This window comes from Lysobacter soyae (assembly GCF_019551435.1).
Lineage (GTDB): Bacteria > Pseudomonadota > Gammaproteobacteria > Xanthomonadales > Xanthomonadaceae > Solilutibacter > Solilutibacter soyae.
The window spans coordinates 397587-455257 of the sequence record NZ_CP080544.1 but is presented as its reverse complement, the minus strand read 5'-3'; the positions used below and the strand labels follow the sequence as shown (position 1 = coordinate 455257).

Sequence of the window (57671 nt, the reverse complement as noted above, 5' to 3'; positions counted from 1 at the left end):
TAACCGAACCAATCGGTGGTAACGCGCGCCTGCGGCACCGCGACGACCAAAATCAGGCCGAAGACCAAGGTGCGACGCAGGACGAGTTCAAACGACGAGACTTTGCCGGAAGCTTTCATGGCGGAACTCCATTGGACGATGGAGACAGCTTCCCGCAGTGATATCTCAGAGACTGCGACGCTACTCGCCGTAGTTGGACAAGGCCAGTTTCAACAAGGTTTTCGCCTGCTCACGCAGGGCCACGGGTTCGATGATTTCGGCATCGGCGCCGTACTGCATCACATCCATTAGCAACTCGCGCCCGTTACTGTATGGCACCTTCAATTCATAGCGGCCGTCGGGCAACATCTTGCCTTCTTGGCGGGAATGCCAATGCTCGTCGGCCACCCAACGTGCGGATTTGGCATTGAAGCGGATGGTGGCCATGCCCTTGGCTTCGCCGGAAAAAATACCGTAGCCATCGGCCAGATGTTTCGACAGTTGCTGCTCGTCGACATCATGCGTCGGCGACTCAATGACCTTGACCTGGCTCATGCGATCCACGGAAAAGCTGCGCAGACCGTCACGATCGTGATCCCACGCGTCCAAATACCAGTTGCCGCGATAGTGGGTGATGCGCTGTGGCGACACATGGCGGCGGGTGCGTTCGTCGGTCGAGCGCGCGCGATAATCGAATTGGATCTGTTTGCGCTCAAGCACCGCCGACGCCACCAGCCGGAACGCGTGCTCGTCCATCTTGCGTGCCTTGTGCGCAAGAATGCGGACGCGCTCGACCGGCCATTGTTTGCCGCCGGACTGCTCCGCTAGCAGTTTGTCGATGCGTGACTGCAGCGGCGCCAGCGCACTGGACAGAATATTGGCACTGGTCCGACCGAAAAGCGCTTGCGCTGCGAGCAAAGCGTGCAGCTCTTCCGAGCTCAACCACAGCCCCGGCAATTCAAAGCGATCGTCTTCGCTTCGGTCGTACTTGAAACCGTTTTCACCATCGCCGGTGATCGGCGCCATCAACGCGTCGCGCATGTAGGCAATGTCGCGGTACACGGTGGCGCGAGAACAACTCAACTCTTCCTGCAATTGCGGCACCGTGATGGGTGTTTTACGTGCTTGAAACACACGATGCAAAGCGTGAATACGTTCGTTCCGATCCATGAGCGACGCTGGTTTTCTACGGGAGAACCTTAAGCTTACCGCCTGTGCTTCGCTCAGGCGATGAATTGCCCCGCCCCGGCCTCGAGCAGGCTTGCCGCCACCGCTTTGCCAAGCGCATCAGCGCCTGAAGCGGCGCCGCTGGTTTGCGCACGTACGCAGCGGCCCGTGGCGGCATCACCGACCAATCCCGCAATGTGCAAATTCTCGCCGTTCAAAGTTGCCAGCGCAGCAATCGGCAGATGACAGCTGCCACCCAAGGCGCGATTCGCGGCACGCTCGGCTTCCACGCAAATGCGTGTGGTGGCGTCATCCAACACGGCCACGAGACGGGCGATATCGTCGGCGTTGTCTGCGCACTCAATCGCAATGGCACCCTGCGCCGGCGCCGGCAACCAGTCGGGCGCATCCAGTCGGCTGCGAATACGGTCCGCCATACCCAAGCGCAGAAGTCCGGCGCAGGCCAAGATAATGGCGTCGTATTGGCCCTCATCCAACTTCGCCAGACGCGTATTGACGTTGCCGCGCAGGTCGGAGACACGCAAATCCGGACGCAATTTCAACAGCTGCGCGCGGCGGCGCAATGAGGAGGTGCCCACATGCGCGCCTTCTGGCAGCGCTGCGATGTCGTCGAAGTGATTGCTGATGAAAGCATCGGCCGAATCCGCCCGCTGCAGGATGGCGGGCAACCTGAAACCCGGTTCCAATTCCATAGGCACATCTTTGAGGGAATGCACAGCGCAATCCGCTTCGCCGCGTTCCATCGCGAGTTCGAGCTCTTTCAAGAACAGCCCCTTGCCGCCGATCGCGGCCAGGGAACGGTCGAGTTGCTCATCGCCGCGGGTCGATAGGGGGACCAATTCGATCTGCAAGTCCGGATACGCGACACGCAGACGCTCGGCCACATGCTCGGTTTGCCACAGGGCGAGCGGGCTTTTGCGCGTGGCGATTCGGAGAATTTTCATCTCGCCATTATCGCTGATCGTGCCTCAAGCGCGGGTGCTGTTCTCAAAGGCGAGCTTGACCTGTGCCAGGCAGCGCCGACTCACCTCCAACGGTTTTTCCACCGCGGTCAAATGCACCCATGCTTGGCCTTCGTCGCCGCGTGTCAATGCTGACAGCGCGGACCGGGACACGAGGCAATTGCGATGAATCCGAAGGAAATCCTCTCCGTGTTGGGCTTCGATGGATTTCAACGTGTCATCAATGACGTGCACGCCATCCTCGGCGTGGGCAGTCACATATTTTTCGTCCGCTTGCAAATAGTGGATGCTGTCAAACGGCACTTTTCGAAGGGCGCCGCGCGACCTCGACACAAAATGTTTTCCGCTGCCTGAGATGCGGTTTGCCGCGGCGCGCCCGAGCAGGAATTGCCGCGCCCGGGTCAATGCCAACGCCAATCGTTCCTTGCGGATCGGTTTCACCAAGTAGTCGACCGCATGGTTTTCAAACGCCGTCACCGCATGTGCGTCATGCGCCGTGACAAAGATCACACCGGGTGCATCCGCGCGTTCGGATAATACGCGCGCAAGCTGCAATCCATCCATGCCCGGCATCAGGATGTCGAGCAAGAGCACGTCCACCTGCTCGTTGTTTATCGTTGCTAGCGCGGCGGCGCCTTCATCCGCACTATCCAGCACATGCACGTCCGGCATTTGCAACAGCATCGCGCGCAAACGCTCTCGTGCCAGCGCCTCATCATCCACCACCAAGATGCGCAGCGGCGTCATGCCCGTCTCACGTGCCGGCGTTGAAACGCGCCGACATCCAATCTTGAAGGCTGTCGATTTCTTCGCGACAGGTGGAATGCTGCATCGGATGGTAACCCTGCCATTCGACTTCAAACCCCATGGCGCGCAGCGCGTGTGCGGATCGCTCGCTTTCGCGAATGGGAATCACCGGATCTTGCGTGCCATGGGCCATGAAGATCTTTGCCTGCTCGGCGCCTTCCGCTTTTTCGGCGGCGGACTCTGCCGGCGCAGGAAGATAGGTGGACAACGCAATCAACCCCGCCAGTTTGCGCGTGCTTCGCACACCGTACGACAAAGTCACCGCACCGCCTTGCGAAAAACCGGCGATGAAGATGTGATCGGCCGGCACACCCCGTTGGATCTCCTCTTCAACCAATTCGTCCAAATCGCGAATCGACTCGCGCACACCGGTCATGTCGGCGCGATTGGCGAAATCCATATCCGAGATGTCGTACCAGGCGCGCATTCGATAACCATTGTTGATGGTGACCGCGCGCTCGGGCGCATTGGGAAAGACAAAGCGGATCGCCGGCCATTCCGCCTTGACCAATTCCGGCACCAAGGGCACGAAATCGTTGGCATCCGCACCCAGCCCATGCAGCCAGATCACGGACCATTGCGGTGACGAGCCGGTTTCGAGTTCCACACAATCCAACATCAATAGATCTCCCCGATACAGCAGCGCAGGGAACCCCCTGCCGCTTCAATGGAATCCAATGGTACGGTCCGCAGCGCGAAACCTGCGGCGCTCAATGTGGCGTTGTGATCCGCCGTCAATGATTGTCCGGCGCGCGCACTCATCCACACCGTGTTGTTTGAAACCGCGATGCAATTGCCGACAAAGTCGGCGTGTTCCTGCGCATTGCAAATAACCACATGGTCGCCGTACAAGTCCGAGAACACGTCGACGAGGGCGGGCTCGGCAAAGCCGGCCGGACAAACCACCGCCGCACGCCCGGCAAGCACCGCCAACACCACGTTGGTGTGATATTCCGAGGGTGCGAGATCAAACATCAACGATGCGCGCAGGCCGAATGCCTCATGCATGAGACGCGCGCCTTCTTCGTCGCAGCGCTCGGACAGTCCGATGAAGCCCAAACCGCGCGCGCGATCAATGACCAAAGCCCCGGTCAATTCCGCTACGTGCGCTTGCGTAGACAAATCGACGGTCTGATAACCCAAAGTATCGCTGAAGAAGCCTCGGATGTCTTCGCGCGCTGCCTCACGCTGTCTGACCGGATGGCGCATGCGTCCGATCACGACGCGACCCGGTGCGGTGGCAAATACGTTGTTGGGGAATACGGCGTCCGGCGTTTCCTCGCGGCCGGGAAAACCGATCACCGGCACGACAGCGGACATCGCCAATTGCAGTTGCCGGTGTTGTTCCAGCGCCCGCCCCGGATCGAAGGCCTGTGCTTCCGCCATGTAGCTGTTGTCTTGCGCTGACTCCTCCGCCAGCGAAAACCCTTCCGGGGTGATCAGGAAAACACTGCGGGGGGTGGCAGGTCCGAAGTCGGGTTCAAGAAGACGTGCCGCAGATAGAAAATCCGCGCTATCGCGAGTCAACAACGTCATGAAACGGGTCAGTCCTTTTTGGCGGGGGGTGCTGGTGGTGTTGGGGGTGCCGGCGGCATTGGTGCGGCTGCCGGCAAATGCAACAGTTCCCGCACCCGGGCTTCGGAACTTTGCATACCGGCGGCCTTGCCGAGCGCGAGCGCCTGTGCGGCCGGCATATTTTCTTCCTGCGCCGCCATCAAGGCCATCAACCCGCCGACGCGATTGCCCGACGCGCAATGCACCAGTACCGGCGTGCCGTTCGCTGCATTCAATGCAGCCTTCAATTTTTTCGCGTTGACATCATTGATGTCTTGCATCGTGAAAATCGGCACTTCGATATATGTCATGCCTTCAGCGCGCACTTCCTTGGCCTCGTCGCGCCCGCCCATTTCTTTCATCGGGCGCAAGTTCACGACTGTGGTGATGCCGCGCTTGCGCAGCGATTTCCATTCGGTGCTCACAGGCTGCCCGGCGGTATAGACGCCTGGACGCGGATTCATCAATGGGGTCGCCTTTGTCGCCGCCTCAGTCTTGCCATCGGCAGGATTGGCATCACCGGCGACCGGATGCGCCAAGCCAATCGAGGTGGCCATACACAGGCATATCGGAATCAGGAATCTGGACATGGTGGAAGCACTCGGGGGAGAAATTCGATTGTAGCCCCGAGAAACCGTGACCAATGGCAGTGTTTTGGTTTAATGTTACATTATAACTTTACATCCTCTCTACCCAGATCACGACCATGACCCACGCCGCAAATGCCCCACGTCGAACCCGTCTTGCCGCCGCTGTTTTGTTGGCATTGCCGATGTCGGTATTTGCACAAACCGCGCCTGCCACCGGTGCGGACCCGCACACGTCGACGCCCAAACAATTGGATGCCATCAACATTTCTTCGCTGCCATGGATGCAATCGGCCCGCGACATCGTGCGACCGGTCGAGGTCCTGAGCGGGGAAAAACTGGACGATGCGCGCGCGGCCACCTTGGGACAAACACTTCAGCAATTGCCAGGCGTGCAGTCAACCAGTTTCGGGCCGAGTGTGGGCCGTCCGATCATCCGCGGGTTGGAAGGTGCGCGCGTGCAAGTAGTGAGCGACGGCATGTCCAGTGGCGACGTGTCGGCATTGAGCGCCGATCACGCCATCAGCATCGATCCGTTCTTGGCCGACCAAGTGGAAGTCGTGAAGGGTCCTGCAACCTTGCTCTATGGCAGTGGCGCCATGGGCGGTGCGGTGAACGTGACCGACGGTCGGACGCCTCATGAATCCGGAGAACGCCCCTTAAGCGGCCGTGTCGAGTTGCGCGGCGGCGGCGCCGAGGATTTGCGGAGCGGTGTGTTTCGCGTTGACGGCAGCACGAATCCCGGCGGTGCCGGATTTGTATTCCATGCCGACGGTTCACTGCGCGAAACCAACGATCTCAAAATTCCCGGCTTCGGTGAATCGAATGCGTTGTTGCAAGCCGAAGGTGAAACACCGGACCCGGCCGACAAAGGTGTACTGAAAAACAGCGCGTCGCGCATCGCCAACGGGGCGCTGGGTGTCACCTGGGTGGGCGATAGCGCGCACTTGGGCATGTCTTCGAGTCTTTACGATGCGCGCTATGGCGTACCGGGGCACGAAGCACACGCGCATGACCCTGGCGCGCCCGAAGAGGAAGGTGACGTGGTGCTGCGCATGCGCCAAACCCGCCATACCTTGCACGGCGGATTCGATACCGATGGATTCATTCGCAACGGCAAATTCAATTACACACAGACCGCCTACACGCACACCGAGTACGAAGGCGGCAATGTCGGCACGATTTTCAACAACAAGACCGACGAATTCCGCGGCGAACTGGTGCACGCCGCCATCGCCGGTTGGGACGGCGCGTTCGGCTTGCAATTGTCGAAACGCGATTTTGATGCCGAGGGTGACGAGGCCTTCGTACCCAAGAGCGATACGCGCGATGCCGGTCTGTTTTGGCTCGGCAAGCGCAGCGTTGGCGCCTTGGATTTGGAAGCCGGGGCGCGATTGGAGCGCGTGCGCGTACGTGCCGAAGCCAATCCGGCGCTACCGGCAAGAGTGAACGACCGAAGCTTCACCGCGCAAAACTTTTCCGCCGCCGCGCGTTGGCATTGGACGCCGCAATGGGCCATTGATTTGAGTCTTGATCAATCGCAACGCGCGCCCGCCGCCGAGGAGCTGTACGCCAACGGCGCACACGCGGCGACACGCACGATTGAAATCGGCGACGATCGCCTGCAGAAGGAAACCGCACGTCGCGCCGAAATCGGCCTGCGTTTCCACAGTGAACGCACCGAATTTCACTTGAATGCCTACCAAGTGAACTACACCGGCTTCATTCACCCCACGCAGTTGTTCCAACGCGGCAGCGTTGCCGATGCGGTCGTCGAAGACGGACTGCCCGTGTATGCCATCACCCAATCCGACGCACGCTTCCGAGGCGTGGAAGCCGAGGGCAATTTCACCTTGCTGGATAAAGACGGCCGGCAACTCATGCTGCGCGCCTTCGGCGATGTGGTTCGCGCGCAACTACAAGGCAATGCCTATGTCGAGGCCGATCCGTTGCTCATTCACGACGGCGATACGCATGCACTTGCCAGTTGGTACAGCAGTGCCGGCAATGTGCCGCGCTTGGCCCCTGCCCGCTTCGGATTGGGTCTGAAATGGCAGGCCGGACCCTGGCGCGCGTCTTTGAACGGCATTCGCACGATGCGACAAACGCGTGTCGCCACCAACGAAAGTGAAACGCCCGGCTCCACCTTGGTGGATGCCCACCTCGCTTGGCATCGCGACACCGCCAGTGGCACCGGCTTTGAATTGTTCGTCGATGGCGAAAATCTGCTAAACACCGAGGCGCGTCCGCATACGTCCTATTTGAAAGATTTGGCGCCGCTGGGGGGACGCGGCGTTCAAGCCGGCGTCCGGATTTATTTCTAAGCACGCTGCGCGTTGCCGTGCGAACCGGGTGCGGATCCCTTAAAGGACCGCACCCAATCGGCTGCCTTGATCGATGGCCCGTTTGGCATTGAGTTCGGCCGCCACATCGGCACCGCCGATCAGTCTGGGTGTTTTTCCTTGCGCGGTAAGCGCGTCGAACAGACCGCGGCGAGATTCTTGCCCCGCACAGATCACCACGTGGTCCACAGACAGCACTTGCGTCGCTTCGTTGATGCGCACATGCAGACCGGCGTCGTCCACTTTCAAATATTCGACGCCGCCGAGCATGTGTACACCTTTGGCTTTCAAGGTCGCACGATGAATCCAACCGGTGGTTTTACCAAGACGCTTGCCGGGCTTGCCCGGTGACCGTTGCAGTAGCCACAGCTCGCGCGCCGGCGGCTCAGGTTTTGGCGATGCCAAGCCGCCGTTTGTATTGAACTGGGGATCCACCCCCCACTCGGCCATCCAACGGCCTTTGTCGAGCGAAGGCGAACCGCCGTGTTCGACCAGGAATTCCGCGACGTCAAATCCGATACCACCGGCGCCGATGATCGCCACCTTTTCTCCCGGCACCACGTTCTGTTTTAGGACGTCGAGGTAGCCGACGACTTTCGGATGATCGGCGCCCTGCAAATTCACGGCGCGCGGCGTGACGCCGGTGGCCACCACGACCTCGTCGAAGTCGTTCAAGTGTTCCGCCGTCACTTCGGTATTCAGACGCAGTGTCACGCCGGTTTCTTCAATCCGGTGATTGAAATAGCGCAAAGTTTCACAGAACTCTTCTTTGCCCGGTATGCGCTTGGCCAGATTGAATTGACCGCCGATTTCCGCCGCCGCATCAAACAAGGTCACACGATGTCCGCGCCCGGCGGCGACGGTGGCGCAGGCAAGACCGGCCGGACCGGCGCCGACCACGGCAACCGATTTGGGCGAGGTGGTCGGTGTGTAATTCAATTCGGTTTCCGCGCACGCGCGCGGATTCACCAAACAACTTGCGTGTTTGTTCTGGAAGATGTGATCGAGACAGGCTTGGTTGCACGCGATACAAGTGTTGATCGCCTGCGTCCGCCCTTGACGGGCCTTGTTCACCCACTGCGGATCGGCCAGCAACGGACGCGCCATCGAGACCATATCCGCCTTGCCGCTCGCCAGAATGTTTTCCGCCACCTCGGGCATGTTGATTCGATTGGTCGTGATCAGCGGCACCTGAACATGCGGTTTCAGTTTTGCGGTGACATCGACAAATGCGGCGCGCGGTACCGAGGTGGCGATGGTCGGCACACGCGCTTCATGCCAACCGATCCCGGTGTTGATCAAGGTGGCGCCGGCGGCTTCCACCGCCTTCGCTTGTGCCACCACTTCGGTCCAATCATTACCGCCATCGACGAGGTCCAGCATGGACAATCGATAGATGATGATGAAGTCGGGACCGCAAGCCTCGCGCACGCGGCGCACGATTTCGACAGCGAAGCGCATGCGATTGGCAGTGTCCCCACCCCAGGCATCGCTGCGCTTGTTGGTGCGTTTCACCGTGAACTGATTGAGCAGATAACCTTCCGAGCCCATGATTTCGACGCCGTCATAGCCGGCGTCGCGGGCGAGTTTCGCTGAGCGCACGAAATCTGAAATCTGGCGTGCAATGCCACGGGCACTTAAGGCGCGCGGCGTAAACGGGTTGATCGGCGCTTTGAGTTTCGATGCGGAGACGGTCAGCGGATGGTAGCCATAGCGCCCTGCGTGCAACAGTTGCAAGCAAATCTTGGCGTCATGGGCGTGCACGGCCGACGTCACTTGGCGATGGCGTTGCACGTGCCATGGCAGGCTCATGCGTCCCGAGAACGGCTTCAGCCACCCGACCACATTGGGCGAGAAGCCGCCGGTCACCATCAGCGCCACACCGCCTTCGGCGCGCTCGGCGAAGTACGCCGCCAGTTTCGGGAAATCGGCCTTTTTGTCTTCCAAGCCGGTATGCATCGAGCCCATCAGGACACGATTGCGCAGCGTGGTGAAGCCGAGATCCAGCGGGCTGAAAAGATTCGGGTACGGGGAGAGTTCGCTCATCCCTTAAGCATACTTCGGAGTATGCACGGGCGTCACCGCTAGGCGGCTGCGGCGATCAAGCTCGGCACATAGCGCGGTTTACTCGGGAAAGCATGACGCAAAATCCGCCAGATCACGGTGGAAAACTGCTTCGGCAAAGAACCGGTGTTGTAGTGCTGGCCGAAGCGTGCGCAAATTTTGCGGACCTCCACCGCCATTTCGGCATAGCGATTGGCCGGTACGTCGGGATAGAAGTGATGCTCGATCTGGTGGCTCAGATTGCCACTCCACAAATCCATCCACCGGCCGCCGGTGAGATTGGAGGAGCCGCGCAACTGGCGCAAATACCAATGCCCGCGCGATTCGTTGCGGACGCTGGCTTTAGGAAAGACCTCCGCATCAGCGGTGAAGTGACCGCAGAAAATAATCACGTAGGTCCAGATATTGCGCATCACGTTGGCGGCGATGTTGCCGAGCAACACCGGCAAAAAGAACGGCCCGGCGAGCAACGGAAACAGCACATAATCTTTCAAGATTTGGCGCAAACCTTTTTTGACCACCGGCTTCGCGAGGCCCCACAACTCGCGGCTCTTCATTTTTCCGGTGATCCAGCGACCGATACGCAAGCCTTGTATCGCCACGCCCCATTCGAACAACAACGCGAAGACCACCGCGACGAAGGGTTGGATCAGGTAGAACGCCCGCCAACGTTGTTCGGGAAAAATACGCAGCAAGCCATAGCCGATGTCCTCGTCCATGCCGCGCACATTGGTCCAGGTGTGATGGCTGTAGTTATGCGTTTGCCGCCAGTTGTCACTGGTGCCGGCAATGTCCCACTCATAGGTGTGACCCTTGAGCTTGGGGTCGCGCATCCAGTCGTACTGGCCATGCATGACGTTGTGGCCAAGCTCCATGTTTTCGAGAATTTTCGACATGCCGAGCACGAAGGCGCCGACAACGCACAAGGGCCACAAGAGCACCGGCCAAATCGTGCTGCCCAACACCGCACCGGCCATCAACAAAGCGCGGCCGGCAACACCCAGCCAACGCACACCGGCGGCGACGCGGCGAATGTAATTGGCGTCGGCCTGCCCGAGTGAGGCCAAGGTTTTGGCACGCAGCGCATCCAGCGCTTCGGCGAACTGATCGAGTTCGGCCGCGCTCAGCGCTTTGCTTTTCGGTGAGGCCATTTGCGTCACAGCTCCAAGGACAAATCGGATTGCGCGGTGGAAATGCACAAGCGCAATGCATGGGTGGGTTCTGTGCCGAGTTCACCGTTCAACACATCGCGTGAAACGCCTGCACTTTTGCCGCAAGCGCAGGTATTGCAAATGCCCATGCGACAGCCAAAAGCCGGATTGACGCCTTGCGCTTCAAGGGCCTCAAGAAGCGTTGCGCCACGTGCCACTTCGAGCGTGCGACCGCTGCGTTGCAACGTCACTTGCACCGTCCCTTCCGACTCCGGTGCGACGACTTGTACCGGCGGCGTAAATGACTCGGCCTGAAAAGACTTCGCCCAAGCCGCGACGCGCTCACGCGCCGTGCCGACGAAACCTGACGGCCCGCAGACCAAAACATGCGGCGAGGGCAAACCGGAAAACAAGGTATCGATATGCGCTTTGGAAATGCGACCGAACAAGCCCGCATCACCCTCGGGCTTTTCTCGGGTGGCGATCAGGTGAACTTTGAAGTTAGCGTGCTTGGCCATCCAGTCGCGCAAGGTTTCCGCCTGCACCCACTCACGCGCATTACGTGCCCAACACGCCAGCAGCACCGGGCGAGGAAACGCCATCGCCGCTTGTGCTTTCAGTAGTGACAACATCGGGGTGATGCCGCTGCCTGCAGCCATCAACACCACCGGCGCATTGTCCATCGGCAATTCGAAATCACCAAAGGCTTGGCTCAAATGCACCACCGCGCGTCTGCGCACCGCCTGCAAATAACGACTGACTTTGCCGCCTTCCACCGCCTTGACCGTCACCCGCAACAATTTGTCAGGCCGCGGCGCATCGGAAAGGCTGTAAGAACGCGTATGCCGGATGCCGTCAATTTCCACCGACACGTTGACATGCTGCCCGGGACGGAAGCCTTTGAAATGACGATTGGGCTTCAGCACGACAGTGGAGACGCCATCGGCCTCGGGAATCACCGCGACCACGCGCGCACGTGCCTCGTGGGTGGACCACAGGGCATTGCAACGGGATAACCAGAAATCGACCACCTGCAGGTCCGGCTTCAGCCAGTGCCAACGAGGGTCTGCGGACGCGGGGGAGAACGTGCTCATGTCGGCGATTATACAAAGAAATATACAGTTGTATATACAAGTGTATATTATTGGCTCTGCTATTCTCCGTTCAGCTAGAAAAGACCCGCGTAGTGACCGAATTCGCCACCGACACGTCCGTCATCGAGATCGGGCGCAAGAACCAGATCAGCCGCGATGATTTGCTGCTGGCGGCGCTGCGCTTGCTCGGTCCGCATCGCAGCGTGTCGTCTTTGGGTCTGCGCGAAGTGGCGCGCGAGGCCAACATTGCGCCGAACAGCTTCTATCGCCATTTCCACGATATCGACGAACTCGCCGTCGCACTGATTGAGTTGTCGGGTGAATCGCTTCGGAAGGTGGTCGACGAAGCGCGTGTGCACGCCAACAGCGGCCATACAGTGGTGCGGGGGTCGATCAATGCCTTCATGTCGCAGCTGCGCGCCGACGACGGCTTGTTGCGTGTCTTGTTGCGTGAAGGCACGACCGGCTCCGACGCCTTCAAACAAGCGGTCGACCGCCAGCTCGAATTTTTCGAGGACGAATTGCGCATCGAGTTGGTGCGTTTGACCGATGCCATGGACGAACCCTTGCATGACGCGGCACTGACGGCGAAAGCCATCACGCGTTTGATTTTTGCGATGGGCGCGCATGCGATGGATGCACCGGTCGAACAAGATGCCGACTTGACCCGGCAGATGACCCAAATGGTGACGATGATCCTGCTCGGTTCACGACAACTCAAAAAACGCCATCGCTGATTTCTTTTCTTCCATTATTTTTCAGCGCACCCACGCTGACCCCATGAGTGCCTGAACGTGTCCAAGAACGCGCTGAATTTCCCTCACCCACTGGCATTTTGGTTCGGCTGCTTGATGATCGTGGGCGGTGTGTTCGCGCACATGCCGATGTTCATGATGGGCCAACACACGCACTGGCACATGGTCGGCATGCCGATGACCACGGAAATGTGGCTCGGGATGGCCGCGATTCCGATCGGCCTTGCCTTTGCCGCTTACGGCATGATGCCGCGACTGTCGCAAATGCGATCGGCCGCGGCGGGTGATGGTGGCCATTTGCATTTTCATGTGGCCGACTCGGTCGCATTGAATAAAGAACATTGGAAACTCGTGGCTGTGTTGGTCGTGGCCTTGGCGGTGGACGTCATGAAACCGGCCACCTTGGGTTTCGTCGTGCCCGGCATGAGCGAGGAATACGGCATCAGCAAGCCTTCGGCCAGTTTGTTGGCCTTTGTTGCCTTGACCGGCACGGTCGTGGGTTCGATTGTGTGGGGCCGCGTGGCCGATGTGTTCGGTCGCCGTTCGGCGATCTTGATGGGCGCCTTGATGTTCATCGGCACCGCGATCTGCGGTGCGATGCCGAGCTTCAACTGGAACCTTGCGATGTGCTTTTTGATGGGCGCGTCGGCCGGCGGCTTGTTGCCGATCACCTTCACCCTCATGGCCGAAACCGTGCCTGCCGCCCACCGCGGTTGGTTGTTGGTTGCCCTGGGGGGTGTGGGCACCTCTGCGGGTTATCTCGCGGCATCGGGTGCCGCAGCGACCCTGGAACCGATGTTTAGCTGGCGCGTGCTCTGGTTGTTGGGCTTGCCCACCGGCGCACTGATCATCATGCTGTACCGCTTCATTCCGGAGTCGCCGCGTTTTCTATCGAACGTGGGTTTGGAAGACGCCGCGCGCGCGGTGTTGCGCAAGTTTTCCGGCAATGCAGCCGATGTTGAAGTGGATGATGACACGCACCCGGGCACGCCCAATCTCGATGCCTTGCCGAAGGCCGTCGGCATGCGCGAACTGTTGCGTGGCCCGCATGCTGCGATCAGCTGGGGCTTGCTCACCTGTGGCATGGCTTGGGGACTCGCCAATTTCGGCTTCCTGCTGTGGTTGCCGGTGAACTTGACCGAGCTCGGTGTGGATCCGAAAGCCGCGAGCGCGCTGTTGGCGAAATCCGCACTGTTCGCCTTGCCGGGCATCGCTGTGGTTGTGTGGATGTACCACCGCTGGAGCAGTTACAAATCGTTGGTGTTGTTTGTGGGGTTGTCGGCGCTGTCGCTGATGGCGTTTTGGGCGATCAGCGTGATGCAGGTGCGCGCGCAAAGCGCCACGATTTTGGCAACGGCGTCTTTGCTGGTCAGCATCAGTGGCGTCATTGCGATGTTGATTCCCTATGCGGCAGAGATCTATCCGGTGCATTTGCGCGGCACGGGCTCCGGCCTGATCGCGGCCGGCTCCAAGTTCGGCGGCATGTTGGGCGCAGGGCTAGGCGTCGCCGGATTGTTTACGCACTTCGCGTTGTCGGCGCTGGTCATCGCCGTCGCGACCGCGATTGCCGGCGTGATGATTTGGCGCGCCGGCGTCGAGACACGCGGCCGTCGTCTCGAAGACATCCAGCGTATGATCACGCGCTGAAAATTCTTCGACGGGGAGGTCGATATGTCATTGCTTGGACGCGGGCGACTGTGGGCTGCCGGCCTGTTGGCATGTGTTGCGATGCAAGCGCAGGCGGAAAATTTGGTTTGCGGGACCGTGTTTCGGAGCACCGCCGATGCCGGTTCGACACTTCGCGTGGTCAATGCGCAGCAAATCGAGCCCGCACACAGCGGCGCGATCTTCGGGCGTCACCTATATCAAGTTCGCGATGGGGATTTGTATACGTTGGATCCCGATGTGGGCGTGGTTCGCCATTACCGGATCAAGGGTGACGACCTAGTCGAAATCGACGATGAGGGCACGCCGGGCGACCGTCTGAGTCGCGATGCCAGTCTTCCTTGCGAGCCCGATGTCGTTTTGCCACCGCCCGGACGTTGCCGCAACGATCTCGCCCATTGCGAAAAGTCCGTGCTCGACAAGTCCGACCTCGGCAACATGCGCGAAGTCTGCGCGGAAGGCATCGGCTACGGCTGCAAGACCTTTTTGAGAACAGCGGCCCGCCCCCCTGAACTTGATCGCGAACCCCCCGAGGCGCTGAAGCGCGCATGCGACGAAAAAGCCCGCAATTTCAATAGGGCGGATTGCGAAGCGGCGATCGGCAACTATATCGGGCAAGCCTTTACCGCGGGCATCGCTGCTGCGTTCGGTTCACCACCGCCGATTCCGGCCGCCATCCTCGATGAACTTCCGGCCTTGTGCAAGCGATCGCGCTCGGGAGAAGGTTGCGCCGCGTTTGCCGACACGCTGCTGGCAGCCGGTCGCTTTGCGCCTTGGTTGGACACACAAATGCAGGCTTGTGCTTTCGACGACAATCAACGTGCCTGCCCGAACTTTCCACGTACCTTGCAACGACTGCGGCAGGTGCAAGCGTTCTCACCATCGAACGCTGTGCCATGCGGCCGCTTTGTGGCGCTTAATGAAGCCGACACTTTGTACAGCGAGCTTGATTTCCAAGATCGCGGACGCGTGACGATTTCAGGATTCAGTACACGGCGTGCACGTGTCGAGGACGGTGTCGTCAAGGTTCGACACGACAAAGGCGCAGATTTCGTGTTCCGCGCTGCGGGCGACATGCTGATCGGGACAGATACTTGGACCCAAGGCAACGTCTACGTGCCTGCATCGGGTGGCGCATCACACTGTCAGCCGCCGCCGCGATACCGCGAAGTAGCGATGCCAACCGATTGCCCGGTGGTTTCACCGGCGGAAGTCGCTACATGTTGCGATGCCGGAAAGCTGCAAGGCTGCAATACGCGTGGCAACCAATCCGCACTCGCCGGCAATTGGGACGCCGCCGCACGTGACTACACCCGCTTGTGCCGCGCCAACATCCGCATCGGTTGTGAGAATCTCGCGCGCGCCGCCGTGGAGCTCAACGACGAAGTGCCGGAGGAACGTTTGAAGGCCATTTGCGATGCCGATTCGCAGGCTGTGGCCTGTGATGTTCTGGAAATGACGGACTGGGATGCGCAAGGCGTGCAAAAAGCGTTGAACGAGATTCTTCGCGACATCGAAAAAGAGGATAGCGACGCTTCGCCAGAAGACAGACCTTAACCCCGTCGTTCGCAACTCGCGCCGTGACCTTACAGCGCGATGCGTACCGTCTCCCCCGCTGCCAAATCCAGACGCACCTTTTTACGCGGAGCTTTTGGCAGATGGACGACCAAACCGCGTATTGCCAGTGGCGAATGTGCTTCCAGCACCCAGCCCTTGCCAACACGCACCACATTGATGTCGACCTGATCGCGCGCCACCCACCATTGCCCGAAGGATTCAAGGTTGCCGATCCATGCACGATCGCGCCAAGCATCAATCCAGCGCCGCTCGAATTCCAACTTGTGCCCGGTGATATCCGGATGGTTCAGCAGCACTGCGAGCCCCTGATTGCGGGCGATATCGTGCATGACCTCTTGCGCTTGATCGAAACGCTCACCCAACGGCGGCTGCGCCTCGTCCTCGATCGTGACTGGAAATTCAAACACCGGCGCCAAAGCGCGGCCGGCACGACCCACCGTCATTTGATAGGGCAAATGCGTGAGGGTGCGATTGGCGGTCAGTGAAGAGGAGTAGCGGTAGCCGGTGGCCGCGAGCGCCTCCGGCAATACAAAGGGATACGACAAATACCCCGGACGGAACGACACCACCTGTGCAGACGACAGGGATTCAATCAGATACTTCGAGATTCGCAACTCGCCGAGCACCGTGCCATCGGTGACCGTGCCGCGCGCTTTCACAAACGGACGGTAGTCGGGATATTGTTCGTGCCCGGTTCCCAGCGGCATGTGTTCGAACTGACGCGAGTGCGCGACCGTGTGACTGCCGAGCTCCATCTTCATGCCGACCAGGTTGTGCATCACCTTGACGGCATCGGGGTCGAAAAACACTTCGTCGTTGTAATCGCGGCGGTACTTGGTCTGGAAAAAGAAAGTGCCAGACACATCGCGATCCTTCAGCACGTTCGCGAAGGCCAAGGAATTGCGCACCGAGGGACCATAGTCCACATCGTGCGTCGGCAACATCGCCAGAGCCTTGTCTTCCGGCACCGTCGAAACGCGCCAGGGCATCGGTTCTTGCGCGAGGTAAAGGTCGCGGATCCAGCGCACCAACACATCCATGCCGGGCTCGTAGCCGTTCACGTATTGGCGATTGATCGGTTCGGCGCGACCGTCCATGCCCATTTGGATCAGACGTCCGGCATCCAGACCCATCAAACAAGCCATGCCCACTTGTTGATTGCAGGTGAGAGCTGCCGTGTCATCGTCGAAACGCGCGAGCACCGTGGCCGACGTTGCGGAATAACCCAGCGTCCAAAGCTTTTCTTCACGATTGACGCGAACGACATCTTCGCGCGGAATACCGCGAGGCTGCATCCAGCGGATTTCCTCGCGCGACTTGGCGGGACGATAGCCCGAAACGCCGAACACGTCGTTCAAGCCGCCTCCTGCGAGTTCAAACGCCAGCACCACGTTCCCGCTATGTATGTGGTTTGCCAAGCCGCGCAAGGCATTCGCCGACATCGCCTTGCCTGACACGATGGGATAGACCAGCACCACGTGATGGCGAAAGGCCACCGCCGGATCAAGCGTGAATCGCGCCGGGATGCCATGCGCTTTGAAGGCGCGCACCCAGCCCAGCCAATCCGAGTCCGGATCGGTGATCAACACTGCGATGCGCTGTTCGGAACCCTGATCGAAAGTGTCCACTTGCGCCGCATCGATATGCGGCATCACCGTTGCAGCTACCGGACCATGCAGTCCTTTGAACACATATGTAGCGGTGTAGACGCGCCAAGCCGTCCACGCCACCAATCCGAGGAAGACGATACAGAGCAAGACAAGCACGTAAGTGCGTTTGGCAATGCGTTTCAAATGGCGTGCTCTCCTTGCATACGCGTTGTCACTTTACCAAGGTCGCTTCTCGAACGATGCCACCAGGAAGTCGAGCAGACTGCGCGTTTTCATCGGCAGATGTTTGCGAGTGGGATACACCGCATGGATACCGAGTTCGATCGAGCGATACTCCGGCATCAATTCCACCAAGCGTCCGGTGGCCAAGTCGGCACCGACCAAAAAGTCCGGTTGCAGAATGATGCCGTGGGCGGCGAGCGCGCCCGCGCGACAGGTGTCGCCACTGTTGCTATGCAAGCGTGGATGTACACGCACCTCCACATCGCCCTCGGGCCCTTTGAAGCGCCAGAGATCACCGCCACCCCAATAGCGATAAGACAGCACCTGATGCCGCGAAAGTTCTCGTGGATGCGTCGGTGTGCCGTGTTGCTTCAGATACTGTGGCGCGGCGCACAAGACCACACGGGTAGTGGCAAGTCGCCGGCTGACCAACTGCGAGTCGGCCAGGGTGGTGATTCGCACGGCAAGATCGTAGCCTTCCTCGAAAAGATCCACCACGCGATCATTCAAAGTCACATCCAGCGACACTTTGGGATGCCGTTCAATGAATTGCGACCACAAGGGCGCAAGGTGCAAGTTCCCGAAAGTGACCGGCACATTCACGCGCAACACGCCCGTGGGCTCGCCACCGCTGGCACTGGTTTCTGACTCAAGGTCGTCAAGCGCTTCCACCAATTCGAGCGCGCGCGCATGGAAACGCTGTCCTTCTTGGGTGAGGGAGAGTCGCCGGGTGGTTCGATGCAAGAGACGTACGCCTAGCCGCCCTTCGAGATCGGCGACATGTCGTGACACCGCTGCCTTCGACAGACCCGAAGCCTCGGCGGCACCGACAAAACTCCCGGCGCGAACCACCGCAAGAAAGCTGCTGAGTTGCTGGGGATCGAGCATCGATTGTCTCGCTAAATGCAACAGTGTTTCATTATATTCCGCATTTATCGCCACAGGTGTTCGTAATACAGTGGTCACCAGCCCAAAGTTGGCTTATCGCTTTTCCACCCGCTTCTGCACAAAGGACTTCTCATGAACGCTTTGCTCACCCTGCTAGGCCGCACCGGCCTTTCGCTCATCTTCATCATTTCCGGCTGGGGCAAGATCGCGGGCTATGCCGCCACCCAGCAATACATGGAATCCAAGGGCGTACCCGGCGCACTTCTGCCGCTCGTCATCGCGCTTGAACTCGGCGGGGGTCTTGCTGTGCTCGGCGGCGCGTTCACCCGTTGGATCGCTCTCGCGCTGGCCGGCTTCTCACTAGTTTCCGCCGCGCTGTTCCACGCCGATTTCGGCGACCAAATGCAGGCCATCAGTTTCTGGAAAAACGTGGCCATGGCCGGCGGTTTCCTAGTGTTGGCCGCGCATGGTGCCGGTGACTTCAGCATCGACGCGTGGTTGAACAAACGCCGCGGAGCGATTGCCCGCTGATTTCAACAACGCATTTCCATTCCCTTTCGCCGCGCAATACATCGCGCGGCGCCTTTTGGAGTTCACTTCATGACCCGCGCACCCGCCCTGTTCATCTCGCACGGCTCGCCGATGTTTGCACTGGAACCCGGCGTGCTTGGACCGAACCTGCAACATATCGGTGCACACTTCGATGCGATCACCGCGATCGTGGTCGTGTCGCCGCACTGGCAAACCGATGGCGTCAAAGTCGGCGCCACCGCCGCGCCGGAAACCGTGCACGATTTCGGCGGATTCCCGCCCGCGTTGTACAGCCTTCAATACACGCCGCCCGGTGCGCCTGGACTGGCGGAAGACATCGTTGCGATGTTGTCGACCGCCGGCATTGAAGCGCGCTTGGATCATCACCGCGGACTCGACCACGGTGCGTGGGTGCCATTGCGCCATTTGCGACCCTCAGCCGACTTGCCGGTGCTGCAAGTGTCGTTGCCGTATGACGTGACACCAGCACGTGCTTACGCGCTCGGTGCTGCCTTGGCCCCATTGCGCGAGCGCGGTGTGCTGGTCATCGGGTCGGGCAGCCTCACCCATAACCTGTATGAGTTTCGTGCACCGATAGCGGATCCCGACTACGCAAAAGCATTTGCCGATTGGGTGGGCGATGCGGTGGCGCGCGGCGATGTGGCGGCCTTGATCGACTATCGTGCTCGTGCACCGCACGCGACGCGCGCGCATCCGACTGAAGAACACTACTTGCCCTTGTTGGTGGCCGTCGGTGCTAGCCATCCGGATGATGCGCGCAGCTTGATCGAAGGCGGCATGACCTATGGTGTGCTGTCCATGGATTCGTTCGGATTCGGACTGCAAGATGAGCTGATGGCACAAGCCGCCTGACGACGACTGCGGCTAGACTGGCATTCATCTCGTCTGATGTGAATTTGCCCATGATGAATGCCAAGCCTCAAGCTCGACTGAAAGCCCTTGTTGCCGCCTGCCTGCTTGCGAGCGCACTCACCAGCGCACAGGCCGCGTCCCCACAAACGGGCGTGCAAGAGCGCGACGTGCGCGCGGAAATGTATTTCCTGGCGGGCGATGCGATGCAAGGTCGGGGTAGTGGCACCTTGTTCGAGCGCATTGCGGCCGAATATATCGGCTCGCAATTCATGCAGTTTGGCCTTGAGCCGGCTGGCGATGTGGATACCGTCGGCCGTGCGAGTTTCGTGCAAACGGTGCCGGTCCTTGGCAAGAAGGTCGTCGATTCCTTCGAGGCACAAGGCGCGCTTGCCAAGCAAATGGATTGGAAGCGCAATGTGGTGGCTTTCCGCATGGCGGATACCCATGTGCAAGGCAAGCTGCAAAAGCTCAAGGCCGGTGAGGCTGCAGAGAAGGATGCTGTGGTGTTGCTATCCGTTGCTGAGGATGCGCAGTTCAACGATGTTTTCGCGGAATTCCGCAAGCTGACTCGAGCTGGCACGCGCACGGTGATCGTGCCGGCAAACAAACAGATTCGCGACAACTGGGCCACGCTTGCCGAACGGGACGTGGAAGCCGGTGAGCAAGGCAACTTGTTGTTCGTGGATGAGGCGCTTGGTCAGCACCTGTCTTCCCTGAAGGACGGCAGCGAAATAGCTTTCGACACCATGTTCAAGAAACAGGCGGACACATCGACGTGGAACGCCATTGGCAAAATCACCGGCAGCGATCCCAAGCTGGCGGCACAGACGATTGTGTTGAGTGCGCACTTGGATCACTTGGGCGTGAGCACCAAAGAGACCGATACGGATCGCATTAACAACGGCGCCGACGATGACGCCTCGGGGTCGGTGGCGGTGATGGAACTAGCCCGCGCACTGGCCGCGGGCAAAAAGCCAAAGCGCACGATCTATTTCGTCTGTTTCGGAAGCGAAGAGGCCGGCGGCTATGGCTCGCGTCATTTCCTGCAAACCCTGCCCTTCCCGAAAGAAAACTTCGTCGCCAATTTGCAGTTTGAAATGATCGGCCGCCCGGATGACAAGGTCGCTGCGCAAACGCTGTGGCTGACCGGCTACGACCGCTCAAATCTGGGTGCGGAACTTGCCAAACGCGGTGCGCGATTGGTGGCCGACCCGCACCCGGAGGAAAACTTCTTTCAACGTTCTGACAACTACACCTTTGCACGACAAGGGGTCGTTGCGCACACCGTTTCCAGCTATGGTTTGCACAAGGACTACCACCACGCCTCTGACGAAAACGGCAAGATCGATTTCGCGCATATGACACGATCGATCGATTCGATGATCAAGCCCGTGCGGTGGTTGGCCGGATCGGATTTCGTGCCGGCTTGGGTGGAAGGGAAGAAGCCCTGAAGCCGAGCCTCATAGGCGATCCCCGGCATGGCGTCTGACCGTAGCTTGCGCGGGATCCTCACATGATCCGAGGCATCCTCTCGTGCTCGGAGAGGATTTTTATGACGGCACAAACCACCAACATCGCGCGCTCGGCGCAAATCTTGAGTTTCTTCCTGAAATATCGCTCCGCCGGAATCTTTAGCGGACTTTCAGCGGATGCGGCGAATATTCCCGCGCCCCCCGAAGCATCCGAGGGACGGGCGGAACGGTTTGTTTCCGATCTTGAGGCACTCGGGCCAACCTTTGTAAAGATCGGTCAGGCACTCTCGACGCGTCCGGATATGGTTCCGCCTGACTACGTGAAGGCGTTGGAACGGATTCAGGACCAAGTTGAACCGCTACCGTTTGATGCGGTAAAAGCAGTGGTGGAACAAGACCTCGGCGTAAAAATCAGTACCGCGTTTGCGGAATTCGACCCCGCGCCCTTGGGTAGTGCTTCACTGGCACAAGTGCATCGCGCACGATTGCGCGACGGAAGACCTGTTGCAGTCAAAGTGCAACGCCCCAACATCATCGAAGGCATTCGCATTGACTTGGCGGCCCTCACCGCCCTGGCGGACAAAGCCGATCGCTGGACCGACATCGGCCGACGCGTGCAATTTTCGGACTGGGCTCATGAGTTCAGCAAGTCCTTGCTGGCAGAGCTCGACTACCGCGTCGAGGCAGAGAATTTGCAACGTTTCGATGCGCATTTCGCCGACTACCCCGAGCTGTTCGTTCCGCAACCCATCTGGGATTACACGCGCGAAAGAGTCTTGACCATGACCTTGGTCGAGGGGACCAAAGCCACGGACATTTCCGGCATACGCAGAACGGAACAAGACATGAGTGCGTTGGCCGCGGCGGTCATGCGCGGGTATCTGGACCAAGTGTTCGTCTACGGCGAAATTCACGCCGACCCCCACCCGGGCAACTTGTTGGTCACGGAGGACGGCCGCATTGCCTTGCTCGACCTCGGCATGGTGGCGCACGTGCCGCCGAAAAGGCGCGAGCAGCTACTGAAACTTTTGTTCGCGGCGATCGATGGACGTGGCGAAGACGCGGCTGCGGAATCGATAGCCATGAGCACCCGCCTGGAGGACTTCGACGAAGAAAAGTACGTGCGCGAAGTGGGTCAGATGGTGGCGCGATATGCGGCGTTGTCCGGACGACGCTCGTTAAGCGAAGGGCGGTTGGTCCTTGATATCACCTTACTCGGCCCGGAATGCGGATTGCGCACGCCCCCTGAACTCACGCTGCTCGGAAAGACGCTTCTAAATCTGGAAGCGGTGAGCTCGGCGTTGGATCCTGAGCTTGACGTCAAACGTGTGGTGGAGAATCACCTTGAGCACGTGATGAAACAACGAATGCGCAAATCGTTTTCACCGGCCAAAATCGCCAGCGAAGCGATGGCAATGCAAGCTCTGGTGCGAGAGGCACCACAGCAACTCTCGGAGATCTTGGGTCTACTGGCAAACAACCGGCTTCAAGTGAAAATGACCGGCTTGGAAGAGTCTTACCTGATTGAAAATATTCAAAAGGTCGCGAATCGGATCAGCACCGGAATCATTGTTGCCGCACTGATAGTGGCATCGGCGATGTTGATGCGCAGCGAGGGCGGCCCACGCCTTCTTGGCTATCCGGCGGTGGCATTTGTACTTTTCGTGATCGCCGCAGTGCTCGGCTTGGGCATTGTCGTCAGCGCACTGTTGAGGGACGGCAAAGCAAAACCGCCTGCGACGCGAAAATGATGTCGCAGACGGTTAAGAACCGGAGCCTCTAGTGCTTTCCTAAACAGATCCGGTTACAGCTTGACCTGTTTTGCTTGGTCTTTGAAGTCTCGCTTCGGATCGATGCCGATTAGCATCTTGATTCCGGCGAGCAAACTATTGCCGTTTTCCCACACCTCCGCTTGGTCCGGTTGAAAGCGCATGAGACGCAGCTTCGGGTCATCTTTTCCCGTATACCAGGCGGCAATGAACGGATTCCAAAGACGATCGATTACTTCACGGTCATTGTGTTGTTCCAACTGACCGGTGGCACTTGCGAACAAGTCATGTCCTTTAGAGGTCAACATCAGCACGGCGCCCAAAGGTTTTCCACCTTCGGTTGCACGGCCCATTTCCGTGTCGATTGCTGTGAAGAACCATATCGGACCCTGCCCATCTTCACGCAATGCCGTCATCGGTCGCGGCGCGACCCCCTCGGCGCATAACATGACCGTGCGATCAGCGTCCAGCGCTTTCCAAAATTTTTCCACAAGGACTGTTGCATCGGTCATTTTCGTGCTCCTTTCTTTTTTACTTTGAAGGCCTTCATCGCTTCTAGTGCCTCGTCCATGTCCGCGCCTTGTTTGCGCAGTTCGGAAAACATTTCGTCTTCTTCCTCTTCCACATGGTGTTTCACGTATTCCCCCAATACGTGGACATAGGCATCGAAGTGCGGGTCGCTTGCTTTTGTAGACGTGATGCGTGCGATCAAGACTTTCAGCGTGGCGTGTTCCACGTCGGCGTGATCCATGATCTCTTCACTGTCTTTTTCCAAATACCGGCGCGCAGCCGGATAGAAAATCTGTTCTTCCATCTCGGCATGCTGTGAGAGCGCATCACAAATTTTGTCGGCGAGCGCCTTTCGTTGAGCGGCCGGCGCTTCGTAATCCATTAGCTTTTTGTACTCGCCGAATTGGCGATCTACTTCCTCGTGATCCTTGGATAGAATTTCAACAGCGGCTTCAAGTGCGTCCAGCTCTTTCTTTGACATTTGCCAATCCCATCTATCTGAAAATCTCAACTGGAGTTTGAAAATTCAGACGTGAAGTCGGGGAGAAATAGACCGGCGTTGTTCAGGTTTCGTATTGAGGGAAATTCAGGGTAAGCACTTTTTCACCGCATTCACCTACCCAGGTCAATCGGCCTGCGTGCGCGCGAACAATGGCACTAGCGATGGGCAAGGCGAGTCCGAGTTTCTTCCCTTCCGGCGCAGGAACGTCCATCACCGACTCCAGTATTTCGCTGCGCTCTGTGGGCGCACCGATGGCAAGCTCGATCATGCCGTCCGGCAACACAGTGAAGCCGATGGCGATGGTTTCTTCCGGCTTCAAGGCTGCACGCGCCTCGATCAACGCCTTGAATGCTTGGATCAGTCGTGACGCATCCGCTGGAATTGTTGTGGGGACGCCCGCGGTTAAGGTGACTCTGCGGCGCAACGGTGCATCCAATGAATCGATGGCATTGATGAGCAAACATTCCAGATCGGCTTCTTCAAGCCCTGCCACCAATTTACCCTCAGACAAACTGGCCCAATCCGCAAGTTCATCTACCATATCTGCCAGCAAGGAGACCTGACGTTCGACCAACTTGCACAGCTCGGCTTTCTGTCCGTCATCCAGTCCTGGTTGCGCAATCATGCTGGCCGCCATTTGCAATGGCCCCATGGGTCCGCGCAAATCGTGCGCCAGACGTCCCAGCCAAGTGACAGTGGGTTTCCCGTTCATGACTTTGCTTCTTCCCGAGCGACACTGCAAATAGCCTGTATGGACTCGAACTGGGGCGGTTTGACCAAGTGCTGATCGAAGCCGGCATCGATGCTCATGCGTTTGTCTTGCGCCTGTCCCCAGCCACTGACGGCCACCAGCACTATCGCCTCTCCTCCGGGAAGTTGCCTCAAGCGTGCGGCAAGCGTGCGCCCGTCCATTTCCGGCATACCGATATCGGTAAAGATGATGTCCGGTCGCTGCGCAATGACTGCGGCTTCGACCGTGGTGGGGTCGTACAGCGCTTGCGCGTCGTGGCCCAACATGCGAATCATCATCGCCAAGCTGTCGGCGGCATCCCGGTTGTCGTCGACCACCAGAACGGTTTTTCTCGCGGGCGGCGTGTTTAGAGGGGCGCGTGCTTCCGGTTCGTCTTGCACTTCGCTTGTGGCGGCAAGCACCGGGAGCCGGATGCTGAACTCGCTGCCCTTGCCACGTCCGCCGCTACTGGCTTTGACCACCCCCCCATGCATCCCGACCAACTCGCGTACCAACGTCAGACCCAACCCCAAGCCGCCTTGCGAGTGGATAGAGCCGCGCTCCAGCTGGGAGAACATATCAAAAACGCGATCTATTTCATCGGCGTCCATGCCCAAGCCCGAGTCGCTGACGACTGCACGAAGTTCGTTGTCAACGACGGTCAATTCAAAAAGTATTTCTCCGCCCGGCTCCGTGTACTTCGCCGCATTGTTCAGAAGGTTGGAAAACACTTGGGTGAGACGCTCCGCATCTGCCTTCAGATGGATATATTCTTCCGGCATGGCAATGTGGAAAGTGTGACCGCGCGAATCAATCAGCGGTTTGGCCGCCTCGATCGCAGGCAAAACCACTTCTTTCAGGGGGATATTTTTGAATTGCAGATTGATCTTGCCTTGGGAAATGCGAGCGACATCCAGCAAGTCGTCGATCAGGCGAACTAACTGATGCACTTGCCGCTGCATCATCTCCACCAATTCGGGCGGTAACCTTTCGCCTGTCCGCGCATGAATCATCAACGTATTTTGCAGTGGCGCCAGCGGATTCCTCAATTCGTGCGCGAGCGTTGCAAGGAACTCGTCTTTGCGACGATCGACATCGCGGAGCTTGGTTTCAATACGACGTCGCTCTTCGACTTCTTGAAAGAGCGCATCGTTGCGCTCTTCCAATCGCTCGTTGGCTGTTTTCAACGAAGCGTTGAGCATGGCGAGCTCACGCGATTTTTCCAACCTCAGCGCCTCATTGGCTTCCGCAAGAGCCAAATTCGCTCGTTTCAAATCCCGACCCTTTCGAGCCAATTCACACAGCACCATCACTTTGCTGCGCAATATCTCCGGAATGACAGGCACCAACACATAGTCGACCGCACCGAGTTTGTACGCGCGCAGGCGGTCCATGTCGTCGATGTTCACCGCAGTGACGAAAATGATCGGCGTTTTTTCAAAGCGCGGATGTTGATGGATCATGGTGGCGGTCTCAAACCCGTCCATGCCAGGCATATTGACATCGAGCAGAATGACAGCGAATTCGTGCTGCATCAAAAGCCGCAAGGCATCTTCACCCGAGACTGCGTCAAACAACCTTTCACCGAGCGGTTCGAGAATCGCCCGGTAGGTCAAACGGCGACTCGCTTGGTCATCCACCAGGAGAACATTGACGGGCATCAGCGGTGCATCCAGTTGCGCAGCATGGAAAGCAATTGGTCGGTGACCACCGGTTTGGCCATGTAATCCGACGCCCCGGCTTCCATGCACTTCTCGCGGTCGCCCTTCATCGCTTTAGCTGTCAACGCAATGATCGGCAACGCGCGGTACGCGGGATTCTCACGAATCGTCTTGGTGGTTTCGTACCCATCCATTCCGGGCATCATGATGTCCATCAGGATCAAGTCGAAGTGTTCTTTTTCGACTTGGGTGATGGCCTCTTGTCCGTTGTTGGCGGACACCACCTCGATACCCTGCCGTTCCAACAAGGTGGACAAGGCGAAGATGTTGCGGATGTCATCATCCACTACCAGCACGCGTTTGCCTGCCAGGATTTCGTTGGAGTCGTGCAAACGTTTCACCATGGCTTGCTTCCCGGGGGGCAAGTTGTCGATCACCCGGTGCAGAAACAATGCAGTTTCATCCAGTAAGCGCTCGGGTGACTCGACGCCTTTGATCACCACCGATTTCGCCGCCTTGCGCAATCGCACCTCTTCTTCAGCCGTCAGGTCTTTCCCGGTGTGCACCACCACTGGCAGATCAGACCATTCAGGCTGATCGGCTATCCGCTCCAGCAAATCGAATCCGCTCATGTCGGGCAGCTTCAAATCCAGCACGACGCAGTCGAACTTCCCGCTGTGAAGGGCTGCCAGCGCATCTTCACCGGTGCCGACCATATCGACCGCCACGTCATCGTGGCGAATCAGTTCGCCGATACTCATGCGCTCGACGGGGTCGTCCTCGACCACCAGCAATCGCTTGACACGAGGCAGCGAGTACTGGCGAATACGCTCGAGGGCCGCATCAATCGTGCCCGTGTCCGAGGGCTTGGCCAGATAAGAAAACGCGCCGCGCTCCATGCTTTGTTGACGCTCATCTTCAACCGTCACCACCTGCACCGGAATGTGCCGGGTTTCTTGGTCTTGCTTCAAACGCGACAACACGGTCCAGCCGAGCATGTCCGGCAGGAACACATCAAGCGTGATCGCCACCGGCTTGAACTCGCGCGCCAGTCGCAAGCCTTCCGCCCCGCGGTTGGCCACCAGCACCTTGAATCCGCGCGAGCGCCCCAGATCGCGCAATACCGAGGCGTAGTTGGGATCGTCTTCGATCACGAGCAAGCACGGCTCGCCTTCGCCCAGTTGCGTACGATCATCTTCGATGCTTTCCAGCACGCGCCCGACGGTATCGACATCGGCGGGCTCCACCGGCTCACGCTGCGCCGGCATGCTTGATTCTGTGGACACGTAGTCCAACGGCAGATACAAGACGAAGGTGCTGCCTACGCCCGGTTGGCTTTCCAACTTCAACTCACCGCCCAACAAACCGGCAATTTCGCGACTGATGGCGAGGCCGAGGCCGGTGCCGCCGAATTTGCGCGAGGTGCCCGCGTCGGCCTGCTGGAACGCTTCGAACACGATCTTCTGTTTGTCGGCGGAGATACCGATACCCGTGTCGGTGACTTCGAAGGCCACCACTGCGGGCGCTTGGTCGAGCACTTCGTGGCCCGGGGTCCAGCCCTTGCGCGCCGGCGCGACTTTGAGTTTGACGCTACCTTGCTCGGTGAACTTGAACGCGTTCGACAACAGGTTTTTCAGAATTTGTTGCAAGCGCTTGGGGTCGGTGGTCATCGACCGGCCGAGATCGGGCGAGAAATCGAGTATGAAGTCCAGATTGCGACGTTCGGCTTCGTGGCGGAAACCGCGCTCCAGATTTTGACGCAGTGCTGCGAAGCGCAGGTCTTCGCTGTCGACCGTGACCGTGCCGGATTCAATCTTCGACAAATCTAGAATATCGCTGATCAGGTTTAGGAGATCGGTGCCTGCGGCGTGAATGGTTTTTGCGAATTCCACCTGCCGGTCGCTCAAGTTGTCTTCCGGGTTCTCCGCCAGTTGCTGGCCGAGGATCAGGATGGAGTTCAACGGCGTGCGCAACTCGTGCGACATGTTGGCAAGGAATTCTGATTTGTAGCGCGATGTGAGGGCGAGCTCCGCGGCCTTTTCTTCCAACGCCACCCGCGACTGTTCGATTTGCTGATTCTTCGCTTCCACCTCATTCTTTTGCTCGGCCAAGAGCTGTGCCTTGAGCGCAATGTCCTCGTTGGTCTGTTGCAGTTCGCGCTGCTGGGTTTGCAGCTCCGTGGCGAGTTGTTGTGACTGCGCCAGCAAATGCTCGGTCCGCATCGAGGCTTCGATGGTGTTCAAGACGATACCGATCGAGCCGGACAACTGCTCGAGGAAACTCAACTGGCTGGGCGTAAAGGCGGACAACGACGCCAACTCGATCACCGCCTTTGCTTGCCCTTCGAACAACACAGGCAACACCACTATGTTGTGCGGCTCTGCACTGACCAAGCCTGATGTGATTCGCACCGAACCAGCGGGCGCTTCGCGCAACAAAATGGTGCGTCGCTCCGCCGCGCATTGGCCGATCAAGCCCTGGCCGAATTGGAGAATGCGTTCGCTGTTTTCGCCGTTGTCGGCATACCCGGCGAGCAAATGCAGCCGACCTTCGGTGGACGAGGTTTCCGGATCGACAACATAAATCAAACCTTGATGGGCGCCGACCAGTTGCGCCAATTCAGACAGCAGCATGCCGCCCAAAGTTTTCAGGTCGCGTTGGCCTTGCATCATGCGGCCGAAGTTCGCGAGGTTGGTTTTCAGCCAGTCTTGCTCGCGATTGGATTCGGTGGTCGCGCGCAAGGTGCCGATCATCGCGTTCATGTTGTCTTTCAAATCTGCCAGCTCACCGCGCACATCGACCTGAATCGACCGGGTGAGATCGCCCTGGGTCACTGCGGTGGCCACGTCGGCGATGGCTCGCACCTGAGTGGTGAGGTTTTCCGCCAATTGGTTAACGTTTGCAGTGAGGTCTTTCCAAATGCCTGCGGTGCCCGGCACATTGGCTTGCCCACCCAAGCGTCCTTCGACACCCACCTCGCGCGCCACCGTGGTGACCTGGTCTGCGAAGATGCCCAGGGTATCGGTCATCGAGTTGATGGTGTCGGCGAGTTCGGCAATTTCGCCTTTCGCTTCCACCGTCAGTTTCTGTTGCAGGTTGCCATTTGCAACCGCCGTCACCACGCGCGCTATACCGCGCACCTGCGCGGTGAGGTTAGTGGCCATGGAGTTCACGTTATCGGTCAGGTCTTTCCAGGTGCCCGCGACACCCGGAACTTGGGCCTGACCGCCGAGCTTGCCTTCCGAGCCCACTTCGCGCGCCACCCGCGTGACTTCAGCGGCAAAGCCGCGCAACTGATCCACCATGGTGTTGATGGTGTTCTTCAACGCAAGGATCTCTCCTTGTACGTCGACCGTGATCTTCCGCGACAAATCGCCTTGGGCCACCGCCGTCGTGACTTCCGCGATGTTGCGGACTTGGCCCGTCAAATTGGAGGCCATCAAGTTCACGTGGTCGGTCAAATCCTTCCAAGTGCCGGCAACATCCGGCACCTGAGCCTGGCCGCCCAACTTGCCTTCGGTACCCACTTCGCGCGCCACACGTGTCACTTCAGACGCAAAGCCGCGCAGCTGGTCCACCATGGTGTTGAGCGTGTCTTTCAGCTCCAGGATTTCCCCCTGGACATCCACGTCGATCTTCAACGACAAATCGCCGTTGGCAACCGCGGTGGCCACTTCAGCGATGTTGCGCACCTGTGCGGTTAGGTTGCCGGCCATCGAATTCACGTTGTCGGTTAAGTCCTTCCACGTGCCCGCAACACCTGGCACTTGCGCCTGACCGCCGAGCTTCCCTTCCGTGCCCACCTCCCGCGCCACCCGTGTCACTTCGGCGGCGAAGCCATTCAACTGGTCCACCATCGTGTTGATGGTGTTCTTCAGTTCCAGAATTTCGCCGCGCACGTCTACCGTGATCTTGCGCGAGAGGTCGCCAGTGGCGACGGCGGTGGTCACCTCTGCGATGTTACGCACCTGCGCCGTCAAATTTGAAGCCATTGCGTTGACCGAGTCGGTCAAATCAGCCCATGTACCCGCCACCCCCGGCACCTGAGCCTGACCACCCAACTTGCCTTCTGTACCCACTTCGCGCGCCACCCGCGTCACTTCGGCCGCGAAGCCGCGCAGCTGCTCCACCATCGTGTTGATCGTGTCTTTCAGTTCAAGAATTTCGCCGCGCACGTCTACCGTGATCTTCCGCGAAAGGTCGCCGCGCGCCACCGCGGTGGTCACCTCGGCGATGTTGCGCACCTGCGCGGTCAGATTCGACGCCATCGAGTTGACGTTGTCGGTCAAGTCTTTCCAGGTACCGGCCACATCAGGCACCTGTGCCTGACCGCCCAACTTGCCTTCAGTACCCACTTCGCGCGCCACCCGGGTCACTTCTGATGCAAAGCCGCGCAGCTGGTCGACCATGGTGTTGATGGTGTTTTTCAGCGCAAGAATTTCGCCCTGCACGTCGACCGTGATTTTTCTGGAGAGATCGCCTTCGGCCACCGCGGTGGTCACTTCGGCGATGTTCCGCACCTGCGACGTCAGGTTCGACGCCATCGCATTGACCGAGTCGGTCAAGTCTTTCCACGTGCCGGCCACACCGGGCACGATGGCCTGGCCGCCCAGCTTGCCTTCGGTCCCGACTTCCCGCGCCACCCGCGTTACTTCTGCCGCGAAGCCGCGCAACTGGTCCACCATCCGATTGATGGCTTCCTTCAATTCCAAAATTTCGCCGCGGACGTCCACCGTGATCTTGCGAGACAAGTCGCCGTTGGCCACGGCGATCGTTACTTCGGCAATGTTTCGCACCTGCGCGGTCAAATTGTTCGCCATCTGGTTGACAGAATCGGTCAGATCTCGCCACACGCCGGACACGTTTTCGACCTGCGCCTGACCGCCCAAGCGTCCAGCCGTGCCCACTTCCAATGCCACCCGGGTGACTTCCGAACTGAAGGCGCCCATTTGCTGGATCATGCGGTTGACGATGATGGCTGAGCTCAAGACTTCGCCTTGCAACGGCAAACCGCCGTATTCCAGCGGCGCGCTTCGACCCAGATCGCCCTTGGAAACCGCCGAGACCACTTCGGTCATCATGTCGATCGGGCGAACCAGATCGTCGATCAACCGATTGACCGATTGTTCCATTTGCAACCAGGAGCCCTGGCGGTTTCCCGCGTTCATGCGCTCACGCAAGCGGCCTTGCCTTCCGACTAGGTCGCCCAGTCGTTCCAATTCGTTCGCCACTTGTTGATCCGAGGCCACGATCTCATTGAAGGCGTTGGCCAACATGCCTTCAATACCGTCCCAGTGCGCCGGCAAGCTGACTGTGAAGTCACCGCGTTTGACCGCGTTCATCGCCTCCAGCAGTTGCTCCAGACGAGAGGGTTGGTGCGCATCGGAGAGCGAGGCTTCAGAACTTGAGGGCATTGTTCAGAGACAGTTTGGGTCGACTTAACACGCTACTTGAAGCTTTGTGCGGCAGACGTGAACTTGCTAAATCGGTGTTTCACAATCCGAACTGCGTCACGCATTTGCGACTTTGCACTCGGCAAGCTGTCGCGGAACGACGTGCACGGCGAACAACCCGGTGGCGGACAAAAAACACAATGAAGACCTGGTGGTGTTGCGGCCCGAGGGGCTGTATTGCCCCGCGGGCGACTTCCACATCGACCCGTGGAAACCAGTGCGACGCGCCGTCATCACCCACGGGCATGGCGACCACGCGCGCCGCGGAATGGGGTGTTACTTCACGACACGCGCGTCGTTGCCGATCTTGCACTGGCGTTTGGGGGCGGATCAAAACTACACCGTCAACGAGTACGGCGAACCCTTCACGCTCGGAAATGCGCGCGTGTCCTTGCATCCGGCCGGGCACGTGTTGGGTTCGGCCCAAGTTCGCATTGAAGTCGGCGAACGTGTTTGGGTGGCCAGCGGCGACTACAAACGACAGCCCGACCCGACCTGCGTGCCATTCGAGGTAATCGCCTGCGACACTTTCATTACCGAAGCCACGTTCGGGCTACCGATTTATCGTTGGCCGGAAACGCGAGCGGTGGTCCAGGAAATTTCCGCCTGGCGGAAAGACTGCGCCGCGAAAGACCAAGCGGCCGTGCTGTATTGCTACGCGCTCGGCAAGGCGCAACGCGTACTGGCGGAACTGTTGAGCGTCGACAACGAACCCGTCTGGCTGCATGGCGCCGTGGACACCGGTGTAGCGGTATATCGCAGCGCGGGCATCGACATGGTTGAAACGCATCCCGTGGCTGAGGCGGAAAAACATTTTGATTTCGCCGGCAAGCTCATCATTGCACCCCCGTCTGCCGCCGGCAGTCCTTGGCTACGACGATTCAAACGCGCACAGCACGGATTTGCATCGGGCTGGATGCGGGTGCGCGGCAATCGCCGTCGAGGGAACTACGATCGCGGTTTCATCTTGTCGGACCACGCGGATTGGCCCGACCTGCTGCGGACGGTGAAAGAAACCGGTGCCCGCGAAGTGATTGCGACCCATGGCAACACCGATGCTTTGGTCAGCGTGCTGAACGCATCCGGCATTCACACACGGATTTTCGACACCGATTTCGGCGGAGACGACTGATGCGCCTCTTCGCCGAACTCTACCAACAACTCGACCGGCTCACTGCCACCAACGAGAAACGCGCAGCGCTGTCGGCTTACTTTCGACACGCCGCACCGGAAGACGCGGCTTGGGCAATCCACCTACTCTCCGGGGGCAAGATTGGCGGTGCGCGCGCGCGGATTGCCAGCAGCGGGGAGTTGCGCGAGTGGATTTCGGAAGAAAGCGCAACGCCCGCTTGGCTGGTCGAAGCGTCTTACAATCAGGTGGGCGATTTGGCCGAAACATTGGCTTTGCTACTCGACGACCCGGCGACGCGAACGTCGGACGTCGCGCTCTCGTTCTGGATCGAGAACGTACTGGCGCAAGTCGCCAACGCAGAAGTGGCGGTGCGACGGGATGTGGTGGTGGGCGCGTGGCGCGAACTGCCCTACTGGCAGCGCCTGGTGTTCAACAAACTGCTCACCGGCGCTTTGCGCATCGGTGTTTCGCAAGGTTTGGTGCAGCAGGCATTGGCAGAAGTATCCGGCTTGGACATTTCCGTCATCGCGCAGCGGATGCTGGGCGAGTGGCGACCGTCGGCACAGGCGTATTTGTCGTTACTGTCACATGACCCCCAGCCGGGTGATGCGGCCTCACCGTACCCGTTCTATCTGGCTTCGCCTTTGGAGTCTTCGCCCGAGTCGCTGGGGTCGGTGGATGATTGGCTGCTTGAGTGGAAGTGGGATGGAATTCGTGCGCAGCTGATTCGGCGTGGCACGGAAGCTGCGATTTGGTCGCGCGGAGAGGAGCGAATGGACGGCCGTTTCCCTGAAGTGGAACGAGCGCTTCGGTCGTTGCCGGAAGACGCGGTGCTGGATGGCGAACTGCTGGCGTGGAATTCGGCGGACGCATCGCCCATGCCGTTCACGGCTTTGCAAAAGAGAATCCAGCGGCGCAAACCCGGCGCCAAGAGTTTGGCGGAGGCACCGGTTCGCGTGTTGGCCTACGACTTGCTGGAACACGCGGGGGAAGACCTGCGCGAATGGCCACTGTCGGCGCGACGCGCGCGCTTGCAGCAGGTTATTGAAGCGCTCGGTTCCGACGCCATTGAAGTATCGCCACGGATTGAAGTGGCGAATTGGGTGGACGCCGCCCGTTTGCGAGAAGAATCCAGAGCGCGCGGCGTCGAAGGCTTCATGCTGAAGCGGCTGGATGCCAGTTACAAGTTCGGTCGCAAGCGGGGCGATTGGTGGAAATGGAAAGTCGACCCGCTGACCATTGACGCGGTGTTGATCTATGCGCAGGCCGGGCATGGACGCCGCAGCAGTCTGTACACCGATTACACCTTTGCATTATGGGAAGGCGACGCCTTGTTACCGGTGGCCAAGGCTTACTCCGGACTCACGGATGCGGAGATCCTCCGGCTGGACAAATGGATTCGTGCGAACACCACGGAACGTTTCGGACCCGTGCGCGCCGTCAAACCCTTCCAAGTCTTCGAGCTCGGTTTCGAAGGCGTCAACATGTCTTCGCGTCACAAGTCCGGCATCGCGGTGCGATTCCCGCGCATTTTGCGTTGGCGCGAAGACAAGCGCGCGCAAGACGCCGACCGGCTCGAATCCTTGAAGGCGCTGGCGCGATGACCGCCTCGCAGCGGCACGCGCTGGCCCAATGGTTCGAATCGCAAGGTTGGCGCCCTGCACCGTTCCAGCGGGACGTTTGGCGCCGGTATCTCGCCGGCGAATCCGGTTTACTGGTGACCCCCACGGGCAGCGGAAAAACCCTCGCGGCATTCGGCGGGCCGCTGCTTGACGCATTGAGAAACCCGACGCCCCCTGCGAAACCCATATCACGCGGCTCGGCGAAGCCGGCGCGGACACGTGTGCTTTGGGTGACGCCGTTGCGCGCCCTGGCCAACGACACGGTGCGCGCTTTGTCTGCACCGATTGAGGCCTTGCGGTTGGATTGGGCGGTGGCAAAACGCACGGGCGATGCCAAGTCGCGCGACAAACGCTTGGTGCGAACAGGGCAGGCGGAGGTCGTAGTGATAACGCCAGAATCGCTGGCCTTGCACCTGTCTTACCCGGACGCAGATCAGACGCTGGCCAAACTGGAAGCGATCATCGTCGATGAGTGGCACGAGCTTCTGGGCAATAAACGCGGCGTACTGTTGCAACTGTGCTTGGCGCGCTTGCGCAAATGGAACCCACAGGTGCGCACGTGGGGCCTGTCGGCCACGCTTGGCAATCTGGAAGAAGCGGCGCAGGTGTTGCTGCCACATCGCCCGGACAGTGCCATCATCACTGCGGCGCGGCCTCGCACGGTTACGCTGGAAACCTTGCTGCCCGCAGAAGCCGAGCGGTTCCCTTGGGCCGGCCATCTCGGTCTATCGCAATTGGCACGGGTGCACGAGAAAATTTCCGCGGTCGGCACATCCATCATTTTTACCAACACGCGTTCGCAAGCAGAGCTATGGCACAAGGCGCTGCAAGCGAGTTGGTTGGGCGCGCCCGAAGCGATCGCCTTGCACCACGGTTCGTTGGACGCCGCGCTACGTCTTGACGTTGAGCACCGATTGAGCAAGGGGACATTACGTTGCGTGGTCGCCACATCGAGCCTGGATTTGGGCGTCGACTTTCCGGCGGTCGACCAGGTCTTTCAGATTGGCAGCCCGAAAGGTTTAGCCCGTTTGCTGCAGCGGGCAGGGCGCTCGAAGCATCGACCGGGCGAAGCGGGCCACGTGATTTGCGTGCCATCGCATGCGCTTGAAATCACCGAATACGCCGCTGCGCGAGAGGCGTTGAAAACCGGCCGGGTGGAATCACGGGAACCGCCAGTGCTCTCGTTGGATGTGCTTGCCCAACACGCCGTCACTGTCGCCTTGGGCGGTGGCTTCGACGCCGATGAGTTGTTGGCGGAAGTGCGTACGACCCACGCGTTCGCAGACTTGAGCGATGCGCAGTGGCACGCCGTGTTGAATTTCATTGTCCGCGGTGGTGAAGCGTTGGAACACTATCCGGAATTTCGTCGGGTGGAAGTGGTGGACGGCCGCTACACGGTAAGGGATAGAAAAATCGCCCTGAGGCAGCGCTTGTCGATTGGCACTATCGCAAGCGATGCACAGGTGAGCATCAAAATGATGCGTGGCGGACATCTGGGCACAATGGAGGAAAGCTTCGCGGGGCGTTTGCGGCCCCGACAAATTTTTCAATTCGCCGGGCGCAGTTTGGAATTCGTGCGCATAGAGGGCATGACCGCCTATGTCCGGCCAGCGAAGAAGCAAACCGATGCGGTCCCGCGTTGGATGGGCAGCAAAATGCCAATGTCATCAGAACTCGCCCATGCAATGGAGGTGATTTTGGCAAAGGCACCTGCATCTGCGGAAATGCGTGCCTCGCGTCGCCTGATTGCCACGCAAGCCCGGCTTTCCGACGTGCCGGCACCCGATCTGTTGTTAGTCGAACGCCACAAGACCCGGCAAGGGTTCCACTTTGTGTTGTTTCCGTTCGCCGGGCGAGCCGTGCACGAAGGCTTGGCCGCATTGTTGGCACTGCGCTTGGGCCGGCACACGCCCAACTCGTTCGAATTCGCGGTCAACGACTACGGATTGATGTTGAGCAGCGACAAACCGATAACGGCAGATGCCGAGTTGTTGCGGGAAATCTTGCGGGAAGACCATTTGTTGCAGGATTTGCGCGAAAGCTTGAACCTCGCAGAAATGGCCCGCCGCCAGTTCAGGGAAATCGCTCGGGTGGCGGGCCTGCTGCCGCCCAATGTGCCGGGGAAATCCGCACGCAGCATGCGCCAACTGCAAGCGTCGGCCGGTTTGATTTTCGACGTGCTCAAGCAGTATGACCCGGGGCATATGTTGTTGGCTTTGGCCGAGCGCGAAGTTTTGGAGCAGCAGTTGGAGTTTCGCGCATTGCGCACTTGTCTCGCTGACTGCGCTGCGCGTCAGATCCGGTTGCATGAACCGCCGTCACTGACGCCGTTCGCATTTCCACTCTGGGCCGAGTTCGCGCGCGGCAGACTCAGTACCGAGGATTGGAAAACCCGCGTGGAACGTGCCGCCGCCAAGCTTGAGCTCCGCCATGACTGAATCGATGGCCGTCGATATCGCAGGCGAGTCGATGCAACTGTTGTCAGATCGCGCATTGTTTTGGCCCGCGCAAAACCGGCTGCTGATCGCCGATTTGCATTTGGGCAAAGGCAACACGTTTCGCGAATGGGGCATCGGCATTCCCACCGGCGGCACCGCGCATGATCTCAATCGATTGACGGCGCTGCTTGCCCACACGCAAGCGAAGTCCCTTTGGATCTTGGGTGACATGCTTCATGCGAATCACCACGACGCGGTGGATGCGCAATGGGCCCGATTCCGTTCCCAACATGCGTCGGTCGATTTCGCCGTGCTGCCGGGCAACCACGACAGGCACTTGGATGCCGGAAAACTGGGTATAAAGCAGCTTCACGATGGCACGCGAGACGGACCCTTTATCTTCAGGCATGCGCCGCAACCCGCTCAGACCGACAACGCACACGAGCTGGCCGGGCATATTCACCCCGTCGTTCGCCTGCCCGGCGTGGGTCTTACGCCGGTGTTCTGGTTGCGCGCGCAGCGCACGGTGTTGCCTGCGTTTTCCGCCTTCACCGGCGGCTACGTGATGCCATTGCGCGAAACCGGGTTTTGCGTGGCATGTAACGGCAGCTCGCTTGTGTCGTTGAAGAGAAGATTTTGACCAAACTTCAACGCGAAACCATCGCGGATTCCATCAAACTCGCTGCTCCGGACGCTATCTCGCACCTGCGCATTCATCGGCGATAACGTCGAAATCGTCACATTGATTGCTCTAGCCTGCTTGTCTGATCCCCCACAAGCTGGAGAAAGACATGGCCGTCAAAAAAAAGAAAGCTTCCGCTCCCTCCAAGCGTAAAATGCAGTCCGGGTCCGGCGGCGAAACCCATCAATCCGCCACCGCAGATACCGGCGTGATGACCACCGCGCAAGGCATACCGGTCAGCGACAACCAGAATTCACTGCGCGCACATTCGCGCGGCCCGACCTTGCTGGAAGATTTCATTCTTCGCGAAAAGATCACCCATTTCGACCATGAACGCATTCCCGATCGCGTGGTGCATGCGCGCGGTTCTGCCGCGCACGGCTATTTCGAATTGACGCGTTCGCTGTCGAAATACACGACCGCGAAATTGTTCACCGACACGAAGGCACGCACCCCGGTGTTTGCGCGCTTCTCTACCGTGGCCGGCGGGGCCGGCAGCGTTGATACACCGCGTGACGTGCGCGGATTCGCAGTGAAGTTTTATACGCAGGAAGGCAACTACGATCTGGTGGGCAACAATCTGCCGGTTTTCGCCATCCAAGACGCCATGAAATTTCCCGACTTCATCCACGCGGTGAAGATGGAGCCTGACCGCGGGTTCCCGCAGGCGGCCAGTGCGCACGATACCTTCTGGGATTTCGTGTCGCTTTCGCCGGAAACGCTGCACATGGTGACTTGGGCGATGAGCGACCGCGGCATTCCGCGCAGCTTGCGCATGATAGAAGGCTTCGGCATCCACAGCTTTCGCCTGATCAATGCGAAGGGTGAATCGACTTTCGCCCGGTTCCACTGGCGTCCCAAGTTGGGTCTGCAGTCCACCGTGTGGGACGAAGCCGTGAAGCTGCAAGCCGCGGACAACGATTTCCACCGCCGCGACTTGTTTGAGGCGATCGACAAAGGGGACTTCCCGGAATGGGAATTTGCCGTGCAGTTGTTCACTGAAGCGGAAGCCGAGGCCTTCCCGTTTGACCACTTGGATGCGACCAAATTGATTCCGGAAGAATTGGTGCCGCTGACGGTGATCGGTCGGATGGTGCTGGACCGCAACCCCGACAATCATTTCGCCGAGAATGACCAAGTCGCGTTCTGCCCGGCGAACATGATCCCGGGTATCGATTTTTCCAACGACCCTTTGTTGCAAGGCCGGTTGTTCTCGTATCTGGACACGCAACTCTCACGCCTGGGCGGCACAAACTTCACGCAGATTCCCATCAATGCGCCCAAGTGCCCTTTCGCCAACCATCAACGCGACGCGCACATGCAGATGCAGGTGCCCAAAGGGCGCGTCGCTTATGAACCGGCCTCGCTGGATCGCGACGGTTCAACACCGAATGGCCGCGAAACCTCAAACGGCTTCCGCAGTTTTTCCGAGACAGCACCCAAAGGCGAAGGCAAGGGCCGGGTTCGTGCGGAAACCTTTGCGGATCATTACAGTCAACCGCGCATGTTCTTCCGCAGCCAATCGCCGCTGGAGCAAGCCCACATCGCCTCGGCGTTCGTGTTTGAGCTGTCCAAGGTCGACGACGACGTCGTGCGGGAGCGCACCGTCTCACAGTTGCGAAACATCGATGAATCGCTGGCCCAGCGCGTGGCCGATGGGCTTGGCATGACAGCACTTCCGGACGCGGCACCGAAGGCAGCCCCGGTGCAGGACCTGCCGCTCTCACCGGCGACGACGCTGATTCCGCGCATGAAGCCGACGTTGGCCGGGCGCTGCGTCGGGATTCTGGTGTCGGACGGCAGCGACGCAAAAGCGGTCGACGCGGTTCGCAAGGCCGTCGAGGACGCCGGCGCCACGGTGAAGTTGGTGGCACCGAAACGCCTAGTGACACTCAAGGGCCGCAAGCCGCAGAAAGCAGACGGCCAATTGGCCGGCACCCCTTCCGTGTTGTTCGACGCAGTGGCCTGTGTGCTGACGCCGGAAGACGCCGCACGCTTGGCCAATGAGGCCGCATGCATCGACTGGTTCCGTGATGCATTCGGCCACCTGAAGGCCATTGCCGCATGCGGTGGGACGCGCAAGCACATCCTGCCGGTGGCCGGGATCGAGCCGGATGCAGGCGTGATGGATATTGCCGAAGTGGACGCGTTTCTGAAGCAGGCGAAGACGCGACAGTGGGATCGCGAACCGACGCTGCGCACGTTGGCGTGAGTAATGCAAGGCCGGCACGGCGTGTGCCGGCCTTGGGTTCTAGGGCCGAGCCAATCGCTATTTAGAGTTTGGTGGGCCCACCAGGACTCGAACCTGGAACCAAAGGATTCGCCTATTCCCACGATTTCCCGCAGGGACGGACTATCTCTTCACCCGCTGCCTCGGGCAGGTAGGGTGCGGGACGCTCTAGCCTGTTATGAAGGGCACTTCAGCCCTCAGGTAGTCTCTGCACCTTCCGGTGGTGTACCACCGGCTTGGCTCAGGGTTCCCACCGGCCGCTTGCGCGCCGCTGAGGGTTCCTTGAATTCATCCCGTTCCCGTCCACGTGTTTCCACGTGGCGGCACCTTTCGATGAGTCCTCTGCTCTAACCATTGAGCTATAGGCCCGAGCGGTCATTCTATCAGCAGCGAACGGGCAAGTTCCGGCCAACCCACCCCAAACAAAAAGCGCGGGCCCTTTCGGTGCCCGCGCCTGTGTTCTTGGAATCCGACGAGCGTCTTATTCGACGTCGAGGAAACTCCGCAAGGTTTCCGAACGGCTCGGGTGACGCAATTTGCGCAACGCCTTCGCCTCTATTTGACGGATGCGTTCGCGGGTGACGTCGAATTGCTTGCCGACTTCTTCCAACGTGTGGTCGGTATTCATATCGATGCCGAAACGCATGCGCAGCACCTTGGCTTCACGCGGGGTGAGGCCGGCCAACACGTCGCGCACGGTTTCCACCAGGCTGATATTGGTGGTGGCTTCGATCGGCGACTCGGCGTTGGAGTCTTCGATGAAGTCGCCCAGATGCGAATCTTCGTCGTCACCGATCGGGGTTTCCATCGAGATCGGTTCTTTGGCGATCTTCATCACCTTGCGGATCTTGTCTTCCGGCATCTCCATTTCTTTGGCCAGTTCTTCCGGCGTCGGCTCGCGACCGAACTGCTGCAGCATTTGGCGGGAAATGCGGTTCAACTTGTTGATCGTTTCGATCATGTGCACCGGAATACGGATGGTGCGCGCTTGGTCGGCGATCGAACGGGTGATGGCCTGACGAATCCACCAAGTGGCATAGGTCGAGAACTTGAAGCCGCGACGGTGTTCGAACTTGTCGACCGCCTTCATCAAACCGATGTTGCCTTCCTGGATCAAGTCGAGGAATTGCAGACCGCGGTTGGTGTACTTCTTGGCGATCGAGATCACCAAACGCAAGTTGGCTTCGACCATTTCCCGCTTGGCTTCGCGTGCCATGCGTTCGCCTTCGTCCAGCATGCGTTCGATTTTGCGCATGTCGGCGACGGTCACCATGACAGCTTTTTCAAGCTCGATGGCCGAGTCTTGTTGGGCGATGATTTGATCACGCACTTCGCGCAGCTCGGAGCCCCACTTCTGCTTGCGCTTGAGCATTTCATCAACCCAATCGAGATTGGTGATGTTGCCTTCGAAGCTGCGGATGAAGTCTTTGCGCGGCATCTTCGCGCGGACGATGGAGAAATGCGCAATGCGACGTTCGCGTTCACGGATGGTGTCCATCGAGTCGCGCAGCAAGGTCACCAAGGACTCCAGCATCGGCAGCGGCAGACGGAACGCCGAGAATACTTCGGCCATCTCTTCGCGCAGCTTCAGCACGCTCTTGTGCGTCGGGCCATGCTTGGCATACGCCTTTTCGAATTTGCCGTACAGGTCTTCCAGAACTTCCATGCGCGCGCGCACTTCCTCCGGATTCGGACCGGTGGGTGCCGGATCGTCTTCGGCGGTGTCATCGTCGTCGGTGTCTTCGTCGTCGACCGCAACGTCCATGGCCGCCAGCGCGTCTTCGTTTTCGATCTCTTCTTCGGGCTCGGCGTTTTCTTCGTGGAAACCGAGCACCATTTCAGCGAGACGCTTCTTGCCGGCCTTCACTTGCGCGTAGTCTTCAAGCACTTGCTTGTTGACGAGCGGGAAGCTGGCGAGCGCCAACAGCATTTGGTACAGGCCGTGCTCGATGCGTTTCGCGATGGCAATTTCGCCTTCGCGCGTCAGCAGTTCAACGGTACCCATTTCGCGCATGTACATGCGCACCGGGTCAGTGGTACGACCGGTTTCGGTATCGAGCGACGACAATGCAGCAGCCGCTTCTTCCGCCGCCGTATCATCGACATCGCGACCGCCGGTGGTTTGGCCCGCCAACAAAAGGGTTTCGGCATCGGGCGCGGATTCGAGCACGTCAATGCCCATACCGGTCATCAAACCGATGATGTCTTCGAGCTGTTCCGGGTCGACCACGTCATCCGGCAGATGGTCGTTGACTTCGGCGTAGGTCAGATAGCCTTGTTCCAGGCCTTTGCTGATCAGTTGCTTGATTTCGGATTGCTGAACTTGACGCTCGTTGGCCATGTGCGGCACACACCAGATACAGAGAGTGAACCCCTAATTATACTGCGCTGGAGGCCTGTTTTCCTAGGTCTGTAGCAGGAAGGTGACGGGGCCGTCATTCACCAGCCTGACTTCCATATGGGCACGAAAGCGCCCAGTTTCCACCCCTGCGTGCCGATTTCTGCACATTTCCACGAACTGCTCGAACAACGGTTCAGCGATAGCCGGGGAAGCGGCGCTGGAGAAGCTCGGCCGCAGACCACTGCCGGTGTCGGCCGCCAAGGTGAACTGACTTACGAGCAGCAGACCGCCGCCCACATCGCGCAGCGATAGGTTCATTTTGCCGTCTTTATCGCCGAAGATGCGGTAATTAAGTAGCTTTTCCGCCATCTTCTCGAGCTTTTGCGGGCTATCGTCGGGCTGCGCGGCAACCAGTGCCAAGATGCCCGAACCGATCTTGCCGGTGGTCTCGCCGTGGACAGTGACCTCGGCTTCGGTCACGCGTTGAATGAGCACGATCATGGCCAAATCATAAGGCAGCACGCTGGCCTGCCCTTTAGACTGACGACTGTGAATACGCCGCTTGCCGCCCGCGCCCTCTATGCCCTGTCCTGGATTCTGGGTCGACTGCCTGTCCGGCTGGCACAGGCTCTGGGCGATGCGATGGGCTGGCTGTGGCGGCAGATGGATGCCCGTGAGGCACGAATTGCGCGCCGGAATTTGGCACTCATCCGGCCCGGAGAGTCAGAGGTCGCTCGCGAAGCGCAGACCCGCGCCATCCTACGGACCACCGGGCGTCAATTCTTGGAAACCCTGCGCTTTTGGACGCATCCGCCCGAGCAAAACTTGCGGATGTTGAAAGTCGATGACGCCGCCCGGCAAACATTTACCGACGCGATCGCCCAAGGTCGCGGCGTGATTGTGTCTGCGCCGCATTACGGCAATTGGGAACTGCTGAACCAATGGTTGGCCGACACCACAGATCTCGCCATTCTGTATCGTCCACCGGAGTCGGCGGTTGGCGAGGCGTACTTGCGCTTGGTTCGGCACAGCACACGGCACGAGGTAAGTCAGGTGCGCGCGGGGGGTGCCGGGCTGCGAACGCTCATTCGCACCTTGCAAAGCGGTGGCGTGGTCGGGATTTTGCCCGACCAGCAACCCGGCGATGTGCGCGATGGTGTGTTTGCACCGTTCTTCGGCAGACCGGCGTTGACCATGACCTTGTTGAATCGTTTGGCCAACAAGACCGGTGCGATGGTGCTGCATGCATGGTGCGAACGCGCGGCGGATGGCCGTCATTTCACGCTACATATCGAGCCCGCGAATGACGCCGTGGCCGATGCCGATGCGTTGATTGCTGCCACGGCGTTGAATGCCGATATCGAACGTATCGCGTCACGCGACCCGGCGCAATATCAGTGGACGTATAAGCGCTTCACGATGACGCCGCCCGGCACCGTGCCACCCAATCCCTATCGCGATCTGGAAACGCATTGATGCAAAAGCTGCCGATCAGCGGCGTGGTGATCGCCTTCAACGAAGCGGACCGTATTGCGCGTTGCGTTGCGAGTCTGGCGCCGCTGTGTGACGAAGTGATCGTGATGGATTCCGGCAGTACCGACGACACCGCCCGCATCGCCACCGATAACGGTGCACGGGTGGTGCAACAGGCATGGCTGGGTTTTTCTGCGCAGAAGAATGCAGTGATCAGTGCCGCACGCAACGAGTGGGTGTTGTTACTGGATTCGGACGAATGGCTGGATGACGCGGCCGGTGGAAAAATCGCGCAGTTGTTGGCCGGCGGCGAAATGGAATCGGCGGATGTTTGGACCTTGCTGCGACGCACGCACTATCTCGGCACAGCGTTGAATCACGGCGGATGGGGCAAGGAAAAAGTCGAACGTCTTTTCAGGCGCGACTTGCGCTACAAGCAAGCGGATGTACATGAAGCGCTGGACACAAGAGGCAAGCGCGTCAAGGCGTTGGATGCACGCATCGAACATGACACGGCGCGCAGCGATGCGGAGTATGCGCAGAAGTTGGATCGCTATGCGGTGCTGTGGGCGAAGCAGAAGCATGCGGCCGGGCGTTCGGCCAATGCGCTGTCTGGACCGCTGCATGCATTTGCTTATTGGTTGAAGAATTATGTGTTGCGCGGCGGTTTCTTGGATGGCGGCCGGGCGCATCGGTATCACTGGCTGCATACGAGATATGTCTATGGGAAGTATGTGTTGTTGGCTGGGATGTGAGTTGGGGCGAAGAGGGCCTCACCCGCCCCCTTCGGGGGCACCCTCTCCATCGGAGATGGAGAGGGGAAGCTCTCCCTTCTCCACGCAGTGGAGAAGGGAGATTGTCAGGGGCAGGATTGGACGGCGTCACCGCGCACCAGCCACCATCCCCGGCGGTTGGCGTTTTGCAGCGCCATGCGTGACGATGCCGGGATGCAGTCGGGGGTGGAGATGTCTTGCATCAACAGCCAACGTTGCGCCGGCTTTTGCTTTGCCCATGCAATCCCTTTGGCCGCTTGATCCAACGCTTTTTCCGCGTCCGGTGTAAATCCGAAAGTTTCCGCGGGCCGCGTTGCCATCAACAAGTTTTGCTCTTTCCAGCCGACCAATCCGAGCTCAGCCTGCGGCCCGATGCGGCGGGAGACTTCCTGCATCAAACCGCGTGATGAAGACGAGTCGTTGAGAATCGGATAGCCGATCGCGCCGAACAACATCCAAATCCCGGCGAACACCCCGAAGACCGCCAACGCCGGACGGCGGCGAAGATGCAACGCGCACGCGAGCACGCCTGCCGCGCCCATCGCCAACAACATCCAGCCCAGACCATCGCCGGACGACAAGCCGCGATCGGCCATCAGTTTCAGTTCGAATTTTTGCGTCGAAAACGCCAGCAAAGCGCCGGCGACAATCAGCCCCGCAGTGAGCAATACCGCGAACAACGCGAGCAACCGTTGCAGCCAGGTTTTTTGCAGCAAGTCATCGGCCAACGGTGCAAGCGCGAGCGCAAACATCGGCAGCGCCGGCAAGATGTAGACATCGCGTTTGCCGGCCGGGATGCTGAAGAACACGATCATCAACACGATCCATGCCAGCGGCAGAATGAAACGCGCATCGCATGCTTTGATGCGCTCCCACCATTTCGGTAGAGCCCAGGGCAACGCCAAGCTCAGCGGCAACCACTGGGTCAGCACCACTTCGATGAAGTACCACCACGGCTGCACGTGATGCCATGACGCGGCGTAGCGCTTCGCTGTTTGCTTGAACAAAATATTGTTCATGTAAGCGGTGTATTCGGGCGTGTTGCGTGCCTGCACCGCCCACACCATCGGCACCAACCACAGCGCAATCGCAGCCAGAAACATGATTGGTCCCAACCAAAATTGCCATCGACGTGCATGCAGACGCACATGCCCGCCGCGCAAAGACAACACGATCGCCGGCAGCAACATCAACAACGCCACCGCGCCGACGCCTTTGGTAATCGTGCCGAGACCGGCGGCAGCCCAGCCGATCCACCACCAGCGCCAATTCGGCCCCAGCAAAAGATGCCGCAACAAGCCGTAGTTCGCCAAGGTGATGAGGAAAGTCACCAGCGGATCAATCTGTGCCTTTTTGGCTTGATAGGTGAACTGCATCGCCACCAGCAACAGCCAGCCCGCCCAGATGCCTGCTCTGCGATCCCACAGTCGTGTTGCGAGATCGCGTACCAAAGCGAGCGTGCCCAAGGCCGCGAGCAATGACGGCAGCAAGAAGGCAATGCGCATTTCGCCGGTGAGCTTGAGCAGGATCGCCTGCAGCCACATCAACATCGGCGGTTTGTCGGCGTAGAGTTCGTGACCGCGATGCGGAAACAACCAGTCGCCGCTTTCCACCATCTGCTTCGCCACCAAGGCGAAGCGCGGTTCGTCGGCCGGCCATGGGTCACGCAGCCCCAAGCCGACACCGATCATCAAGATCGCCATGCCCCAAAAAATCCAGGTCTCGCGTGTGCGGAGGTCTGTGTTTCGGGAATTGGCGAGTGTGTTCATCGGCAGGATTTTTCTATACGTGCGATGAAAAAGCCATCCATGCCGCGTTCGCCCGTCAATCGCTGCGAGCCGGCGCCTGTGTCGTGCCCGAACCGATGATCCAAGGGGCGAAGCTGCGCATCCGGCGTGCCGGATAAAAAAGCGCTGACTTGATCTTCGTTTTCTTCCGGCAAAATCGAGCAGGTGGCGTAGATCATCACCCCGCCCGGCTTGAGCACGCGCCACAAGTTGTCCATCAAGTTCGCCTGCAGAACGGTGAGCTCAGCAAGGTCGTGTTCACGACGATGCAACAGCACATCCGGTTGCCGGCGAACGATGCCGGTGGCTGAGCACGGCGCATCAATCACGATGACATCGAACAACGCGCCGTCCCACCAACTTTCGACGTCCAAGGCATTGGCCGCGCGCGTCTCGATGTTGAGATGCATCCGTTCGAAACTGTCCTGCATGCGCCGTACGCGCCGTGGATCAACATCCAAAGCAAGAAGCTTGGCGTCGGGCATCAACGTGTGAAGATGCGCCGCTTTGCCACCCGGCGCCGCGCAAGCGTCCAAAATGCGCAAGCCGGACGCGGGCGTCAGTGCCAGTGCAACATGTTGCGCACTGCCGTCTTGAACGGTCACAGCGCCGTTCTCGAAACCGGGAATGCGTGCCACCGGAATACTTTCGGCAACGCGCACTGCTTGCGGCAGCTCGGCATCCGTCTGCGCGTCGATGCCTTCCACGCGCAAATCATCCACCAGCGATTCAACCGACATCGTGTCGGCGTTGACGCGTAGCCAAAGCGGTGCCGGCAGCGCGCTCTGTTCGAAAATCGATTCGGCCTGTGCCGGCCATGCCGTTGCTACGCGCTCGCGCAACCACGCAGGCCAAGCCAGTGACGGGGCGCCGGGAATACCGTCGCGTTGCGCGCGCCTCAGCAAGGCATTCACCATGCCGGCATGTTTCGGTCGCTGAATGTGTCGCACCGCTTCGACGGTCGCATCCAGTGCTGCGTGCGCGGGCAACTTCATCGCATCCAATTGCGCAAAGCCGACATACAACAAACTGCGCAAAACCCCATCGCGCTCCGCGAGGGGTCGCGACATCCATTGTTCCAACGCGTCCGCATAGCGCGCATGCTGCCGCACGACGGCAAACACCATCGCCTCGACCAAAGCACGATCGCGTACATCTTTGAACTTCGGCAATACGGTGTTCATTGCCGCTTTCAGCGATGCGCCGCGATGCAAAATTTGATCTGCGACCTGCGCTGCGGCGACGCGGCTGGCGACACCCGGCTGACGGTCGTGATTCATTGCGGACTGGGCAATTGCAAATCGCGGCGCGCGTTGACGAAATCGGCCGCAGTAATCATCCGGCCTCCTTCACGCTGCAAGGTTCGGATGCGCAACGCGCCGTCGGCGCAGGCGATATCAATGCCGTGACGGTCTGCTTGCACAATCTCTCCCGGCGCAACGGCGCGCGCTAGCGGCACCGCAATGGCAGAGTGGATGCGTACGCGCTCGCCCGCGAGCATGGCGTCCGCCATCGGCCAAGGATTGAATGCACGCACCTTGTTCGCCAATGTCGTCGCGCTGGATTGCCAATCCAAACGCGCTTCGGCTTTGTCCAACTTGTGCGCGTAGGTCACGCCTTCTTCGGCTTGCACCACCGGCTGCAGACGCATGCCCATCGAGGTCAATGCCAAAGCATCGGACAAGGTGCGCGCGCCCAGCTCCGCCAAGCGGTCATGTAGCTCGCCACCGGTTTCATTCGCGCCGATCTCGGTCTCGTTCGACAACAACACCGGACCGGTGTCGAGACCCGCTTCCATTTGCATCAGGCACACACCGGTGCGCGTATCGCCTGCTTCAATCGCACGTTGAATCGGTGCGGCGCCGCGCCAGCGCGGCAGCATCGAGGCGTGCACATTCCAACAACCGCCACCCGGTATCTCCAACACCGATTTCGGCAAGATCAGCCCGTAAGCCACGACGATCATCAAATCCGGCTTCAAGGCGCGTAATGCATCCTTGGTAATTTGCGATTTCAGATTTTCCGGTTGGAACACCGGAATGCCGCGCAGCAAAGCTTCTTTCTTGACCGGCGACGGCATCAGCGCGCGACCGCGGCCCGCGGGTCGGTCCGGTTGGGTGTAAACGGCGATCACTTCGGCACGCGTGGCGGCTGCACGCAAACTCGGCACCGCGAAGTCCGGGGTGCCGGCAAACACAACACGCAGCGCCATATCAGGCCGCGTCTTTGGCGCGCTTGGCGAGCTTGCGTTTCACCATTTCGCGTTTGAGCGGCGAAAGATAGTCGACGAACAACTTGCCATCGAGATGATCCATTTCATGCTGGATGCACACCGCGAGCAAACCGTCGGCCTTCATTTCAAATGCCTGACCGTCGCGACCATGCGCACGCACCACGATTTCGTTAGCGCGGGTGACATCGGCAAAAATACCCGGCACCGACAAGCAGCCTTCTTGATACACCTGCTCGCCGTCTTTGGCGAGAATTTCCGGATTGATGAAGACCAGCGGCGCATCGTTCTCTTCGGAGACGTCAATCACCATGAAACGCTCGTGCACATCGACCTGGCTGGCGGCAAGACCGATACCCGGCGCGTCGTACATGGTTTCGAACATGTCATCGAGGCGGGTTTGGAATTCGGGGGTGGTGATGGCGTCAACCGCGACCGCGACGGCCTTGGTGCGCAGGCGCGCGTCAGGGAATTCAAGGATTGGCAGCAAGGCCATGGGTGTCTCCGGAGGTGCTCAATACGCGACCGTGCGTCGCGGAATTGATCCAAGTGTATCGAAATTGTGGTCAGAGGCTTGTCTAAACGTGAAGAATGTGATGTAAATGTAAGTCCTGATTGGGGAAATTAGAAAAGGGGAGTGTGCCCATGCACGGCATTCTCACGCGTTTGAAGACACCGGTGCGCGTGTGCGCGGCGGTTTTGGCCGTATCGCTTGCCACCGCCGGGCTCGCCGCAGTTGAACTGCGTGGCGACCATCCGGACACCTACGTGGTGAAAAAGGGCGATACCCTCTGGGATATTGCCGGACGCTTCCTGAAGCGGCCGTGGCTGTGGCCTGAAATCTGGCAAGCCAATCCGCAAGTCAAGAACCCGCATTTGATTTATCCGGGCGACGTCTTGAGCCTGGCCTACCTGAATCGCGTCGGCGTCCAAGCCGGTCCGCGCACGGGTAATGCCATCGGCGCCATTCCGTTATCGGAAATCGAGCCGTTCTTGAAAGACCTGCGGGTGATGGACGAAAGCTATCGCACCCTACCCTATGTGGTCGGTATCGAAGAAGACCAATTGCGCGGCGTGTCCGGCCAAGTGGTGTATGCGCGTGGCCTCGCATCAAGCGATGTCGGTCGCCGCTTCCAGATTCTGCGTCCCACCTATAAGTTCTCGCGTCTGGACCGCACCATGTGCTGCGATATCCATTGGCGCAAAGACCTCGACTTCCAAGGCAACGTGATTCCGGATGGCAAAACCTTCTGGACCAACGCGATCACGCCGGACAAGGGTCACGAACTGCTCGGCTATGAAATGCAAAAGGTCGGTGTGGCCACGATGACCCGTGGCGAAGTTGGCGGTATTGAAGCCTCGACCCTCCGTGTGGATGATCCGATCAAGGAAATCCGCGAAGGCGATCGCATCGTTCCGGTCGACGCACAGCCGTACGACTTGTACTTCATGCCCCATCCGCCGAAGCAAACCACCGAATACGGCCGTGGCCGCATCGTGGCCGTGGCAGACATGTTCTCCACTGGTGGCCCGCGTGACGTGATCGCCATTTCGCTCGGTGCGCAAGACGGTATCGATAACGGCACCGTGTTCTCGTTGTGGCGCGTCGGCGCCAACAAGGTGGACCGCGTGGCGGATCGCTATCACCGCGGCTTCCGCACAGAAGAATCCGTGTCGGACGGTGCCAAGGTCCGTTTGCCGGACGAGTTCGCCGGACATGCGATGGTGTTCCGCACCTTCGACAAAATGGCTTACGCATTGATCATGGACAGCATCAAACCCGCACGCGTGGGCTATGAGCTGAAACACCCGGACGCAGCCTACTGAGTTCGGACTCCACCGACAGCTGAAACAGACGGCGCCTTAGGGCGCCGTTTGCATTTAGGCGAAATCATGGGGGCATGCTGACTGCACGCCATCCCACTGAAGACATCGAAGCCGCTTTGCGGTTCTTGCATCTGCGCGGTCGCCGCGCGCCATTGCGTGACGCCATCACCGCTGCCGGCGGCTGGCAGCCTTGGCGCAGCGGGCGCCGTGCCCTGCTTGGCAGAACACCGCTGCCCCGCGAGCTCGAGGTCGCCCTTTCCACTTGCGCACTGCCGGCATTGGTCGAATCTGTCACCGTTTGGCTCAGTGGAAACGCGCGGCGGTTTGTCCTGCCGTTCGGGGCGCAGGCCTACCCGGCTCGGCTGGCGGAATCGCCCTCGCCGCCGATGCTGTTATTCGGCGAGGGAGAAGCCGCCTTGCTCAGCGCCCCTGGCATTGCCGTGGTGGGAAGCCGTACGCCCACGCCAATGGGCATCGACATCGCCGCGGAATTCGCCCAAGGCTTTGCGCAGGCCGGCCTTTGCGTAATCAGCGGCCTTGCAGCCGGCATTGATGCTGCTGCCCATGCGGCGGCGCTGCCGCTCCTTGGGAAAACCATCGCGGTTCTCGGCTGCGGCCCCGATATCGCTTTCCCGACCGGTAACGCCCGGCTGATGCGCAGTGTTGCCGAGGAGGGCCTTTTGCTGTCCGAATATCCGCCCGGCACCCACCCACAGCGCACGCACTTCCCCGACCGCAACCGCATCGTGGCGTCGCTGGCCCTGGCCACCGTCGTCGTCGAGGCACGCGAACGCTCGGGTGCCCTGATCAGCGCGAGGCTGGCAGCCGAGGCCGGACGCGATGTGTTCGCCGTGCCCGGCTCAGTACGGAATTTGGCTGCGGCAGGCTGCCATCGCTTGATCCGCGAAGGGGCCGGGCTTGCGACGTCCCCGGCCGATGTCATGGCCGGTCTGTCGGCCGAATTGCGCGCCCAACTGTCAGCGGTCGCGACGCCGGAAGCGATCCCAACCGGGGTCGCCGCCAACCTCTCGGCGGCACCCGCCGACTGGCCCACCGACCACAAGCTGCTGTGGTCATCGCTGGGCGATGACCCCACCCCTATGGATGAGCTGATTCTTCGAAGCGGATTGACGTATCCGGAAATTGGCCCCATTCTGCTTGGAATGGAATTGGATGGACGGGTCGAACAGTACTTCGGCCGCTACCGCCGGAAGCTTCCAGCAAGGGTGTAGAACGCGGAATCATCACGCCGGCTCGGCGACAGGAGGGGTCATGAAGGAAAGCATTCTGGACGTACTGCTATACCTTTTTGAGCATTACTTCACCGCGGACACCGATCTCGGCCGCGATCGCGACTCGCTCCAAAGCACTTTGATCGGTGCCGGTTTCAGCCCCGCCGAGATCCACCGTGCATTCGAATGGCTGGAAGGATTGGCCGAAGAGCGGCCCATGACCGCCACCCACACCGGCAATATCGGCCCCACTCGCGTGTTTTTCGGCCCCGAATTGACGAAGTTCGACGTCGAAAGCCGCGGTTTCCTAACCTATTTGGAACAACAAGGCGTGCTCTCGCCGTCCCAGCGTGAACGCGTGGTGGACCGGGCCATGGCCTTGGACCAGGACGAAATTGACCTCGACGACATGAAATGGGTCGTTTTGATGGTGCTTTTCAACCAGCCCGGCTCGGAAGCCGCCTACGCCTGGATGGAAACCCAGATGTGCGAGGAAGACCCCGAATCGGTGCATTGAGTGCGGCTTGCGGGTTTTCCCGCTTGACAGACCGCCCTCCAACGTGATTCCACTATAAATAGGAAGTCGAGAGCGCCCGGACCCATCCGGGCGTTCCCGCATCATTGTCTGCCTGCGCCCACCTGCGCGGCACCTGGAACCGAACACATGTCGAAACACCTGCTCATCGTCGAGTCTCCCGCGAAAGCGAAGACCATCAACAAGTACCTGGGGAAGGACTTCACCGTTCTTGCCAGCTACGGGCACGTGCGCGACCTGGTACCGAAGGAAGGGGCGGTCGATCCCGCGCATGGCTTCAAGATGCGCTACGACTTGATCGAGAAGAACGAAAAACATGTCGATGCCATCGCCCGCGCCGCAAAGACCGCCGACGACATTTTTCTGGCGACTGACCCGGATCGCGAAGGTGAAGCCATCAGTTGGCACATTGCCGAGATCTTGGCCGAACGCAAACTGCTGAAAGACAAACCTTTGCATCGGGTGATCTTTACGGAAATCACGCCACGTGCGATCAAGGAAGCCATAGCCCAACCGCGTCAAATTGCCGCGCCGTTGGTGGATGCGCAACAGGCGCGCCGCGCGCTCGACTATCTCGTCGGTTTCAATTTGTCGCCGGTGCTGTGGCGCAAAGTGCAACGCGGTTTGTCGGCGGGGCGCGTGCAGTCACCTGCGCTTCGGATGATTGTCGAGCGCGAAGAAGAAATCGAAGCCTTCATCGCGCGCGAATATTGGTCGATTGAAGCGGAGTGTGCGCATCCGTCGCAGAACTTCACCGCGAAATTGGTGAAGCTCGATGGCGCCAAGTTCGAACAGTTCACCATTACCGACGGCGACACCGCGGAAGCGGCGCGCGAGCGCATCGTCAAGGCAGCGGGCGGACGCCTGCATGTCACCGACGTCGCCAGCAAAGAGCGCAAACGCCGCCCGTCGCCGCCGTTCACAACTTCCACCCTGCAACAGGAAGCGTCGCGAAAGCTCGGTTTCACCACGCGCCGTACCATGCAGGTCGCGCAGAAACTGTATGAAGGTGTGGCCATCGGCGAAGAAGGCACGGTCGGCCTGATCTCTTATATGCGTACCGACTCGGTCAGCCTTTCGCAAGAAGCGCTCGCCGACATCCGCGATGTGATCGCGCGCGATTTCGGCACGCAGTCGCTCCCCGACAAGCCGAACTTCTATCAAACCAAATCCAAGAACGCCCAAGAGGCGCACGAAGCGGTCCGCCCGACCTCGGCATTGCGCACGCCGGCGCAATTGGCGAGGTTCCTGACCGATGACGAACGCAAGTTGTACGACTTGATTTGGAAGCGTGCCGTTGCATCGCAAATGATTCCGGCCACACTCAACACCGTGTCGGTGGAATTGTCTGCCGGTTCCGAACATGTGTTCCGCGCCTCCGGCACCACTGTGGTCGTGCCGGGGTTCTTGTCGGTGTACGAAGAAGGCAAAGATGCCAAAGCCGCCGACGACGATGACGAAGGGCGCAAGTTGCCGGCGATGAAGCCGGGTGACAACGTGCCGCTCGGCAGCGTGCACACGGATCAACATTTCACGCAGCCGCCGCCGCGATATACCGAAGCGTCGTTGGTGAAAGCCTTGGAAGAGTTCGGCATCGGCCGTCCTTCCACCTATGCCTCCATCATTCAAACACTGCTGTTCCGCAAGTACGCGGAAATGGAAGGCCGCGCGTTCCGACCCACCGATGTCGGTCGTGCCGTTTCGAACTTCTTGAGTGCGCACTTCACCCGCTACGTCGACTACGACTTCACCGCAAAAATGGAAGACGAGCTCGACGCGGTCAGCCGCGGCGAAGAGCAATGGGTGCCTTTGCTCGAGAAATTCTGGGGACCGTTCAAGGAATTGGTGGACGTCAAAACCGAAAGCGTTGATCGCACCGACGCGGGCAGCGCGGTGGTGCTCGGTACCGATCCGGTCAGCGGCAAACCGGTCAGTGCGCGCATTGGCCGATTCGGCCCGATGGTACAAATCGGTACGGTCGAAGATGAGGAAAAACCGAAGTTCGCCTCGCTGCAACCGGGCCAGAGTATTTATTCGATCACGCTCGACGCGGCGCTCAAGCTGTTCGACATGCCGCGCACGCTGGGTGAATCCAACGGTGAAGTGGTCACGGTCGGCATCGGTCGCTTCGGACCCTTCGCCAAGCGCGGCAGTACCTATGCGTCTTTGAAAAAGGAAGATGATCCGTACAAGATCGATTTCGATCGCGCCGTGTTCTTGATTGAGGAAAAGGAAGAGATCGCGCGCAATCGCATCATCAAGTCGTTCGAAGGCAGCGAAATCCAAGTGTTGAACGGGCGCTTCGGCCCGTACATCAGCGATGGCGCGATGAACGGCAAGATACCGAAAGATCGCGAGCCCGCCTCACTGACCTTGGACGAAGTCACCCAACTGCTGGCCGAAACCGGCAAACCGGTGCGCAAGGGTTGGGGTAAGAAGGTCGCAAAGAAAGCGACCGCAAAGAAGACGGCAACAAAGAAGGCGCCGGCCAAGAAGGCCGCGACCAAGAAAGCGACAAAAAAGACGGCGAAAAAGGCCACCAAGAAGACCGCCAAGAAAGCCACAACAAAAACCGCGACGAAAAAAACCGCCACCAAGAAAGTCACCAAACGGGTGAGCAAGACGGCGAGCAACGACGACGCACCACCGTTCTAAACACGCATGGACCGACTCGACAGCCAGCATGCCGCACGTTGCCTGAAATCGGGCGGCGTGGTGGCCTACCCGACCGAAGGCGTCTGGGGGCTGGGCTGCGATCCGCGCAATGAGGCGGCGGTCATGCATGTCTTGTCGATCAAGCGCCGTGAAGTCGCGCGCGGGCTCATTTTGATCGCGGGCGACGAAATCCAGCTCGCGCCCTTTATCGACATGTCGGCCTTGAGTGGCGATGCCAAAGCGCGCGTTCGCGACAGTTGGCCAGGCCCCAACACCTGGATCGTCCCGGCGTCGGTGTGGGCGCCCGCATGGATTACCGGCGCGCACACCGGCATTGCGGTGCGCGTGTCGGCACATCCGGACGTGGTGGCGCTGTGCGCCGCCTTCGGTGGCGCACTGGTCTCCACCAGTGCGAATTTGACCGGCGAGCCGGCTGTGTCGACTGCTGACGCCCTGGATCCGCGATTGCTGGCCATGATTGAAGGCGTGGTCGCCGGCGAAACCGGCGGACTGGCCTCGGCAACGCCGATCCGTGACGCCCTCACAGGCGCCACGCTTCGCGCCTGAATCATCGCGAACGATTGGACGCGGTTTCGCGCAGTCCTCGCCTGTCCGTGTGCAACATGGCGACATGAAACTTTTTTTGACAGGCGTACTGATCGCTCTGGCAGCATCTGCCGCGCTGCGGGTTGAATCGGCTCAGGCGAACGACGATGTCGAAATTTTCCGCTGCAAGATCGGCACACGCGTGGTGACCCAAGACAAACCCTGCAAACCGGGGAAGGAAGTGTCGCGGCAAAACATGACGCGTCCGCGCGACCCGGTCGCCCCCGTGCGCAGGCCGGCATCACGGGACGCTGCCACAGCGAGCCGCAATATCACCTACATCGTGCAGAGCCCGGCGCGCGACGCGCGGCCCGTCTATCAGTGCACCTCACCCGAGGGTGAGCGCTATACCAGCGAATCGCCTGAAGGCATCGCGCGCTGGGTGCCCGCTTACGGCGTGACCTACGGCATTCAAACCGTGCCCGTCCAGCCCGGCTATTCGTCCGGCGGTGCCTGGCTGCGCTACAGCGACCGTCATACGCGTGTGGACATTGGCGGCACCACAACGCGACCGCCGCTGATGTATCCCCCGGTCGCATTGGCCGGCGGCATGTGGGTCCGCGATGCTTGCACGCCGTTGCCCCAAGCACAAACCTGTGCGTTGCTGTCCGATCGCCGCGCCGAGATCAGAAGGAAGAATGTCGCGCTGCAACCCAGCGATCGCGCGGCATTGGAGGCGGAGGCCGCTGGCATTGATGCGCGCTTGCGTGCAGACTGCAGTCCATGACCTTCGCCAAGCTCAGCTGTGTTTCCCTGATTGCCGGTGCAATGCTGTTGCTGTCGATCCCGGGCGTTGCGCAAAAATCCGCCGCACGCGCCAAGACCGCCAAACACGACCCGAACACGGTGGTGTTTTATCGCTGCGTCGACAAAGCCGGCAATGTCAGCTTGCAGAACGATGTGCCTTGCGCAAAGGGACAACAACAGACCCGACAAGTCATGCAAAAGCCCGCCGCACCGGCTTACACCCCCGCTCCGTTGCCCTATCAGGCACCTGTGGCAAGTCCGCCCGTTGCACCACCGACGCCGGCTGCTCCGGTCACGTTGCAATCAGCCATGACACCGAGCAACCTGCCGCCGCCACCGCTCTACCGCTGCTACACACCGCAACAAAAAAGCTATCTGAGCGACAACGGCGCACCGAAGCCGCGATGTGTGCCGTTGATGCCGAGCAATGCGGATCCCAACGATCCGAACACACCGAAAATGTGCGACATGCAGCAGGACACCTGCGAACGGATCCCGGATCAGGACGCCTGCGCCTCGTGGGCGCAATACGATCGCGAGGCCAAAGCCTTGGTGGAAATGGGCAATCCCGAATTCATCAATGAGGCGGTTGCGTTGTCAGCACGCACCGGCAAGGTGATGGCACAGAGCAGTTGTGCGGCGCCGCCGTCTCAGAATCCGTAACGGCTGAAACCCCCGTCCACCGCAATGCATTGCCCGGTGATGTAACTCGCCGCCGGCATGCACAGCCAACAAATCGCGGACGCGACTTCATCCGGTTCACCGATGCGACCCATCGGTGTGCGCAGCAATACATCATCCAAATAATCCGGATCCGACAGCTTCGGCGACGTGCGCCGCGTACGGATGTACCAAGGCGCCACGCAGTTCACCCGCACGCCGTCCTCCGCCCATTCCACGGCCAGGTTTTGGGTCATTTGATGCATGGCGGCTTTGCTCATGCCGTAGGGCGCGCCGGTACGCACGTGCAGCAGTCCGGAAACGCTGCCGACATTGACGATGCTGGAACTCGGATGTTGCGACAGCAACGGATGCAAATAGCGCGACAGCTCGAAGGCACTGAAGAGATTCACTTCGAAAATGCCGCGCCATTCGTCTTCGCTGTATTCGACCGCTGACTTGCTGATGTTGGTGCCGGCGTTGTTGACCAGAATGTGCAGATCGCCTTGGTCTTCCACCCAATCCAAGAGGTCGCGGCGTGACACTTCATCGGCGACATCGGCGGCGAACACGGCAATATCCCGCGCCGGAAATTCATCGGCGAGTTCATCTTGCAACGCGGTCAGCGCGGCATCCTCTCGCGCCACGATACGCACGTCCGCCCCCAGCGAGAGCAGCATGCGAACGGTCGCAAGACCAATCCCGGCCGTTCCTCCGGTCACCAGTGCGGCACTGCCGTCCAGCCGCCAACGCG

Annotated in this window: 46 protein-coding genes (2 of these 46 cut by a window edge); 22 read left to right on the top strand and 24 right to left on the bottom strand. The window is 59.7% G+C overall.

Annotation, left to right across the window (positions count from 1 at the left end; genetic code table 11):
• The 7 genes from H8L67_RS02105 to H8L67_RS02075 form a co-directional block, all read right to left on the bottom strand.
• Nucleotides 1–119, bottom strand: the start of a protein-coding gene (locus tag H8L67_RS02105) for a hypothetical protein (protein ID WP_220380146.1). It extends 127 nt beyond the left edge of the window; only the first 119 of its 246 coding nucleotides appear in the window; it begins with the start codon at nucleotides 117–119; the stop codon falls past the left edge of the window.
• Nucleotides 120–180: 61 nt separating this feature from the next.
• Nucleotides 181–1149, bottom strand: coding sequence for a helix-turn-helix transcriptional regulator (locus tag H8L67_RS02100; protein WP_220380145.1), 969 nt, complete (start codon nucleotides 1147–1149; stop codon nucleotides 181–183).
• Nucleotides 1150–1202: 53 nt separating this feature from the next.
• Nucleotides 1203–2111 carry a hydroxymethylbilane synthase gene (hemC, locus tag H8L67_RS02095; protein WP_220380144.1) on the bottom strand — a complete coding sequence of 303 codons (909 nt, stop codon included), beginning with the start codon at nucleotides 2109–2111 and terminating at the stop codon, nucleotides 1203–1205.
• Nucleotides 2112–2135: 24 nt separating this feature from the next.
• Nucleotides 2136–2876: a LytR/AlgR family response regulator transcription factor gene (locus H8L67_RS02090; RefSeq protein ID WP_255556008.1), complete on the bottom strand. Its 741-nt coding sequence runs from the start codon at nucleotides 2874–2876 to the stop codon at nucleotides 2136–2138.
• Between the two features lie 7 nt (nucleotides 2877–2883).
• Nucleotides 2884–3555, bottom strand: a complete 672-nt coding sequence (locus H8L67_RS02085; protein WP_220380143.1) for an alpha/beta hydrolase — start codon at nucleotides 3553–3555, stop codon at nucleotides 2884–2886.
• The gene (locus H8L67_RS02080; protein WP_220380142.1) at nucleotides 3555–4472 is read right to left on the bottom strand and encodes an arginine deiminase-related protein; all 918 of its coding nucleotides are present in this window, start codon (nucleotides 4470–4472) and stop codon (nucleotides 3555–3557) included. The genes H8L67_RS02085 and H8L67_RS02080 overlap by 1 nt, the downstream gene beginning before the upstream one ends.
• An 8-nt stretch (nucleotides 4473–4480) precedes the next feature.
• Nucleotides 4481–5047, bottom strand: coding sequence for a protein tyrosine phosphatase family protein (locus tag H8L67_RS02075; RefSeq protein WP_220380141.1), 567 nt, complete (start codon nucleotides 5045–5047; stop codon nucleotides 4481–4483).
• Between the two features lie 149 nt (nucleotides 5048–5196).
• Here H8L67_RS02075 and H8L67_RS02070 point away from each other — a divergent pair, with 149 nt between their 5' ends.
• Nucleotides 5197–7401 carry a TonB-dependent receptor gene (locus tag H8L67_RS02070; RefSeq protein WP_220380140.1) on the top strand — a complete coding sequence of 735 codons (2205 nt, stop codon included), beginning with the start codon at nucleotides 5197–5199 and terminating at the stop codon, nucleotides 7399–7401.
• Between the two features lie 39 nt (nucleotides 7402–7440).
• Here the strand turns inward: H8L67_RS02070 and H8L67_RS02065 are convergent, their stop codons facing one another.
• The 3 genes from H8L67_RS02065 to H8L67_RS02055 are packed head-to-tail and all read right to left on the bottom strand — an operon-like array spanning nucleotide 7441 to nucleotide 11728.
• Nucleotides 7441–9465 (bottom strand): NADPH-dependent 2,4-dienoyl-CoA reductase, encoded by a 2025-nt coding sequence (locus H8L67_RS02065; protein WP_220380139.1) that lies wholly within the window; start codon nucleotides 9463–9465, stop codon nucleotides 7441–7443.
• A gap of 38 nt (nucleotides 9466–9503) precedes the next feature.
• Nucleotides 9504–10634 carry a fatty acid desaturase family protein gene (locus H8L67_RS02060; RefSeq protein ID WP_220380138.1) on the bottom strand — a complete coding sequence of 377 codons (1131 nt, stop codon included), beginning with the start codon at nucleotides 10632–10634 and terminating at the stop codon, nucleotides 9504–9506.
• 5 nt (nucleotides 10635–10639) lie between these two features.
• On the bottom strand, nucleotides 10640–11728 hold the full coding sequence (locus H8L67_RS02055; RefSeq protein WP_220380137.1) for a ferredoxin reductase: 1089 nt from the start codon (nucleotides 11726–11728) through the stop codon (nucleotides 10640–10642).
• 92 nt (nucleotides 11729–11820) lie between these two features.
• On the opposite strand from H8L67_RS02055, the gene fabR reads away from it, so the two are divergent.
• Genes fabR through H8L67_RS02040 form a run of 3 tightly spaced genes read left to right on the top strand, consistent with a single transcriptional unit; the run spans nucleotide 11821 to nucleotide 15705 of the window.
• The gene (gene fabR / locus H8L67_RS02050) at nucleotides 11821–12465 is read left to right on the top strand and encodes an HTH-type transcriptional repressor FabR (RefSeq protein WP_220380136.1); all 645 of its coding nucleotides are present in this window, start codon (nucleotides 11821–11823) and stop codon (nucleotides 12463–12465) included.
• Between the two features lie 57 nt (nucleotides 12466–12522).
• Nucleotides 12523–14130 carry an MFS transporter gene (locus H8L67_RS02045; protein WP_255556007.1) on the top strand — a complete coding sequence of 536 codons (1608 nt, stop codon included), beginning with the start codon at nucleotides 12523–12525 and terminating at the stop codon, nucleotides 14128–14130.
• Between the two features lie 24 nt (nucleotides 14131–14154).
• On the top strand, nucleotides 14155–15705 hold the full coding sequence (locus tag H8L67_RS02040; RefSeq protein WP_220380135.1) for a hypothetical protein: 1551 nt from the start codon (nucleotides 14155–14157) through the stop codon (nucleotides 15703–15705).
• 29 nt (nucleotides 15706–15734) lie between these two features.
• Here H8L67_RS02040 and H8L67_RS02035 read toward each other — a convergent pair whose 3' ends face one another.
• Nucleotides 15735–17519: a polysaccharide deacetylase family protein gene (locus tag H8L67_RS02035; protein ID WP_220380134.1), complete on the bottom strand. Its 1785-nt coding sequence runs from the start codon at nucleotides 17517–17519 to the stop codon at nucleotides 15735–15737.
• Nucleotides 17520–17552: 33 nt separating this feature from the next.
• Nucleotides 17553–18446 (bottom strand): LysR family transcriptional regulator, encoded by an 894-nt coding sequence (locus tag H8L67_RS02030; RefSeq protein WP_220380133.1) that lies wholly within the window; start codon nucleotides 18444–18446, stop codon nucleotides 17553–17555.
• Nucleotides 18447–18578: 132 nt separating this feature from the next.
• Here H8L67_RS02030 and H8L67_RS02025 point away from each other — a divergent pair, with 132 nt between their 5' ends.
• From H8L67_RS02025 to H8L67_RS02010, 4 genes are all read left to right on the top strand, one after another.
• Nucleotides 18579–18977 carry a DoxX family protein gene (locus H8L67_RS02025; RefSeq protein WP_220380132.1) on the top strand — a complete coding sequence of 133 codons (399 nt, stop codon included), beginning with the start codon at nucleotides 18579–18581 and terminating at the stop codon, nucleotides 18975–18977.
• 69 nt (nucleotides 18978–19046) lie between these two features.
• Nucleotides 19047–19850 (top strand): dioxygenase family protein, encoded by an 804-nt coding sequence (locus H8L67_RS02020; RefSeq protein WP_220380131.1) that lies wholly within the window; start codon nucleotides 19047–19049, stop codon nucleotides 19848–19850.
• A gap of 50 nt (nucleotides 19851–19900) precedes the next feature.
• The gene (locus H8L67_RS02015) at nucleotides 19901–21301 is read left to right on the top strand and encodes a M20/M25/M40 family metallo-hydrolase (protein WP_220380130.1); all 1401 of its coding nucleotides are present in this window, start codon (nucleotides 19901–19903) and stop codon (nucleotides 21299–21301) included.
• 101 nt (nucleotides 21302–21402) lie between these two features.
• On the top strand, nucleotides 21403–23073 hold the full coding sequence (locus H8L67_RS02010; protein ID WP_220380129.1) for an ABC1 kinase family protein: 1671 nt from the start codon (nucleotides 21403–21405) through the stop codon (nucleotides 23071–23073).
• 53 nt (nucleotides 23074–23126) lie between these two features.
• Here H8L67_RS02010 and H8L67_RS02005 read toward each other — a convergent pair whose 3' ends face one another.
• The 5 genes from H8L67_RS02005 to H8L67_RS01985 form a co-directional block, all read right to left on the bottom strand.
• The gene (locus tag H8L67_RS02005) at nucleotides 23127–23603 is read right to left on the bottom strand and encodes a pyridoxamine 5'-phosphate oxidase family protein (RefSeq protein WP_220380128.1); all 477 of its coding nucleotides are present in this window, start codon (nucleotides 23601–23603) and stop codon (nucleotides 23127–23129) included.
• Nucleotides 23600–24082, bottom strand: a complete 483-nt coding sequence (locus H8L67_RS02000; RefSeq protein WP_220380127.1) for a hemerythrin domain-containing protein — start codon at nucleotides 24080–24082, stop codon at nucleotides 23600–23602. The genes H8L67_RS02005 and H8L67_RS02000 overlap by 4 nt, the downstream gene beginning before the upstream one ends.
• 82 nt (nucleotides 24083–24164) lie before the next feature.
• Nucleotides 24165–24815, bottom strand: a complete 651-nt coding sequence (locus tag H8L67_RS01995) for a sensor histidine kinase (RefSeq protein ID WP_220380126.1) — start codon at nucleotides 24813–24815, stop codon at nucleotides 24165–24167.
• Nucleotides 24812–26494, bottom strand: a complete 1683-nt coding sequence (locus H8L67_RS01990; protein ID WP_220380125.1) for a response regulator — start codon at nucleotides 26492–26494, stop codon at nucleotides 24812–24814. The genes H8L67_RS01995 and H8L67_RS01990 overlap by 4 nt, the downstream gene beginning before the upstream one ends.
• The gene (locus H8L67_RS01985; RefSeq protein WP_220380124.1) at nucleotides 26494–31908 is read right to left on the bottom strand and encodes a hybrid sensor histidine kinase/response regulator; all 5415 of its coding nucleotides are present in this window, start codon (nucleotides 31906–31908) and stop codon (nucleotides 26494–26496) included. Before H8L67_RS01985 ends, H8L67_RS01990 begins: the two co-directional genes overlap by 1 nt.
• A gap of 160 nt (nucleotides 31909–32068) precedes the next feature.
• Here H8L67_RS01985 and H8L67_RS01980 point away from each other — a divergent pair, with 160 nt between their 5' ends.
• The 5 genes from H8L67_RS01980 (at nucleotide 32069) to H8L67_RS01960 (ending at nucleotide 40033) form a co-directional block, all read left to right on the top strand.
• The gene (locus tag H8L67_RS01980; protein WP_220380123.1) at nucleotides 32069–33079 is read left to right on the top strand and encodes a ligase-associated DNA damage response exonuclease; all 1011 of its coding nucleotides are present in this window, start codon (nucleotides 32069–32071) and stop codon (nucleotides 33077–33079) included.
• Nucleotides 33079–34683 (top strand): ATP-dependent DNA ligase, encoded by a 1605-nt coding sequence (locus H8L67_RS01975; RefSeq protein ID WP_220380122.1) that lies wholly within the window; start codon nucleotides 33079–33081, stop codon nucleotides 34681–34683. The genes H8L67_RS01980 and H8L67_RS01975 overlap by 1 nt, the downstream gene beginning before the upstream one ends.
• Complete coding sequence (locus H8L67_RS01970; protein ID WP_220380121.1) at nucleotides 34680–37139, top strand: ligase-associated DNA damage response DEXH box helicase; 2460 nt, start codon at nucleotides 34680–34682, stop codon at nucleotides 37137–37139. Before H8L67_RS01975 ends, H8L67_RS01970 begins: the two co-directional genes overlap by 4 nt.
• Nucleotides 37132–37779: a ligase-associated DNA damage response endonuclease PdeM gene (gene pdeM, locus H8L67_RS01965; RefSeq protein WP_255556004.1), complete on the top strand. Its 648-nt coding sequence runs from the start codon at nucleotides 37132–37134 to the stop codon at nucleotides 37777–37779. The genes H8L67_RS01970 and pdeM overlap by 8 nt, the downstream gene beginning before the upstream one ends.
• Nucleotides 37780–37930: 151 nt before the next feature.
• Entirely contained in the window at nucleotides 37931–40033 is a 2103-nt protein-coding gene (locus H8L67_RS01960) for a catalase (protein ID WP_220380120.1), read from the top strand.
• A gap of 499 nt (nucleotides 40034–40532) precedes the next feature.
• Here H8L67_RS01960 and rpoD read toward each other — a convergent pair whose 3' ends face one another.
• Entirely contained in the window at nucleotides 40533–42392 is a 1860-nt protein-coding gene (gene rpoD / locus H8L67_RS01955) for an RNA polymerase sigma factor RpoD (RefSeq protein WP_220380119.1), read from the bottom strand.
• Nucleotides 42393–42455: 63 nt separating this feature from the next.
• Nucleotides 42456–42893: a D-aminoacyl-tRNA deacylase gene (gene dtd / locus H8L67_RS01950; protein WP_220380118.1), complete on the bottom strand. Its 438-nt coding sequence runs from the start codon at nucleotides 42891–42893 to the stop codon at nucleotides 42456–42458.
• A gap of 48 nt (nucleotides 42894–42941) precedes the next feature.
• On the opposite strand from dtd, the gene H8L67_RS01945 reads away from it, so the two are divergent.
• Both H8L67_RS01945 and H8L67_RS01940 read left to right on the top strand, forming a co-directional pair.
• Nucleotides 42942–43868, top strand: a complete 927-nt coding sequence (locus H8L67_RS01945) for a lauroyl acyltransferase (RefSeq protein ID WP_220380117.1) — start codon at nucleotides 42942–42944, stop codon at nucleotides 43866–43868.
• Nucleotides 43868–44620 carry a glycosyltransferase family 2 protein gene (locus tag H8L67_RS01940; RefSeq protein ID WP_220380116.1) on the top strand — a complete coding sequence of 251 codons (753 nt, stop codon included), beginning with the start codon at nucleotides 43868–43870 and terminating at the stop codon, nucleotides 44618–44620. Before H8L67_RS01945 ends, H8L67_RS01940 begins: the two co-directional genes overlap by 1 nt.
• Before the next feature lie 104 nt (nucleotides 44621–44724).
• Here the strand turns inward: H8L67_RS01940 and H8L67_RS01935 are convergent, their stop codons facing one another.
• The 4 genes from H8L67_RS01935 to def all read right to left on the bottom strand — a co-directional run bounded on the left by H8L67_RS01935 (nucleotide 44725) and on the right by def (nucleotide 49151).
• Nucleotides 44725–46341 (bottom strand): ArnT family glycosyltransferase, encoded by a 1617-nt coding sequence (locus H8L67_RS01935; protein ID WP_220380691.1) that lies wholly within the window; start codon nucleotides 46339–46341, stop codon nucleotides 44725–44727.
• 62 nt (nucleotides 46342–46403) lie between these two features.
• Nucleotides 46404–47705 carry a 16S rRNA (cytosine(967)-C(5))-methyltransferase RsmB gene (gene rsmB / locus H8L67_RS01930; RefSeq protein ID WP_220380115.1) on the bottom strand — a complete coding sequence of 434 codons (1302 nt, stop codon included), beginning with the start codon at nucleotides 47703–47705 and terminating at the stop codon, nucleotides 46404–46406.
• Nucleotides 47702–48631 carry a methionyl-tRNA formyltransferase gene (fmt, locus tag H8L67_RS01925; protein ID WP_220380690.1) on the bottom strand — a complete coding sequence of 310 codons (930 nt, stop codon included), beginning with the start codon at nucleotides 48629–48631 and terminating at the stop codon, nucleotides 47702–47704. The genes rsmB and fmt overlap by 4 nt, the downstream gene beginning before the upstream one ends.
• A 7-nt stretch (nucleotides 48632–48638) precedes the next feature.
• A complete protein-coding gene (def, locus tag H8L67_RS01920; protein ID WP_220380114.1) occupies nucleotides 48639–49151 on the bottom strand; it encodes a peptide deformylase in 513 nt (170 codons plus the stop codon).
• Nucleotides 49152–49309: 158 nt separating this feature from the next.
• On the opposite strand from def, the gene H8L67_RS01915 reads away from it, so the two are divergent.
• The 7 genes from H8L67_RS01915 (at nucleotide 49310) to H8L67_RS01885 (ending at nucleotide 56920) form a co-directional block, all read left to right on the top strand.
• Nucleotides 49310–50482 carry a LysM peptidoglycan-binding domain-containing protein gene (locus H8L67_RS01915; RefSeq protein WP_434063420.1) on the top strand — a complete coding sequence of 391 codons (1173 nt, stop codon included), beginning with the start codon at nucleotides 49310–49312 and terminating at the stop codon, nucleotides 50480–50482.
• 74 nt (nucleotides 50483–50556) lie between these two features.
• Nucleotides 50557–51714, top strand: coding sequence for a DNA-processing protein DprA (dprA, locus tag H8L67_RS01910; protein ID WP_220380112.1), 1158 nt, complete (start codon nucleotides 50557–50559; stop codon nucleotides 51712–51714).
• 40 nt (nucleotides 51715–51754) lie between these two features.
• Nucleotides 51755–52231 (top strand): DUF494 family protein, encoded by a 477-nt coding sequence (locus H8L67_RS01905; RefSeq protein WP_220380111.1) that lies wholly within the window; start codon nucleotides 51755–51757, stop codon nucleotides 52229–52231.
• A 147-nt stretch (nucleotides 52232–52378) separates the two neighbouring features.
• A complete protein-coding gene (locus tag H8L67_RS01900) occupies nucleotides 52379–54904 on the top strand; it encodes a DNA topoisomerase I (RefSeq protein ID WP_220380110.1) in 2526 nt (841 codons plus the stop codon).
• 6 nt (nucleotides 54905–54910) lie between these two features.
• Entirely contained in the window at nucleotides 54911–55471 is a 561-nt protein-coding gene (tsaC, locus tag H8L67_RS01895; protein WP_220380109.1) for an L-threonylcarbamoyladenylate synthase type 1 TsaC, read from the top strand.
• A gap of 64 nt (nucleotides 55472–55535) precedes the next feature.
• Nucleotides 55536–56237: a hypothetical protein gene (locus H8L67_RS01890; RefSeq protein ID WP_220380108.1), complete on the top strand. Its 702-nt coding sequence runs from the start codon at nucleotides 55536–55538 to the stop codon at nucleotides 56235–56237.
• Nucleotides 56234–56920, top strand: a complete 687-nt coding sequence (locus H8L67_RS01885) for a hypothetical protein (RefSeq protein WP_220380107.1) — start codon at nucleotides 56234–56236, stop codon at nucleotides 56918–56920. Before H8L67_RS01890 ends, H8L67_RS01885 begins: the two co-directional genes overlap by 4 nt.
• Here the strand turns inward: H8L67_RS01885 and H8L67_RS01880 are convergent.
• Nucleotides 56908–57671, bottom strand: partial view of an SDR family oxidoreductase gene (locus H8L67_RS01880; protein ID WP_220380106.1) — the 3' portion only. The gene runs 10 nt beyond the window's last position; only the last 764 of its 774 coding nucleotides appear in the window; its start codon lies off the right edge, out of view — the gene reads right to left on this strand; the stop codon is at nucleotides 56908–56910. The two genes, H8L67_RS01885 and H8L67_RS01880, sit on opposite strands and share 13 nt — an antisense overlap.

What these genes read in the sequence shown, in the direction of transcription:
- H8L67_RS02100 (WP_220380145.1), bottom strand. Translation starts at nt 1,149, where the DNA reads ATGGATCGGAACGAACGTATTCACGCTTTGCATCGTGTGTTTCAAGCA.
- hemC (WP_220380144.1), bottom strand. Translation starts at nt 2,111, where the DNA reads ATGAAAATTCTCCGAATCGCCACGCGCAAAAGCCCGCTCGCCCTGTGG.
- H8L67_RS02090 (WP_255556008.1), bottom strand. Translation starts at nt 2,876, where the DNA reads ATGACGCCGCTGCGCATCTTGGTGGTGGATGATGAGGCGCTGGCACGA.
- H8L67_RS02085 (WP_220380143.1), bottom strand. Translation starts at nt 3,555, where the DNA reads ATGTTGGATTGTGTGGAACTCGAAACCGGCTCGTCACCGCAATGGTCC.
- H8L67_RS02080 (WP_220380142.1), bottom strand. Translation starts at nt 4,472, where the DNA reads ATGACGTTGTTGACTCGCGATAGCGCGGATTTTCTATCTGCGGCACGT.
- H8L67_RS02075 (WP_220380141.1), bottom strand. Translation starts at nt 5,047, where the DNA reads ATGGCCACCTCGATTGGCTTGGCGCATCCGGTCGCCGGTGATGCCAAT.
- H8L67_RS02070 (WP_220380140.1), top strand. Translation starts at nt 5,197, where the DNA reads ATGACCCACGCCGCAAATGCCCCACGTCGAACCCGTCTTGCCGCCGCT.
- H8L67_RS02065 (WP_220380139.1), bottom strand. Translation starts at nt 9,465, where the DNA reads ATGAGCGAACTCTCCCCGTACCCGAATCTTTTCAGCCCGCTGGATCTC.
- H8L67_RS02060 (WP_220380138.1), bottom strand. Translation starts at nt 10,634, where the DNA reads ATGGCCTCACCGAAAAGCAAAGCGCTGAGCGCGGCCGAACTCGATCAG.
- H8L67_RS02055 (WP_220380137.1), bottom strand. Translation starts at nt 11,728, where the DNA reads ATGAGCACGTTCTCCCCCGCGTCCGCAGACCCTCGTTGGCACTGGCTG.
- H8L67_RS02040 (WP_220380135.1), top strand. Translation starts at nt 14,155, where the DNA reads ATGTCATTGCTTGGACGCGGGCGACTGTGGGCTGCCGGCCTGTTGGCA.
- H8L67_RS02030 (WP_220380133.1), bottom strand. Translation starts at nt 18,446, where the DNA reads ATGCTCGATCCCCAGCAACTCAGCAGCTTTCTTGCGGTGGTTCGCGCC.
- H8L67_RS02025 (WP_220380132.1), top strand. Translation starts at nt 18,579, where the DNA reads ATGAACGCTTTGCTCACCCTGCTAGGCCGCACCGGCCTTTCGCTCATC.
- H8L67_RS02020 (WP_220380131.1), top strand. Translation starts at nt 19,047, where the DNA reads ATGACCCGCGCACCCGCCCTGTTCATCTCGCACGGCTCGCCGATGTTT.
- H8L67_RS02015 (WP_220380130.1), top strand. Translation starts at nt 19,901, where the DNA reads ATGATGAATGCCAAGCCTCAAGCTCGACTGAAAGCCCTTGTTGCCGCC.
- H8L67_RS02010 (WP_220380129.1), top strand. Translation starts at nt 21,403, where the DNA reads ATGACGGCACAAACCACCAACATCGCGCGCTCGGCGCAAATCTTGAGT.
- H8L67_RS02005 (WP_220380128.1), bottom strand. Translation starts at nt 23,603, where the DNA reads ATGACCGATGCAACAGTCCTTGTGGAAAAATTTTGGAAAGCGCTGGAC.
- H8L67_RS02000 (WP_220380127.1), bottom strand. Translation starts at nt 24,082, where the DNA reads ATGTCAAAGAAAGAGCTGGACGCACTTGAAGCCGCTGTTGAAATTCTA.
- H8L67_RS01995 (WP_220380126.1), bottom strand. Translation starts at nt 24,815, where the DNA reads ATGAACGGGAAACCCACTGTCACTTGGCTGGGACGTCTGGCGCACGAT.
- H8L67_RS01990 (WP_220380125.1), bottom strand. Translation starts at nt 26,494, where the DNA reads ATGCCCGTCAATGTTCTCCTGGTGGATGACCAAGCGAGTCGCCGTTTG.
- H8L67_RS01985 (WP_220380124.1), bottom strand. Translation starts at nt 31,908, where the DNA reads ATGCCCTCAAGTTCTGAAGCCTCGCTCTCCGATGCGCACCAACCCTCT.
- H8L67_RS01975 (WP_220380122.1), top strand. Translation starts at nt 33,079, where the DNA reads ATGCGCCTCTTCGCCGAACTCTACCAACAACTCGACCGGCTCACTGCC.
- H8L67_RS01970 (WP_220380121.1), top strand. Translation starts at nt 34,680, where the DNA reads ATGACCGCCTCGCAGCGGCACGCGCTGGCCCAATGGTTCGAATCGCAA.
- pdeM (WP_255556004.1), top strand. Translation starts at nt 37,132, where the DNA reads ATGACTGAATCGATGGCCGTCGATATCGCAGGCGAGTCGATGCAACTG.
- H8L67_RS01960 (WP_220380120.1), top strand. Translation starts at nt 37,931, where the DNA reads ATGGCCGTCAAAAAAAAGAAAGCTTCCGCTCCCTCCAAGCGTAAAATG.
- rpoD (WP_220380119.1), bottom strand. Translation starts at nt 42,392, where the DNA reads ATGGCCAACGAGCGTCAAGTTCAGCAATCCGAAATCAAGCAACTGATC.
- dtd (WP_220380118.1), bottom strand. Translation starts at nt 42,893, where the DNA reads ATGATCGTGCTCATTCAACGCGTGACCGAAGCCGAGGTCACTGTCCAC.
- H8L67_RS01940 (WP_220380116.1), top strand. Translation starts at nt 43,868, where the DNA reads ATGCAAAAGCTGCCGATCAGCGGCGTGGTGATCGCCTTCAACGAAGCG.
- H8L67_RS01935 (WP_220380691.1), bottom strand. Translation starts at nt 46,341, where the DNA reads ATGGCGATCTTGATGATCGGTGTCGGCTTGGGGCTGCGTGACCCATGG.
- rsmB (WP_220380115.1), bottom strand. Translation starts at nt 47,705, where the DNA reads ATGAATCACGACCGTCAGCCGGGTGTCGCCAGCCGCGTCGCCGCAGCG.
- def (WP_220380114.1), bottom strand. Translation starts at nt 49,151, where the DNA reads ATGGCCTTGCTGCCAATCCTTGAATTCCCTGACGCGCGCCTGCGCACC.
- dprA (WP_220380112.1), top strand. Translation starts at nt 50,557, where the DNA reads ATGCTGACTGCACGCCATCCCACTGAAGACATCGAAGCCGCTTTGCGG.
- H8L67_RS01905 (WP_220380111.1), top strand. Translation starts at nt 51,755, where the DNA reads ATGAAGGAAAGCATTCTGGACGTACTGCTATACCTTTTTGAGCATTAC.
- H8L67_RS01900 (WP_220380110.1), top strand. Translation starts at nt 52,379, where the DNA reads ATGTCGAAACACCTGCTCATCGTCGAGTCTCCCGCGAAAGCGAAGACC.
- tsaC (WP_220380109.1), top strand. Translation starts at nt 54,911, where the DNA reads ATGGACCGACTCGACAGCCAGCATGCCGCACGTTGCCTGAAATCGGGC.
- H8L67_RS01890 (WP_220380108.1), top strand. Translation starts at nt 55,536, where the DNA reads ATGAAACTTTTTTTGACAGGCGTACTGATCGCTCTGGCAGCATCTGCC.
- H8L67_RS01885 (WP_220380107.1), top strand. Translation starts at nt 56,234, where the DNA reads ATGACCTTCGCCAAGCTCAGCTGTGTTTCCCTGATTGCCGGTGCAATG.